Source organism: Sulfurimonas crateris (assembly GCF_005217605.1).
GTDB classification, from domain to species: Bacteria; Campylobacterota; Campylobacteria; order Campylobacterales; family Sulfurimonadaceae; genus Sulfurimonas; species Sulfurimonas crateris.
In genome coordinates, this window is sequence record NZ_SZPX01000005.1 from 1 (window position 1) to 57,671 (window position 57,671).

Sequence of the window (57,671 nt, forward strand, 5' to 3'; positions counted from 1 at the left end):
ATTAATGACCATCTAACTATTTCTAGTTATTAAAGTCTATTTACTTGCTTAGTTTTCAATGATCTCAAACTTAGATTGTTTGTCCTAAACTTTAGGTCTCTTTGTTTGTGGAGGGGAATTATAGAGAAGTTACGCTTATTTATTTCTTAATTTTTAAGAGAGTTTGTAAAGAAATTTTATTTGAGGTAGAATTGTATTTAATTCTCCTCTATCCAGCCTCCGCCGATCAGTTTTTTATCATCATAAAAAACGGCTGCTTGTCCCGTTGCTACTCCAAACACACTCTCCTTTAGAGTAACGTAAGCTTTGTTCTCTTTTACTTTAACATGACAAGGAACAGCTCTGGTTCTATATCTCAATTTTACTGTAGTATCAAACTCTTTTTCATCGGTATAGAGATTTAAATTGTTCAGCACTACGCTACTGCAGGCCAGATCCTCTTTTTTACCGACAACAATCCGGTTTTTTTCAGCATCTATACTCAAAACATAGTGAGGATCATGAGCGCCTCTGACCGTAAACCCTTTTCTCTTTCCGATCGTATAGTGCATATAGCCCTTATGCTCGCCGACCACGTTTCCATCCTTATCAAGGACTTCACCCATTTTATCTACCTCTACATAATCTTTTAACAGATCAGTATATGTAGTATCAACAAAGCATATCTCAGAAGATTCGCCTTGGGATGCGAATGATTCAAGCCCTTCTATCGATGCTGCTAGCTTTTTTATATCACTCTTTTTTCTCTCTCCGAGCGGAAAGAGCAGTCTTGGCAAAATTGTTCTATCTACATAAAACAGAAAATAGCTTTGATCTTTTGTATCATCATCCGCTTCATAGAAATATTTTCCATCCGTTTTTATATAGTGCCCCGTAGCTATATAATCAGCTCCTATCTTGTCCGCAAACTTTACCATCTCGCCAAATTTCAGACTTCTGTTGCATAGTGCGCATGGGTTTGGTGTTTTTCCCTCAGCGTAGGTATCTATAAAAGGTTGAAAAACCTCTCTGTTAAAAGTATCTTGCAGATCTAGAACATGCAGTTTTATACCGACAAAGTCAGCAGCTTTTTGTGCTCTTGCCTGATTGATCTCATGATAACCGGGCTTAGAGTGGAGTTTCATATAAAGCCCCTCGACATCATATCCCTGCTCTTTTAGAAGCAGTGCCGAAACGGTAGAATCAACGCCGCCGCTCATTCCGACAAGAACTTTTTTTACTAAGTTTTCCTTTTTCATACTTTAATATCTCTGTCTGCAGAAAACTCTTTTAACATCTTAGAGTATTGTGTATCTTCAAGCCCTGAATCTCTAAGAAAATTGATCTGCTCGACTATTGAGGCCTGAAGCTCATCAACGACATGCTGCAGATCATCTGTAAGTCTTATCTGCTTAAAATCTTCCTCGCTAATCATTGCGTTTTTTAAAACTTTTTTTTCAATAAAATCAAGCAGCGGTTTATAATACTCAACTCCGATTACAAAAACCTTTACGCCTGTTATCTTTTTGGTCTGGATAAGTGTTAATGCTTCAAACAGCTCATCCAATGTTCCATATCCGCCAGGAAATATCACGTAGCCGATAGAGTATTTAACCAACATCACTTTTCTGGAAAAAAAATAGTCAAAGCTCAGATCAGTAGTAGTGTACTTGTTTGGAACCTGCTCAAAAGGAAGGTCAATGTTAAGACCTATAGACTCAACATCTTTGTGTTGAAATGCCCCCCTGTTAGCAGCTTCCATAACTCCGGGACCGCCGCCCGTCATTATATTGAAGCCTCTTTCTGCCAACATAGAAGATAGCTCCTCGGCTTTTTTATAATACTTGTTTTTGCTATCAACCCTTGAGCCTCCAAACATTGTGACTGTCGGTCCAAGCTCCCCTAGCTCATCAAACCCCTTTACAAAGTCGGCAACGATCTTAAAAACACTCCAGACATCAGCTGATTTAATCTCTTTAATATATTTTTTTGTTAAATCATCTTTTTTTGTACGCATATACACTACTTTCTATTTTTCTACGATTTTAATTGATTTAATCTCTCTCTTTTTGTTCCGATCGTAGTGATCTGAACTCCAAAGTTTCCATCTACTATTACCACTTCACCCTCAGCTATCACATGATCATCTACCAATATTTCCAGTGGATCATTAGCAAGCTGATTAAGTTCTATAACAGATCCAATATCCATATTTAAAACATCTTTTAAGAGCATCTTTTTCTTGCCTATTCTAACTTTGACAGGAAGTTTAACATCCATAATAAGAGATATATTGTTCATCTCTTCACTGTTTAAAGAAACTGAGGGCATTGAATTTTGAGAGCTGTTTGAGTCCGATTTTATTTCGCTGTTTGATGGTTTGCTTGTTTTAAATACCGCACTTTGCAAATTTTCATCCATAATAAACATAAAAAGAGATTTAAGACTCTCTATATTAAAGTGGTATACAAACATCTTGCTGTAGTTCTCTAAAGAGACCTCTTTGTTCTCTCCGATATAGTCGATTTTATCAATACTGAAAGAGAGAGCGGGGAGCTCTTTTTGAGCTGAGAGCGTATTTGATATTGCTCCAAATATATTAGAGACTATCTCTTTTGCCGCATCAAGATCATCTTCGCCTACATCTTCTCGCTCACTTGCCTCTTCGCCCATCATCATATCTGATAACGATGTGACAAGATTTGGTGTAAGCGCAACCATCGCAGATGCATCTACATCTCCGCTGACACTTATGTTTAAAAGCACTATAGGAGGGATGATATTAGATATTATACTTAACTCCTGCTCCTCTTTAAGTTCAAGAGATGGAGCCTGTCCTATCAGTGCCTCTATTGTTGCTACTGTTTCATCTTCAAACAGCTTCATAAAATCACTCATCATCTACTCCTCTTTTGCGTTTTTTATCATACTCATACTCATAATCTTCATCTTCGTTCTCTTCACCGTTAAACATGATCTCTTTAACGCCTGAAATCTTTTCGCGTCTTATAGTTTCAAAGTTCTCCAGAGCACGCTTGACAGCATCTTTTTCTGTATCTATTATCTCTGTGATCTGTATAGACTTTCTAAACCTTCTAAGACCGATTTTACCTTTAAATCTGTCTTTGCCGTCAACGCATATCGTAACTATATCATCGGCAGCATTATTTAACCTTACAATATCTCCGCTCTGCAGGTCCAGAACATCTCTAAGAGAGAGCTCAGCATCGCCCAGCATTGCTTCAATACCGACTTTTGCACCGCCTAGAAGTACATGAAGTTCTGTATTTCTACTCTTTTTTGTACTTGTTTCATTAAGCATTAGATCTCTGCTGGCAAGTTTTGGCAAAACAGGCTCCAGCGCAATAACCGGATAACAGATATTCATCATACCTGAACTCTGTCCTATAATAATCTCCATTACGACCATAACTACTATCTCGTTTTGGGCAACGATCTGCACAACATTAGGGCTAGACTCTTTTGACTCTATATTTGGAAAGATATCCATAACAGGTCCCCAAGCCTCTTTTAGAGTTGCCATCATAACTCTTAAAATAGTCTCAAAAAGGCTTAGTTCTATATCAGAAAACTCTCTGCTTGCATCAAATGGCTCACCTTTTCCGCCCAAAAGACGATCAAGCATAGGAAAAGCTATAGATGGATTTATCTCAATAACCCCGCTGCCCTCTAACGGCTTCATTGAAAAAACGTTAAAGCTGGTAGGGTTAGGCAGTGACATTAAAAATTCGCCATACGTCATCTGGTCAACCGAGTGAAGCTGTATCTCAACAATTGAACGCATAATAGATGATATCTGAGAGGCTAGAGACCTAGCCATCTTGTCATGTATCCCACGAAATGCGCGAAGCTGCTCTTTTGAGACCCTGTTTGGTCTCTTAAAGTCATAAAGGGTTACCTGTCTTTGTGAGACTAAGGTGTCTTCACTTCCATCAAGTACATCATCTCCCTCATCATCTACAACATCGAGTAACGCATCTATCTCTTCTTGTGAAAGTATATCTGCCATCTTAAGCTCCTACACTCTCTTTGATTTTATGTATAACCGACTTATGTATCTGAGAGATTCTAGACTCGGTAATATCCAAAATCTCGCTTATCTCTTTAAGAGTCAGCTCTTCAAAATAGTAAAACTGTATTATCAACTGCTCTCTTTGGCTGTACTGGCTAAGAACAGTTTTAATACTGTTTATAAGCTCCTCTTTTTCTATATTAGCGATAGATGAACCTTCGTCTCCAACTTGCAGTTGATCCTGAAGAGGCATAACCGTGTAGATTGTAGAGGCGATTCTCGCTTCATGTATCTTCTCGACGCTCTCATCTAATATCTCTGCAAGCTCTTCATCTGTAGGCTCTTCATCCTTCTCTACTCTATACTCTTCTATTGCGTAGTCTATCGCTTTTACAAGTTTTCTGCTCGCACGGCTAAGTACGTCAAGACTTCTTAAATAGTCAAGCATAGCGCCATAAACTCTCTTTTTGGCATATCCCCAAAACGAGTCGTTTAAGCTCTCATCATACCTACGTGCCAGTTTGATAAGCTCTTCCGTGCCGATAGCAGAGAGATCCATATAATCAATAGAACTTGGAAGTCTCTCTTTAAGCCTAAATGCCATCGCTTTAACTGCCGGTAGATACTGGATAGCCAGCTCATCTTCTTTATGTTTTAAATCTTGTGTGTATGCCGAAATCATGATCTCTTCTCACTATCTTGGCTGTTTGTGCTGACCGCTATATCAGTTATCTTTATAGCCGAGTCTATGATTTTTTCTCTCTTGTTTATCTCATTGGCAAAGATGTCAAGCCTCTTCTCATGCGACTCTTTTGGAAAGAAGTACAACTTTCCGACTGAAGTTCTGTAATATAGTGAGACTATTATATGTGAAAATAGATAAAAAAATGTAGTTATTAAAAATGTATATACTAAGAGGCCCTCTGCGTCAAATGATTTCAATACACCAAATACTATTCCCATAAAAAAGCCCTGAATAGTAAAAAAGTATATAAAATTCTCACCCAACATATAAAAAAGCCTTGAATTAAATTTAAAAGTGCTTGACTAATCGCTTGAAAAGCCCTGACAGTCCGCTTTCGCTAGGCATAACAAGCACATCGCGTTCCAAATTTTTATTAATCGCATTGGCAATAGATAAGATATCTTTATGCACTATCGAGCCTGGATGCATTACACTAAAAAGAGCTCTCTGCTTCACTGAGGAGGATACCTTGATATCGCTGTTTATTTTACCCAAGAGTTTTATGTTTAGCTTCTCCCCGATATTTGCCAATGCTACTTTTTTTATCTTTTCATAAACGGCTATGGCCTCTTTTTCGCTCTTTACCTGATTCATGATAAGATTTATATCATCTCTGAAAGTTGCTATTGTCTTAATGGTCGCGTATGCATCTGTTATTGCAGCAGGGTCCGGGACTGTAACGACTATAACGTCATCCGCCGCGTCAATGAACATTTTTATATGATCCCCGATCCCTGCACCGGTGTCTATTATCATAACATCAAGCTTGTCGAGAATCTCAGCTTCGCTCATAAACCTCTCAAAAAGAGCCTTGTCGGAATACTTTAGTATCTCATCTCCGCTCTCACCGGGGATCAGTATAAGATTTCTCGTAATAGGGATCAATATGTCAGAGACACTTGCTTCTCCCTTTAAAACATGCAGAATATTTTTCTTGATCTTTACGTTAAACATAACATCAAGATTTGCAAGACCTATATCTGCATCGAAGATACCGACATTAAGACCATTTTGAGAAAGTACATAGGCAAGATTCGAGCTTATCGTACTTTTTCCAACACCGCCTTTACCGCTGGTAACTGCAATAAAGCGCGTTTTTTTAGACTTTTTAGCAGCCGTTGAAGAGACAAGCTCTTCTAGCTTTTGAGCTTGATGTCCAATCATGCTTTGCTCCTGTTAAAGCCGTTTAATAAACACTCAACCAAGAAGTCGCTGCTTGCACAGACCAGATCTTCTGGAACTTCCTGTCCGACTGAGAAGTAGCTGATCGGCTTTTTGGTCTCATACGCTAAAGAGAATATATTTCCAAAACCTCTAGTCTCATCGAGCTTTGTAAACATTAGAGTGTCGATATTGAGGCTAGAGAAATTCTCATATGTAGCTTTTAGATCTTCATATTTTATGGAACTAGGCATTACCAAAACGACATCTATGTTGTACTTTATGTCGTTGCCGTCAAGACACTCATAAATTTTTTCTATTTTTGTTCTGTCATAAGGGCTTGAACCCATAGTATCGATAAGTATATAGTCACAATATCTAAGAGAGTCAAGCGCACTTGCAAAGTCTATCGGATCAACTACAGTCTCAATGCCAAGTTTCATCATTCTGGCATACTGCATCAGCTGCTCAACCGCACCTATGCGGTATGTGTCAAGCACGACCAAGCCTACTTTGTACTTTTTTTGCATCAGGTAGGAGTATCTGGCAGCCAGTTTTGCCACCGATGTAGTCTTGCCCACTCCCGTAGGTCCCACAAGCATAATGACTTTTTTGTTTCCTATGGATGGAGCACTCTCAAGTCTGATAGGCACCATTTTTCTAAGAAGTGTCTGAAAATATCTTTTTATAGTTGCAGAGTTTTCTCTCATTCTAAAAGGCATATGCTCCAGCGTCATTCTCATAATGCCGTCAAGATGCTCTCTGTTCATACCGCTTTGGGAAGCAAGACGATATATCTCAGCAAACTCCGAGGGAATATGACTCTCAAGGTTAGGCGCTTTCTCATCCCAGAACATATTTTGAATCACTTTTACTTTATCGCCGAGCTTTGCGATCTCAGATTTTATCTCTTTTAACTCTTTTGGTTCAAAAAGCATCTGAGATTTACTCTCCTGATGCTCATACATCGGCTCTTTTACATCTGCTATCTTGGATATCTGCTTTGCCGCATAGGAGATGTCGTAGAGGACATCGGCACTTTTTTGGGTAAGAGGTCTCTCATCCTTTGGCGAAGATTTTGTTTTTTGATATGTGTTATGCGACGCAGAATCACCCTCGATCCCCATCACTATCTCATAAATAGGCTCACGTCCGAGTGATTTTTTCTGAATCTCTTTTGTGTCTATGTGAAGCATTTGACTATAGTTGACATCCATCTTAGCTTTTTTAAGTGCCTCCGATGGTGTTCTTCCGGTAAAAGTTAAAATCTTCATCTCTGTATATCCATTAATGGTATCAACACGCTCTCTCTTTCAAACCACTTGACATGCGGAATTTGAAGTTTGTGTGTTTTAACTACTCTATTATCAAAAAAAATTATATCCAAATCTAGAGTCCTTGGAGCATTTGCAAAGCTTCTTTTGCGTGCAAACTTCTTCTCGAGCCTCATCAGATAGTCTAAAAAAAGCTTAGGCTGCATGCTTGTCTTTAAAAGTGCCACGGAGTTAAAAAAATCATCCTGATCAGCAAACCCGAAAGGAGGGTTCTTTAATATCAGCGAAGTTCGCAGAAGAGTGACTCTTTTATCTTTTTTTAAAAAGATATAAAGATGTTCCAGCCTTCTTTTTACATCGCCTATGTTTCCGCCTACACCGACGGTTGCCAGATACCTGTGTGGGGTTTTTTTACTACCTGCATAACAGCGGCGTAAATTTTTGAAGGTCTCTAACTCCTCGTTCAATCTACGCTTTATATACATAAAATCAGTTTTCCTGCGCTGCCTGAGACTGTTGTTTTTGCATCTCTTGAACTGCTTTTATCTCGTTCATTATCTGCACCATGCCGACCATTGCCAGATGGTACCCGAACGGACCGAATCCAACGATCGAAGATGAGCATACTGCTGCTATCATATTCTGCTTTCTAAACTCTTCACGGCGATGAACGTTACTGATGTGAACCTCAATAGTAGGAAGACTTACAGCCGAAATAGCGTCGCGGATAGCTATAGATGTGTGTGTATATGCCGCAGGATTGATAATTATACCGTCTGCATCTCCATAACACTCTTGAATTTTATCAACGATCTCACCCTCTAGATTGCTTTGAAAAAACTCTATATCCAACCCGCTTTGGCTTGCAAAATCTTTCATCTGAGCATGTATCTGCTCTAATTTCATTGACCCGTAAATCTGCTGCTCTCTGACACCGAGCATATTTAAGTTTGGTCCTTGAATAACTACTATCTTCATCTTCTGCCTTTTTATTAATAATTACGATTTTTAAGGAGTTATTCTATCTAAATTAAGCATAATCTATTTTAAATTCAGACAAAAAGACAAAATATGCAGATAATAACTCCCGATTATATATTAACGCCTGATATGCTACTTTGTGGCATGTCAGTGGCATTTGACAAAACTATTAAAAAGATAGCTCCGCTTGAAGAGCTGAAAAAAGAGTTTGGCGGTGCGGACGTAATAGAGCTTAAAAAGAACTCGCTTTTGATGCCCGGACTTATAAATGCGCATGTTCATATAGAGTTTAGCGCGAACAAAACTCAGCTCTCCTACGGTGATTTTATTCCCTGGCTCTACAGCGTTATTGAGAATAGAGATGAGCTTATAAACGGCTGTGATGATACCTGCATGGCAAAAGCCGTCAACTCTATGCTTGAGTCGGGGATCACGACTTTTGGAGCAATTAGCTCGCATGGAATGGATCTGAATGTCTGCGCCAAAGCTCCTCAAAATGTTGTTTTTTTCAATGAACTTATCGGCTCGCAGGCAACAATGGCTGACGCTCTTTTTACAGACTTCTTGGCGCGTCTGGATGCTTCAAAAAGTGTAAAAAGAGATGGTTTTTACCCTGCAATTGCAATCCACTCGCCCTACTCCGTTCACCCTATTTTGATCAAAAAAGCACTCCGTATCGTAAGAGATGAGAAGCTTAAACTCACCGCACACTTTATGGAGAGCAGTGCTGAGAGAGATTGGCTTGACAAGAGCGATGGAGATTTTAAAGATTTTTTTGAAAACCTGCTAAAACAGAGCTCTTCTATCAGTGATCCAAGCGAATTTCTGGAGCATTTTAGCGGATATGAAACGCTTCTAACACATGTCGTAAAAGCAAACGATGATGAGCTTAAAACTCTATCTTCAAACAGACATACCGTTATACACTGCCCTATTTCAAACAGACTTCTGGGCAACGGTGTGCTTGATGTTAAAAGACTCCAAGATCATAATATCAGATGGATATGCGCAACAGACGGACTTAGCTCAAACTATAAACTTGACCTCTTTGAGGAGATGAAGTGCGCTCTGTTCATGCACTCAAATATGCCGCTTTTAGAGCTGGCAAAAAACCTGATAAGAAGTGTGACAAAAGATGCGGCAAATGCCCTTGGAATAAACAGCGGCGAGATAGCAGAGGGTAAAAATGCAGATATGATCGTGCTAGCTCTAGATAATGAGCCTAACGATGAGTTAGCAGTTCATTTAATACTTCATAGATATAATATCTCAAAAGTTTACATTAACGGAAAGCTAGAAAAAGGTATCTGATGCAGTTTATTAAAAAAATATTTTCTCCTATTGTCGCTACAATAAAATTTATCCAAGAGCATTTCAAAGCAATGCTCTTTTTGCTTATACTCTTTTTGATATTCGCACCCCAAAGCAAAGAGAATCTAAAACCGCACAATCTTGAGCAGATATACCTTGTAGGTCCTGTAATGGAGATCTCAGAGGTCGTAGAGCAGATAGATGAAGCGGCTTCGAATGAGTTTGTAAAAGGCATATTGTTCAATGTTGACTCCCCGGGAGGAGCAGTTGCGCCATCTATTGAGGTTGCTTATGCCATAAAAAGAGCAAGAGAGAAGAAACCTGTTATTGTCTATGCCAGCGGAACACTAGCAAGCGGGAGCTACTATGCAAGCATCTGGGCAAACGAGATAATCGCAAATCCGGGCTCAATGGTCGGGAGTATCGGTGTTATTATGCAAGGGGCTGATGTGAGCGAACTTATGGGCAAAATAGGAATCAAATCACAGAGTGTTCAAGCAGGAAAATATAAAAAGGTCGGAGCAAGCGACAGAGAGTGGACGGAGTATGAGATAAATGAGTTGAATAAGGTCATACAGGGAACTTATGACCTTTTTACCACAGATGTTGCAGATGCCAGAGGCTTAGATATTAAAAAGCGAGACACTTTTGCAAATGCGCATATCTTTACTGCAAAACAGGCCAAAGATGTGGGACTGATCGACAGTATAGGTGTTGAGTATGACGCCAAGAAGAGGCTTGCAAGCTTAAGCGGAGTAAGCGAGCCGCTCTGGAATAAAGAGGATAGATTTGATAAATTTATTAAAAAACTCTCGGCACAGACAGCGGCTAGCATCCATACCTACTTTCCTGCACTTGTACTAAAGTAGAGGCGTCTGACTTTTTACTCTTTTTCTAGTGAGAGCAAGAACTCTTTTCTCCACACCCCTCCCGTATATCCGCCTATATTTCCGTTTGAAGATATAACGCGGTGACACGGAATGAGAATAGCTATTGGATTTTTGCCATTAGCATTGGCAACCGCCCTTACGGCTTTTGGATTGCCGAGCATTTGCGCCTCCTTGGCGTATGAGACTGTTTTGCCGTAAGGTATTTTAAGAAGTGTGTTCCAAACGTCCATTTGAAACTCTGTTCCGCTTGGAGAGAGCGGCAGTGTAAATGTTTGTCGTTTTTTGCAGAAGTACTCATTTAACTCGCGTTCTAGTTGAAGCAAGAGAGGATGATCTGAGCACTTATCTTGCGTCTCTTCCTCCACAAAATCAAGATGGATCAGAGCATTTGCATCTGCAACAGCTTTCAGCATACCTATAGGAGTAGAGATAAGACGACTAAAATGCACTACTTCTCTTTTTCCTTCTCTTTTTTTTGTGGTTTTTTTCTGAACATATGATATTTTTCTCTCTCTAAAAGATCCTCTACATATGCAGCTTCCGCTTTTTTTACGCTCTTCCAGATGCCTGATGGAAGCCTTACCTGAAGCTTCTTTTTCTCTTTTAGTTTTATGATCTTTTTAATGGATAGTATCTTGGAAACGGGTGAGAAATCGACATCTGTAAGGTCTATGTCGTTCTTATAAAAAAGCGTCTGTTTGCTAAAATGCCCCCAACCCGGAATTCCATCTTCGGTATAGGGGACTTCATAATCATTTTTAAAGTTTACCATTATCTTATAGTGGCTGTTCTCAAAGATCTGAGACACATTCCCAGGACCGAATACCAAGCCGTAAACGGCGTCTCCGAGCTTAACGTTATCAAAATATGCCATAACTACTCCTAATTTTTAAAAAGTGTACTATAACACGATTACGAAAAAATTACATCCGCTAAATTATAACTTTAACAACGCTTGGCATATTGTCAAAAATTCTTTTTACTCTCTCTTGCCAAAGCTCGCCGAACTCTTTTACCTCTGCAGCATTTGCCATGCCGCCCATCATCTTTTGCATAAGCTGCTGCATTTTCGGACTTCCGCCTACCAGCGACGGATCATAGTAGACATCCACGCTTTTGCCACTGTCCAATCTTGTAAATTTGACCGACGAGCTTATATTTGCATCAAAATGCATCAGAGAGTGGCGTGCAAATTTACCGCCCAAGCCTTTAAAACCGCTCTTATCGGTAGCTCCCGTTATTTGAGAGATCACATTGCTTATAACGCCTGCTACGCCATCTTCAAGCGACTCTTTAAACTCTACTTTTATCTCACCCCTTACGGCAGGCTGGTTTGGATATAGAGCTTTTAACCCCGCATAAGCAGTTATGTATGCACCCGCCACTGTCGGACAGCTATGCCCCGCTGCCTTTACAACCTCTAAATAGTTAAACTCATATATGCCACCCTCAAACGCGCCTAAAACATTCGCTAGAGGATCGACAACCTTAATAGTATCTACCGTATCAAAAAACTCCGGATATTTCATATAAACCCCCACTAATAAATCTCATATAATTTGAACTCATCCAAATTATATTCAGTCACTAAAGCTTTGCCCTAGCGGGCAAGAGGAGTCATTTTGACTCCTGCGTACCTCTTTTTTCAAGCACTTTTGCGCTCACTGCAACCCTGTCACTCATCAGATCAAAAATTTCATCAACCTCTAAAGAGGCAATATCTATCACTTTTGCATCTTTGGATATCTGAACAAAACCTTTTTTGCTTTTTAACTTTGGATCGTTGGATTCTAGCATCTTTTGCAGCGTTGTCACTTGATTTCGGGCAATATTGATTTTGCTCTCTATTACATGTGGAAATCTTATCTTAATAGATTCGATCTCTTTAGAGAAGCTCTGCATTTTAAAAGAGATAGTTTGGTTAAAGGAGCTTTGCAGCTGTTTTACATCCTCGATCTTTTGGCTTATCTTCTTCTCGATCGAGTGCCCTGAGTATAAGTTTACAAGGTGCGTCAGCTCCTGCTTTGAGTTGTAGATCTTTTGCATAACTCTTTGCGTATATTGCGTAGAAATTGAGTCTATATGCTGATACAGCTCATTACTCTCAGGCAGTATCATCTGCATAGCCGCACTTGGAGTCGGTGCTCTTAGATCTGCTACAAAATCGCTTATAACCCAATCTATCTCATGCCCGACGGCAGAGACTATCGGTGTTTTTGCTTTAAAGATCGCATCTGCCACGATCTCTTCGTTAAATGCCCACAAATCCTCTATGCTTCCACCGCCGCGCCCCATAACAATGACATCATACACTTTGGTATCGGCTAGACCAAGAGCCTTTACAATGGCAGGAGCTGCGCTCTCTCCCTGAACCAAAACATCATATATATCTATCTCTACCGCTCTGTATCTGCTGTTTGCAACACGGAGCATATCCTGCAGTGCGGCCCCTGTTGCAGAAGTTATAAGAGCGATCTTTTTTGGAAATTTTACAAGAGGTTTTTTTCTTGCGCTATCAAAGTATCCCTTTGATGAGAGTCTCTCTTTTAGCTGCTCATAAGCAAGCGCCAAAGCTCCGTGACCGGAAGGCTGGATACTAAAGCAGTTTATCTGATACTCGCCGCGCGGTTTGTAAAGCGTTATGGCTCCATCAAGGATAACCTTTAGCCCCTCTTGAAGTTCAAACTTCAACTTTGAGGCATTTCCCTTGAACATAACCGCTTTTATTGATGATGAGGCATCTTTTAGAGTGAAGTAGATGTGTCCGCTGTTATGGCATGTTACGCGCGAGAGTTCGCCCTCTACCAAGACTCTTGTAAAGGTGCTCTCTAAAACTGTTTTGATCTGCTCATTTAAAGAAGAGACACTAAGTGTTTGCAAAACTCTGTTGCCTATTTTTTTCTTGCAATGAGAAGTGTTGAGATATCCATAGAGAAACTTTTTGTATAAACTATCTCAAAGCCTGCTTCAACAAGCTCATTTTGCATATTTTCAACCGTTGAGAAATCACCTATAGAGTTTGGCAGGTACTCATACGCTTCTAGATTGTTAGATATAAAACCGCCCACTTTAGGCAGTATCTTATTCATATAGAAGTCTCTTATTTTACCAAGAAGCGAAGGGTTCTCGTTTTTCATAAACTCTAAAATGACAACAAGACCGCCATCTTTTAAAACTCTGTTGAACTCTCTAAGTGCCGCTTCTCTCTCAACAACATTTCTTATACCGTATGTAATGCTTAAAATATCCGCACTCTTATCATCAAGCGGGATCTCTGTAGCTTTTGCTATGTGGTAGTTGAATTTGGGAAACTTCTCTCTTGCTACGTTTACCATGCCGTTAGATGGATCAACGCCGACTATCTCTCCAAGCGCAATAGCGTTTACTTCAGATCTTTTTTTCCAAAAGTCCATCATATCGCCAGTTCCGCAAGCAACGTCAACAATCTTATCGATAGACTCTTTTGCATAAAATTTGTAAGCCAGATCACAAGCTTTGCGTCTCCAGCTCTTATCGACGCCCATACTCATAACACGGTTTGCCGTATCGTAAGTAGGCGCTATGTTGTCAAACATAGATACGATCTTTTCCTGTTTTTCCATTCTAGTTGTTTCCCTTTTGCTTCATCCACATAATTATATCTTGCTCATCTTTTTGTATATTTAAAATCTCCAACTTCTCATTAATAGTTGTAAAATTACTATCTCCGCCCGTGCTCGGCGACATAAAACAGAGATGATAGTCTGCAAACTGCATTGAGAGTTCAAACATCTTCCCTCCGCCCTCTATTATAATGTTTTTATAATCTTTTAAAAGTGAAAGATCATCGCTTATGATGACTTTTCTTCCCTCAACACTAAAGAGGGGGATAGTTTTGTCAAACTCTTTGGTTCTTGAGTATATCAAGATATCCGGTGCTCTGCCGCCTACTAATCTGGCGTCAAGTGTCGGTCTGTCAACTCTTACGGTATTGCCGCCGATAACGAGCAGATCACAAACATCTCTCATGGCATGAACTAAGGTTCTTGATTTAAGCGAGCTGATAAGACCGCCGTCAATCGTGCCGTTTAATCTCTGAGCCCATTTAAAGAAGACGAACCTCTCTTCTCTCCACAGATCAAAAGGCTTTAAGAGCTCATCACACTCTTTTTGCATTACGGCACTCTCTACTTCTATGCCTGCATTTTTAGCTATCTCTGCTCCGCCGCAAGCTTGGGGATTTGAATCCGTTGAGCCGATAAAGAGCTTTTTTATGCCAAGCTTAGAGATAAGAGATGCGCAAGATGGAGTTTTTCCTATGTGTGAGCATGGTTCAAGTGTTGTATATAGGCTGACGCCATTAAAGCAGTTATTGTGATTTTGCAGAAGGTAGGTGTGAATTTGGGATGATTCATGAAGTTCTAAAATTTTTGAATCATCTGTTAGTCTAAAATATGCCGATTTCAGTGCTTCGACTTCGGCATGCGGAGCGCCTGCATATTTGTGAGCCTCAACGGAGAGTATCTCATTTTGGCTTGATAGAATAGTGCAGCCGACCGCAGGATTTGGATATGTTAGACCCTGATACTTCCAAGCCTCATCCAAGGCCAACTTCATATAAAACTGGGTATCTATTACCATTCAAAGTATGTTTTCGCTTTTGATATCTCGCCAAAATCAACTGAAACTTCTTCACCATCGACATCCAAGAATATCTTAGAACCTTCAACTTTAAGAAGTGTGCCTTTGAGCTTCTCTTTTGATTTTAACGAAATAGCGACTCTCTCGCCTAAACAGAGTTCAAACTGCTTGATAGTAGTGATCTTTCTCTCAATGCCGGGAGTCCCGACCTCAAGTCTATAATCCCCTGAGAGAGGTGGTGTAACATCTAAAAGTGGAGATATTAGATGCGTGAGGTTAACACACTCATCAAGACTCACCCCTTTTCTTTTACCATCTTCTATATCGTTTGAGACAACGCTTACTCTATAGATGGTATCGCTACCGTCATTTACTACTGCGATCTCATAAAGCTCTAAATCTACCGATTTTACAAACGACTCTATATCTTTTTCTAAACTCATAAATCTACCCGCTTAATCTTTGGCTATTTTCTTAAATAGCTCTTCAATATTCTGAACTTTTTTGAGCTGTTCATCAAACTCGAACGTAAGCTTTGGAGAGCGGAACCATCCCTGATCTTTCATACAAAATGTCTCAATAATAGGTCTTGCTTTTTTTAAAAGCTTTAAAAATTCGCTCTTCTTCTGCTCGCTGAAAGATGCAGGATCAATATAGACCTTGGCATCACTTCTTCCGCGTGAACACTTTATATCTATAATATCAAGCTGATGCAGTCTTGCATCGCTTAGAGAGCCTAAAGCTTCGGGAATCAATTCAAGAAGAACCGACTCTGTTCTCTTTAGCTTTATTTCAGCCTCAGTCATAATCTAAACTCCAATCTTAAAAAGCTTGCTTTTATAGTGACACTTTTTGCTCAATTTTTTTGAATGTCTCAATTACGTCGCCGACTATAACATCGTCATAACCCTTGATCATAACACCGCACTCGTAACCGTTACCGATCTCTTCAACGTCATCTTTAAAGCGTTTTAGTGAAGTAAGCTCACCCTCGTGGATTACTACTCCATCACGAATAACACGAACAAGACCGCCGCGTACAAGTTTTCCGTCAACTACGACACATCCTGCAACCATTCCCTTAGGAGATTTAAATGTGTCTCTGACTTCAGCCTGACCAGTATTTTCTTCAGTAAATTTAGGCGACATCATACCCGTTAGCATTCCTGTCATGTCATCTAATAGTTGATAGATGATAGAGTATGTTCTAATGTCAACATTTTTCTGTTTAGCAAGTGCTTTGACGCTGCCTGTAGGGCGAACGTTAAATCCAAGAAGAACACAGTTCTCACTGTTTGCAACAAGCTCAACGTCATTTTCCGTGATTCCGCCAACACCTGATGAGATAATATTTACTTTAACTTCATCATTTCTAAGTTCGCTAAGTGAGCTTCTAATAGCCTCAAGTGAACCGTGAACATCTGTTTTAAGAACAACTTTAAGAGATTTCAGTTTGCCCTCTGCGATCATGCTCGTCATATCTTCAAGAGTTGATTTCGTACTGTGAGAAAGCTCTTTATGTCTATCATACTCATGACGTTTTTGTGCATACTCTCTAGCTTCTTTATCGCTGTTCATAGCCATCATAACTTCACCCGAAGATGGAACTTCATTAAGACCTACTACTACCGCAGTATGACTTGGCTTTATCTCTTTTATCTGTTTTTTATGCTCATCTATAAGAGCTTTTACGCGACCGAAAGAGCTGCCGCACACAACATAATCACCTACTCTAAGCGTTCCGTTTTGAACGATTACAGTAGCAACAGGTCCGCGTCCTTTTTCAAGAGAAGACTCAACAACCGCAGCTTTTGCCATAGCATTTTCGTTTGCTTTTAGCTCTAGAACTTCAGCAGTCAGCAGGATATTTTCAAGAAGATCATCTATCCCCATCCCTGTTTTAGCAGACAATGGAATAAACTCTATATCTCCGCCCCAATCAGCAGGGTTAAGACCGCGTTCAGCCATCTGTCCTTTGACCATATCAGGGTTTGCTGTCTCTTTATCCATCTTGTTTAGAGCTACGATCACAGGAGCACCGGACTCTTTTGCAAGTTTTATAACCTCTTCGGTCTGTGGCTTAACACCGTCATCAGCCGCTACAACTATTACGATAATATCCGTAACATCAGTACCTCTTTGACGCATCTGTGAAAATGCTGCGTGTCCCGGAGTATCTATAAACGTGATCGCTTCTCCGTTTTGCTCGATCGTATATGCACCGATATGCTGCGTGATGCCGCCTGCTTCATCTTCAGTCACTTTTGCTTTTCTTATCGCATCTAGAAGTGAAGTTTTACCGTGGTCAACGTGTCCCATAATAGTAATAACAGGAGCTCTTTTTGTTGCATTTTCATCGATCTCCTCTGCCATATCCTCTTCGTAGTTAAACGCATCTTTTGGATCTACGATAGTTACTTCAACACCGAACTCTTCAGAGAGGATCTCGATCTCGTCACTTCCCAAAAAGTCATTTTTAGTCATCATCAACCCAAGGCTAAAGAGAACTTTTATAACATCGGAGATAGGACGGTTTAACTTTTCTGCGAACTCGTAAACACGAATATCTTCAGGGATCTCAACATGTGTGACTACAAGATCTTCAGGTTTGTCTTTTGTATATTTCTTTCTCTTGTCACGAGCAACTTTTCTGCCTCTTGGAGCAGCTTTTTTATTTGCATTTCTTCCTATAGGCTTTGGAGCTTTTGGCTTTCTTGGCTCCTCAGGAATCATATCGCGTCTCTCTGTAGCGTTTAGATCAAGTAAAACTACCTGATCATCCATATCCATGGAGACTTCAGCCAAAGAGCCGCCGAAAATATCTATCTTTACGCCCTGCTCTTGCTTTTTAGCTCCTGCAGCCTGTTTTATCTTTTTCTTTTTAGCCAGCTCTTCTAAAACATCAGCGCTCATCTTACCGTATGTAGAGACTGTTGACTTTGATTTTGACGGTTGTTCGAAATCCTCTTTATCAAAACTCTCTTGAGGCTGTTTTTTCTTTTTAACGATCTTAAGACCAGACTTTTTGATCTGCATCTTTTTAGGCTCCTCAGTTGCTGTTGAGCTCTCAGCTTCCTCTTGAGTATCGTTGCTCTCTTTTATTTGAGGTTTTTCCTCTTTTAGAGCTGTTTTTGTCTCTACTTTTTTCTCATCACTCTCATCTTTTTCTTTAGCGACCTCTTTTTTTGCGCTATCTTCCTGCTTGGCATCAGGTTTTTTATCGTCAGCTTTTGGAGTTTCTTGTTTAGGAGCTTTCTCTTTTTGAGTATCACTGGTTGTTTTAGCAGTTGTTTCAGTCTCTGTCTTTGGTGCCTCTGCAAGCTCGCCGCTCATAATATAGTTCATTAAACTCTCTGCTTCTTGCATTGTAACTGAGCTGTTTGCCGACTTTACGTCAAGACCCATATCTGAGGCTTTTTTAACAACATCTTTTGAAGTTATCCCTAGCTCTTTTGCAACTTCATGTACTCTAACTTTTTCTGTCATCAGTGATGATCTCCTTTAGTGTTTTGGCAAGTTTGTCTCTCTCACCGCTTTTGCATTGCCGCATCAACGCTTTTAATACTTTTTTCTCATCTGCAAGACAAATTTTGCATATATAAAAACTTCTGCCGCTACCTCTAAAAAGACTAAGCTGTGAATCTATGCACTGAAGTCTTATAAGATTGTTTTGCGCGTCTCTCTGCCTGCAAGAGATACACATCCTAAGAGGCTGGTTTAATTTTTTCGCCATTATATCCAAAACTTCCTTGATTTACTAAGAAGATATCAATTAACCTATTTTTCTACTATAAGTCCGTCGTTATCAAAATCCAGTATCTTTACCACAAATTCCGGAAATTTTTGGCTCAGCTTATTTGCGATTGCTACAGAATCTTCATCATATACCATTGAGAAAAATGTTGAACCGCTCCCCGAGAGAGTGCTCATAAGCGCACCGCTCTCATATGCGGTCTTTTGGACTCCGAATAGTTCAGGCAGTGTTTTCATTCTCGCCTTTTGGTGAAATCTGTCCTGCGAAGCAAGTTTTAAGATCTCCCAATCTTCGTTAAAAAAAGCCGCAACGCTAAGCGCAGTGTGTGAGAGATTGTAAATAGCGTTCTCTTTGGAGTATGATTTTGGCAGAAGCGTTCTTGCTCTTGCGGTGTTCATCTGCTTGTTGGGGATTACCACAACCGCTTTAATATAATCGGGAAGATGTTTTTTTTGCGAAAAAACCTTTCCCTTCTCTACGGTCGCAGCATTAAAACCGCCCATTACAGCAGGAGTTATATTGTCAGGATGGGACTCATAGACCAGAGCGTGGTTTAGTATTCTTCTTTTTGAGACGTTTATACCCGCTGCTTCATGCGCGCTTGCAATTGCACTAACTATTACGGCAGAAGAGCTGCCCAGACCTCTAGACATAGGTATCTGGTTGTAAAACGTAAACTTAAAGTTTTGTCGCTTTTTGGTAAGCCTGTTGTAGTGTTCATTAAAGATGCTGACAAAAAGATTGTTGCCCTTTAGCTTAGGATTGTTCTCCCCCTCGCCCTTTATGCTGACACTGAAAAACTTTGATGGATGAAACTCAACTACATTTCGTAGATCAACTGCTAAACCTAAAGAGTCAAATCCAGGTCCGAGGTTTGCGCTTGTTGCCGGTACACTTACTGTCACTTTTTTCCTATCCAACTGCCCCTATAGCGTAAAGAGGAGATGCAGCTGTACTAAACTCATTATACTCAAGCACATCCGGAAGCAAAAAACTCGCTTCGGGTACCGTTTCTAGTTTTTGGGTTTTTATTTCTGATGAAATTTTAACAAAATATAGCTTTCCAATCGCTTTGATTGGTTGATTTTTATTAAAATAAAACGCATCTGTTGCAAAAAGAGGTATATTTTTTAGAATGCTCATCGATCTTAGAAAAATATATGCGATTTTTATTGCCATAAAACTGCCCGGCCCGTTTGCATAATAGAGTCCTTTAACGGAGTACTCTTTTAACAGCTCATCAAATATCTTCGGCAGAACTTCAGAGCTTTTTTCTTCACTAACTACTCTTCTAATAATCTTCCCATCTTCATATATGCCGATTTGTATCGGCGAAGAGAGAGTTACAAAAACAAGATCGACGCTCTTAGGCATACGCTTTTTCAAGCTCCATAGTTTTTTCGCCTACCAGCTCTACTATCTCATAATTTTGCGCATCTTTTAGAAGTTCAAGGGTCAGTTTATGATTAAGGTCATGACTCCCCGCCATCGCCTCGTAGTTGCCTACAAAGTTCATACCGATCAGAGCCATATCTCCGATCGCATCGAGTATCTTATGTCTTACAAACTCATCGGGAAATCTAAGCCCCTCAGGATTTAGCACCTTTTTCTCATCAAGCACGACCGCATTCTCTAAAGAACCGCCGAGTGCCAGACCTTTTGAGCGCAGATACTGAACCTCATGCAAGAAACCAAAGGTTCTGGCACGTGAGATCTCATCTTTGTAGTTCTGCTTTGTAAAGTTTAAGACATACTCCTGTTTCTGAATAACAGGATGAGGAAATTTGATGGTAAAGCCATACTGAAGATCAGGAGAAGGAGAGAGTTTTACATACTTCTCCCCCTCTTGAACGACTACCTCTTTTTTAATTCTCATCACTTTTTTTGGAACATCTAACTGCGCTATGCCCGCTTCATCCAAAAGCATACAAAAACTTGCACTACTGCCGTCCATTACGGGAATCTCGTCAGCGTCTACTATAATTCTGAGATTATCAATTCCGTAAGCGTAAATAGCAGAGAGCATATGCTCTATAGTGGAGATGACATAGCCGTCTTTTCCGATAACGGTAGCCATTTTTGTATCAACAACATTCTCAGGAATAAGAGGGATCGCCACATCTACGTCACTTCGATAAAATATCAAACCGCTGTTTGACTCTAAAGGCTCCAATCTTAACTTGACTGCAGAGCCTTTGTGAAGACCAATTCCGACAAGCTCAACACTCTTTTTTATAGTTGTTTGATACATCTTTTATCCCTATCTCTTACTTTAAAGCAAATTGTACACTAAATTTACTTTCTATCAATAATGCTCTTTGCGTTATCAATAACGTCGTTTATATTTAATTTTATCCATGTAGTGTCCATCCACTCTGCCGGACGCACCTCAATTCCCTGAATTAAAATCCCGAAATGGAGATGATCTCCCATTGCATAACCGCTTTTTCCGGTGTTAGCTATATGAGCGCCGCCTTTTACTTTGTCATCTATATTGACATTAACACTTGAGCAGTGTCCATAAAGTGTATAAAGCCCCAATCCGTGGGAGATTATAGGCATATTGCCATAAAGTCCGTTAAATCCTGTAAAAACTACTTCTCCACCGTTTTGCGGTTTGATCTCTGCCATTGCGTTGCTGGCCAAATCAAGACCCAGATGGTATGCCTCACTGATTTTTTTATTTTCATAAAAGTAGAATCTATGATCTCCAAAATAGGCGACAACTGCACCGTTTTTCAGAGGATACATCTTAGTGACCTTAAAATCATCTATCATCTCGTCGGATACTTTTGAAGTTATCTCATGGATCAACTCTTCGTTTTTTGCTCTTACGTCTTCGTTTATTATCTTAAACTGCTCTATTGAGTCTGTAACGCCTTGTGTTTCAGCAAACTCTTCGGCAAGCTCTGCGATTTTTCCCTTTAAAAAATTGTCGCTTATCTTTATGTTTGAGACTCTGTAACTCGCATCTTTGAGATAGAGAGGCACATCGGCTCGTGAGATGTTATCAGCCTTGTCCTTTGCCATAATTGTAGCTTTAAAGGTTGACTCAGTCACAGGCCAAGCCAGAAGCGAGATGTAGTACCCATCTTTGTAAAAAGGCTGAACTTTAAACTGCTTGTCAAAGTTTGTCTGAATATAGAGCTCTTTTAGATTTTCATCCTCTGCTTTAAAAACTACAAGTGCCGCACCGCCCTTTTTAATCTTATATGAGTTTGCGATAGTGCCTAAAAGAGGTCTTTTTTTATCTATTTTTAGCTTAAACTCATTTTGGGCAACGTTTCCGTTTAAAAAATTCCACTTGCTTGAATCTTGTGCCTCGACAACTATTTTGATCTCTTTTTCGCTCATAGCATAAGCACTTTTAGGAGGCTCTACACTAATATTTAGAGACTCTTTTGGAGTTAAAAACTGTTCATGATAAAGAAGCGTCTCTTCCGACTTTGTTACCAGTGTTACTTTATACGATTTTAGACCGCTGCTGTCATTAATAGTTAACTCAAGCGGATTTTTCAGGTTCCAGTACCCGTTGTTTTTCATAGAGATCACAGGTGACTCTCTCTCAAACATCGCCGAATTGTAAACGTATAAACCAACACCTATCACTACTGCTGCTATTGTTAGCAGCAGTGCCGAAGATCCTTTTTCTCTTCCTCTTCTCAAACTATAACTCCTTTTTTATCAAATCTAATACTCTGTTTTTTGCTTCATCTAAAGAGAGCTTCTCATAAATCTCAAAGCCGGCTCTGCTAAAATGTCCGCCGCCTCCAAAAAGAGTGGCAATCTTACCTACATCTACGGTAGATGAGGAGCGAAGAGAGCACTTTATTCCTAAATCTCTCTGTTCTCTAAGCAGCACGGCAACCTCAACGTGAGGAAGATACAAAGACTCCTCCAGCGGTGCTTCACAATCCTCTGCAACTGCACCGCTCATCGCCATATCTTCGCGGCTAAGACAAAAAACGGATACTTTTGCACTCTCTTCTAAGAGCATATTTTTATACATAACCGACTTTAATCTAAAAGCCGCAAGTGAGACACTTTTGGCAATTTTTTTATTACATAATTTAAAATCAGCACCATGCTCGATCAACTCCACAACCGTAGCAAATGTCGTGCCATCGACCTCTTGAGACAAAAAAGCACCTGAGTCATCCAGAAGACCTGCATAGATAGCGGTTGCCATTTTTGGGTTTATCTTTACACCATTTTTTTTAAAAAGATCATATAAAAGTTCGGTCGTACTTATAAAGTCAGGTTCTACAAAATTGAGATCGCCGTAGTTTGTGTTAGTAATGTGATGATCTATATTGATCAGATCACACTCGATCTCAACTCCAAGACGCTTCTTGTCGGCACAATCAAACGCAATTGCCAGATCTGCAGATGCGGGAAACCTGCTTTTTATCTTTTCAAACCATGGCAAAAAAGATAATTTTTGATCTATCTCACTACTCTTGCAAAACCATGATACTTTTTTATGCTTTTGAAGCAACATGGTATACATGGCACTCGCACTTCCCAGAGAATCTGCATCAGGGTTGATATGTGAGATAAGAACGATATGCTCGGCCTTTTCAATTTTTGCTAAAATTTTACTCAATTTTTATATCTTTTTGGGAATTGTATACTACTTCTTATTCATTTTGTAAACGTATGCCAACACTTCGGCAACGGCGGCAAATAGTTCACTCGGTATTGGTCTGTCCAGATCCACCTGTGCATAAAGGCTTCTTGCCAAAGGAGGATTTTGAACTATATGGACGTTGTTTTCTCTAGCTATTTTTTTAATCTGCAATGCTATATTGTCCATTCCTTTTGCCACGACTATAGGCGCATGCGACTTCTGCTCATCATACTTTATGGCAACTGCATAGTGTGTCGGATTTGTTATAACAACATCTGCATGTGGAACTTCAGCCATCATCCTCTTTCTTGATGCCTGCATCTGGATCTGACGGATCTTTGCTTTGATGAGTGGATCTCCATCCATGTTTTTCATCTCATCCTTGACCTCTTGCTTGCTCATCTTCAAACCGTCAAAATACTGCTTTCTTACAATAATGACATCGATTATAGCAAATACAAAAATGATAAAAAGCATTACAAGCGCGATTATCAAAGCCTTGTCTTTAAGCCAGATCATCTGATCCCCCAGCCCGAAAAGTGCAACTGTAGGAAGTTCTACTATAAAGAGAAAGAAAAATACAAAACCAACACCCAAAGTAGTAAAAGATTTAAAGGTAATCTTGATGCCTTCAATAATTTTTTTCATAGAAAATAGATTTTTTGTCCCTTTTATAGGATCTATTTTTTTTAGATCAGGCACGATCGCTTTTGTAGTAAAGAGAAAACCAAACTGGGCAATTGCCGCTACAACACCGGTAATAGCGACAGCAATTGTAAGAGGCATCACGATAAGAAGAAACTCTTTTATGGTCACAATAGCAATATCTACCATCATTGCCCTATCAAGCGGCATCCCTAAAAGAGAGAAGTAGTATTTTGAGAGGGCAAGCATATGGTCACTCATATATGGAAAAAGAAGTAAAAAAGCAAGTATTGCAATAAAGAGGGTCATCACCCCCGATGCATCTTGAGACTTTGGAACATTCCCCTCTTTTCGGGCATCCTCTATCTTCTTGGCGGTGGGTTCTTCGGTTTTTTCCTGATCATCAGCCATGAATTAATTTTTTAATCCATTTTCATTGATAGATCGATCCAGTTTGCTTGGTGGATAAGCGAACCGCTGCTGATTGCATCAACGCCTGTTTTGGCGTAAGACTCTATGGTTTGCAGAGATATATTTCCGCTTGCTTCCAGAAGTATATGCGAAAAATTATCATCTCTGTATTTTACGACCTCGCGTATCTGATCAGGGGTCATATTGTCGCACATTACAATATCAGCACCAGCTTCAAAAGCCTCTTTTGCCATCTCAAAACTCTCCGCTTCAACCTCTATCTTTGCAGTAAAAGGGATCTTGTTTCTGGCTTTTTTAATGTAGAGCTTTAGATCTTCGATCGTTTTTAGATGGGTGTCTTTTATCATAAGCGAGTCATCAAGCCCCATTCTGTGGTTTACAGCTCCGCCGCAGCGAGTTGCATACTTCTCAAAAACTCTAAGCAGAGGTCTAGTTTTTCTTGTGTCAAGAAGTTTTACTCCATAAGGTTCGACTATCTGGGCATATTTTTTTGTCAGAGTAGCGATCGAGCTTGCGTGAAGAAGCATATTTAAAAGTGTTCTCTCTATTCTAAGCAGGACATGTGAAGTACCGCTTATGTTTGCAAGAGTGTCGCCTTTTGAGAAACTCTCGCCGTCATGGACATTCCAGTTTATTTCAAAATCTTCAAGTTTAGCCAGAGTATTTATATACTCAACACCGGCTGTCACCCCGTCACTTTTTGCAATGATCCTTGCCGTAGCAGCAACACTAGGTTCAACCAAAGCATAAAGGTCTCCGCGTCCAACATCCTGCTCAAGCGTTGCTTTTACAAACTCTTCCATCATAGTGCCAACATTCTCTCTAGAGCTATCTTTGCCCATTTTTGCGTCTCTTCATCAACATGAATCTCGTTGAGCGGAGCACCTTCATCAATTGATTTTAGTATGTCGTAAAGGTCCTGCAGAGTTGTCTCGTTCATGGTCGGACACTCAGGCTTTGTAGATGAGAGCACATAAGTATTTTTAGGACGAAGGCGGTTAACTAGGTTAAACTCCGTTCCAACCGCTACCTTTTGCTCTTCTGGAAGCTCTTTTATATATTTTATGATCTGTGAAGTCGAGCCAACAAAATCGGCCGCATCACAGATAGCAGGATCACACTCGGGATGAACTACTATCAAAATACCCGGATATTTTTTACGGTAAAAGTTGATGTCATCCACGCTAAAGAGCTGATGCACGGAACAAAAGCCGTTAAAACAGATAATGTCCGATTCAGCAGGGTTACTCCCGTCTCCGATAACGCAGGATTTAAGTCCCATCTGATTTGCAATATTTTGCCCAAGACATCTGTCGGGCACAAAAAGTATCTTTTTACCCTCTTCAAGCGCTTTTGTTATGATTTTTTTAGCATTTGAGCTTGTACAGACCATTCCGCCCATCTGTGCAACTTTTGCCTTTACTTCGGCATTTGAGTTTATATAGGTTATTGGCAGTATGTTTTCGTTTGGTATTCCCGCTTCGTTGAGTGTTTTTACCGAAGCGTCAAACTGCATGCCATCAATCATCGTAGCCATGGCACAACATGCCGCCTTTGGCATAACGACTCTTTTGTTAGGAGATAGTACTTTTACGCTCTGCCCCATAAATCCGACACCGCAAAATACGACATAATCAGACTTATCCTCTTTTGTCTTTATTGCAAGCTCTAGAGAGTCCCCAGTGATATCACCCATCTCAAAAACTTCATCTCTTTGGTAGAAGTGCGCAACAACCGTTACGCTTAGCTTCTTTTTATACTCATTTATCTTCTCTCTTAGCTCTTCATTAGTAAGTTTCAAAAAAAATCCTCATACTTATATAGTTGCGCCATTATAGCAAAAATATTATTTGGCATATTAAATTTATATGCTTGTAATCATAAACAAAGTAAAATGGCATAAATATTCAGGGCACTTCTGAAAATCCTATAAATTAAAGGATTTTTCAGAAGTGCCCACAACAAGGTCTTAAATGGATTTTTTATTTAACACAAACGCTCAGTTTTTTATAGCTGCTTATCTGGTCGGCGGCATACCCTTTGGTCTGCTTTTAGCAAAGAAATTTGCAGGCGTAGATGTAAAAGCAAGCGGTTCGGGCAGTATCGGTGCAACGAATGTTTTAAGGGTCGTTAAAGAGAGAGACCCCTCTTTGGCAAAGAAACTAGGAGCTGCAACACTGGCTCTTGATGCCATCAAAGGCGTTTTGGTTCTTCTTGTTGCCTACTTTGCAGGAGTCAGCGAAGCGACACTCTGGGGCATAGCAGTACTATCAGTTATCGGTCACTGCTTCTCTCCTTATCTTGGTTTTGAGGGTGGAAAAGGCGTGGCAACTGGTATGGGTGTTATGATGTTTATGCTTCCGTACGAGACTATTATCGCTCTTATTGTCTGGGCGCTTGGTGCAAAATTTATACGTATCTCTTCGCTATCTTCGCTCACGGCACTCACAGCACTGATAGTTGCCAGCTTTATTATCCATCCTGAGATGGCGCACGCACCTGTTCTGATAATCGGTTTTATACTTTTTTATAAACATATTCCAAATATTATCCGTCTACTTAAAGGCGAAGAAAAAAGAGTTGTATGACGATTCATATTGAGGATCTAAAATTTCAATCAATAATCGGAATTTTAGATTTTGAGAGAGTTAAACCTCAGGATGTTATAGTAAATGCCGAGATAGAGTATGATGATACTGAGGGCTTTGTAAACTATGCAGATATTGCGAATATTATAAAGAAAACAGTTATAAAAGGTGAATTTCTACTCATTGAAGATGCTTTGAAAGAGATAAATTTAAAGTTAATTAAAGAATACAAAGCGATAAAAAGCATCAATTTAAAGATAACAAAACCATCGATTCTGCCCGACTGCAAGGTGAGTGTAAGCGATTATTTCAAATCCCAATCTTAATTATAAGTTAAAGTTTTATTAAAAAAAAATTAAAAACTCCTTTAAATTAACCTAAAATTATGATATCATTCCGCCAAAATATTCACATATAGGACAAAACTTATGCGCATTCTAATTATAGAAGATGAAGTCACACTGAACAAAATGCTTGCAGAGGGGTTAAAAGAATTTGGTTACCAAAGCGACGTTGTTGAGACTCTTAAAGATGGAGAGTACTATCTAGATATTCGTAATTACGACCTGGTATTGATGGACTGGATGCTTCCTGACGGAAACAGCGTTGACATCATCGGCGATATTAAAACAAAAACTCCAAAGACTGTTGTAGTAGTTTTATCTGCAAGAGATGACAATGAGAGTGAGATAGAAGCTCTAAGAAGCGGTGCTGATGACTATATCAGAAAGCCGTTTGATTTTGACGTTCTGGTCGCTCGTCTTGATGCACGTCTTCGTTTTGGAGGCAGCAATATTATCGAGATTGAAGACCTGATTATCAATCCTGAAGAAGAAAAAATCACGTACAAAGAGATTGATATAGAACTAAAAGGCAAACCTTTTGAAGTTCTTACTCACCTAGCGCGTCACCGTGACCAGATCGTCTCTAAAGAGCAACTGCTTGATGCTATCTGGGAAGAGCCGGAACTCGTTACTCCAAACGTGATCGAGGTTGCTATCAACCAGATCAGACAAAAGATGGACAAACCTTTAAACATAACTACTATTGAAACTGTTCGCCGCCGCGGATATCGTTTCTGCTTTCCAAAAGAGATAAACTAACCTATATATTTTCAAACGTAAAAAGAGGAAACTCTTTTTACAAAATTCTAAAGCTCTAAATCCCTCTTCAAAACTCTGCAAACTTCTCTTTTAAAGCTAAATTGGCTACAATTACAAACTTTTATTTATGGCTGCAGGTAAAGATATGTTCTCAAAAAGAAGTATAAGACAAAGTTTTTTAATTCAACTCATAATCTCTTCAGCTTCTCTCATAATCATTTTCTCATCGATCTTATATTTTTATATTGAGAGCTCAATTCTTGAAGAGAAGTACCAAGAGCTTCTTGTATATGCAAAAAACATCTCAAGCAACCAATCTATATATGGTCCTGAAGTTCCCTCTCCAGAGGCATTTTTAGGTCTTAATATAGAAGTCATATATCTTAAGCAGTCTCTGCTGGATATTGACTTTTTTGAAACTACAAAAGATAACAAATCACTTCTTGTCCTTATGCATCCTTTTGATCTAGATGAACTCAGCTACATAAAGATCACCAAAGATATAACCACGACAAGAGCACTATTGGACAAGATCCTCAACTATCTTTTTATTATTAATATAGCCGGCTTTTTATTAGTCGTTATTTATGCTATCGCTCTTTCTAAAATGCTTGTCACGCCTGTTAAGACACTAAGCAACAAGCTCTCAAATATGAATGAACATCTTATGCGTCCGATCAAAACCGAAGAGCTTCCTGAAGAGTTTGAGCCTCTTGGCGAAACCATAAACCATCTTATCTCTAGAATACAAAACTTTGTAAAGTATCAAAAAGAGCTCTTTATCGGAACTGCCCATGAGTTAAAAACCCCTCTTGCGGTAATCAAACTAAAAAATCAGGTCACTCTGATAAAAAAACGCTCTATAGAAGAGTATATAGACGCCATTAAAGTAACAAATAAAACTGTTGATGAGATGAACATCATAGTCTCAAACATACTAAATATAGGTAGGCAGGAGGGGGCTCAGCTTGAAAAACCTCAAGAGGTTAACGTGATACAGATACTTAAACAAAAAGCTGACGACTTTGAACTTCTTGCAGCGAATGAGGGCAAAACACTCCATATGCACTTTGAACCTAACGGTTTTTCGGCAATTCTTCAAGTAGGACTTCTTAACCAGATAGTGCAGAACTTTCTTCAAAATGCTCTGAAATTCACTCCAAAAGATAAGAACGTAACCCTGAGAAGCTCTCTTAACAGCTACGGCCTGCTAATTGAGGTCATAGATGAAGGATGCGGGATAGACGAGAGTTCAGACCTCTTCGCACCGTTTAAAAGAGAAGGCAACAAATCAGGCGTAGGTCTGGGGCTATTTTTGGCAAAGAGCGCTGCAGATGCGCTTGGTGCGAAGATCAGCATAAAAAACAGAACCGATGGCGTAAGCGGAACGGTAGCCTCCCTAAACCTTAGCTCAAAGCTCTCCTGTATTCTTCCAGTTTAAATAATAAATCCATTTAAAAAAATTTAAAGCTTTATTCTGCTATAAATCGGGCACATGAAAATATATTATTTTAAATATATTTCAATTTGGATTACAACTATAAGGTATTTTAATGGCTTTAATAATAAATGATGAGTGTATTGCGTGTGATGCGTGTCGTGAAGAGTGTCCTACCGTAGCTATTGAAGAGGGAGATCCGATATACTTCATCGATCCTGATCGTTGTACCGAGTGTGTAGGCGTATATGATGAGCCTGCATGTATATCTGTATGTCCTGTTGACTGTATTATTCCTGATAAAGACAACGTAGAGTCCATTGCAGAACTTCAGTTTAAATATAAAAATATTTTAGCAGAAGAGTAGAGGTTTGGCAAAACGCGTAGCAGTCATAGATATAGGTTCTAACTCTGTTAGAATGGTTATCTATGAAAAAACTTCTCGTTTTGCGTTTCACATACTCCATGAGGCAAAAAGTAGGGTAAGAATATCCGAAAACGCCTATCAAAATGGCGGGAATCTACAAGAGATTCCCATGCAAAGAGCCTTTGATGCTCTTAGCGACTTTCTATCTATCGTCTCCTCATTCAAAGCAAGAAAAACACTCTGTATTGCAACCTCTGCACTTAGAGATGCTCCAAATAAAAAAGATTTTATTAACAGAATCAGAAACTCCCTTGGTCTAAATATAAAGGTCATTGACGGAGAGAAAGAAGCATATCTTGGAGCTGTTGCATGTATAAACCTTCTGCCGCAGCAAAAAGATGCACTAAGCATCGACATAGGCGGCGGCTCTACTGAGTTCTCACTTATAGACGGGCAGAAAATGAGCTCGAATATCTCGGTTAATCTTGGAACCGTAAGACTTAAAGAGCTCTTTTTTGACAAAGGCGACATAGACGGTGCTAAAAAATATATAGATTCTCAACTGCAACAGCTTGATGGGACAAATATATCTACCGTGATCGGCATCGGCGGAACATTTAGAGCAATATCAAATGGCATATTGAGCAAAAGCGGCTACCCGATAGACAAACTTCATGCTTATGAACCAAACTATGAAGAGTTTGAAAAAGTACTTGAAAAAATTGTCAAATCAGATGAAGATGAGCTCAAAGATCTTGGGATTAAAAGCAGTAGATTCGATGTCATAAAACCGGGTGCGCTTATTCTTTTGAGGGTATTTAAAAAGTTTAATATCCAAAAGCTTGTAACAAGCGGTGCAGGAGTGAGAGAGGGTCTCTTTTTGACAGATCTGCTTAGAAACTCAAACGATAGATTTCCTGCAAACTACAACACTTCCGTAAGATATATTCTAGATGCTCATATTGACAACCATGAATATGCAAATCAGCTCAGCAAAGTCTCTAAAATGCTCTTTGACCTGACACATAAAGAGCTTGGCATAGAAGAGAGATACCGTTATGAACTCTCAGTTGCCGCAAAGCTCTGCATGAGCGGAAACAATATCCACTACTATTCGCACAATAAGAACAGCTACAACCTTATAAAAGATGCTCTGGAGTTTGGATTTACCCATAAGCAGATAATCTTGATAGCAACACTAACAAGATATGCGAAAAGAAAACTCCCTTCACAATCTCATATACAGAAGTTTAAAGAGCTTCTGCCGGACTCTGAGCAGTTGGAGGCTCTAAGCTTTCTTCTCTCTTTGGCTGTGGCACTTTTAGGCCACTACCCTCGAAATATAGATTTCACACTCAGCTTTGAAGACTCAGAACTTAAAATTCACTCCAAGAACAGTCTCTATCTTGCAAAAGAGAGCATCAAAAAACTAGATATGATGCCAAAGAATAGCATTAATATCTCGTTTTATTAACCTTAAAATCTCTGTCCCATAGTAAACTCAAATACGGCAGTCTTGTCACCCTCTTCTTCTCCTAGAGGCTTTGAGAACATCAACTGGATAGGTCCAACAGGTGAGAACCACTCAAGCCCTGCACCAAAACCGCCGCGTGAGATATTGTTTGAGAGATAATCAGAACTGCCTGCATCACTCACAAGCGCACTTCCTGAAGCACCTATATAACCCCAGTCAAGATATGTCACTAAACGCATCTTAGCCTTTGGTACAAGAGGAAAACTAAGCTCAAAACTGTTAGATGCAGTGTATTCGCCTCCGACTCTTCTATCGTCTGTTTCGTTTGGATCCGTATTTACGATCGTTGGTGAAAGTGAGTATGACTCATATCCTCTAACACTACCTATACCACCCATGTAGAATCTCTCGGCAATCGGTAAAAAGCCAATCTCTTTTACATAATAAAATCTTGCCTTATATCTTGCTACTACATCAAATCCAAACCAATCTTCAAGTCCTTTATATGCGCTGAAGTTCGTTCTGCTTTTGAAAAAATCCGCATCTGCTCCCAGACCTGCATACTCTACACTTTGAGAGAACATAAAACCGTTTCTTGGAAGATAGAAGTCATCAGTATTATCAAACTTCGCACTGAGTGTGACCGAACTTTTTGAGTAATCTTCAAAATAGAAGGTATCAAGAGTAGTATTTGTATCATCAAACTCATAACTGTTTGCCGAATAGCCATACCCTACGTGTCCGCTGATATATCTTGTAAATCTATGTCCGACTCCTGCCGTAAATCCGTCAGACATAACGGTATAGTCGTTATACTCGTAGTCAGAGGTATACAAAGAGAAGTTACCGCTGAAATCGCTGTCATTTAATCTAGGGTTAGACATACTAAAAGAGTAGTTTGATGTCAAAGATGAGCGCTCTGCTTTAACACCTACGTTTATGCCTGAGCCCCAGACATTTCTGTCATCTACCGCTACGCTCACAAGAAGACCGCCATAACTTCCGTACCCGCCTCCGAGCTGGATATTACCTGTTGGAGCCTCTTTTACTTTAACTACCAGATCCATCGTATGATTGTCTACTCTTTTCTCTTCTATGGTATTTCCGTCAAAAAAACCAAGACGACCGAGTGCGTTTCTAGAGTCGGAGAGATCTGTGAGCGAGTACATATCTCCAGGTCCCAGATAGAGCTCTCTTCTTATGATCCTGTCAAGCGTTCTGCTGTTTCCTGAGATTATGACGTTTCTTATTTTGACTTTCTCTCCCGGCATGATCTTAAAGACAACCTCAACTTCTCTCTTCTCTTTATCTTTTTTAAGATCGGGAACTATCTGAACAAAAGCGTAGCTCTGGTCTGCGATAAGGGTCTTTATTCTTTGAGAGTCGTTACGGAAGGTCTCAACGTTAAAAGGCTCGCCGATCTCAAGCTTTATAAGTTCTCTTATCTTCTCCTCTTCTATTACGTGTTTTTGCTGATCTATCGTGATCGCGCTAATGTTATATACCTCACCCTCGCTTACCTGATAGCTTATCTCCGCCGTATAGTTGTCAAAATTTACTTTTGCAAACGGCTCTTTTACATCAATATCCAAGTAACCGTGCTGCATATATAGGTCGCGGATTCTAAGAGGATCGTAAGCCAGATCGTTAACGCGCATCTTGCCGTCATTTCTTCCCCAGAACCAACCCATAAACTCTCTCTCTTTATTAGCGATCATATCGTCAAAATCATCGCTCTCAAGTCCAGATACTCCGCTGTAGAGAAGCTCTTCGATAACTATCTCTTCGCCTTCGTTGACCAAGAACGTGATCTTATAACTTCCATTTTCCAGAAGCTCTTTTTGAATCTCCACGACACTGTCGATCTTGCCGTCTTGATTTATCATATCTATGATTCTTTTTTTTGCCGCTTCGAGCTTTTTCTCATCATAAAGCGAGCCGACCTTTATCTGAATAACGCTCTCTTTTATCTCGCTGTCATTCTCTTTCCAGCCCTTCAGCTCTATGTTCGATATAAGAGGTTTCTCTTTAAAGTGAAATGTTAAAACGCCCTCTTCATCTACCGTGGTCCAGATATCTTCAAAGTACCCCTGCTTGTAGTATGCCTTGATAGATTCGTCAAGCATCTTCTCATCGACGCTCTCACCTACCTCAAACTTTAGCATTCTAAGTGCTACGGACTCTGACATGTTGACCATGCCATCATATTTAATTGATTTTATCGTGTAAGCAAAGGAGTTTACCGCCAGCAAGATGACAAAGAGTGCTAAAATTTTTCTCATTAAGTTTCCATCAGTTGTAAAATAAGAGGAGATTTTACCTTTTATGAGGTTAATATTAAGTAAACTTTGTATAATTTGAGAAATTTAAAATAAAGAATAGATATGAAAGTTGCAATTGTAGGACTTGGACTCATGGGCGGCTCTTTAGCTTTGAGTCTTAAAAAACTGGATTTTATTGAGAGTATCGTGGGGAGCGATCACAATAAAATCCACCAGCAAGAGGCTATTATGCTTGGTCTTGTTGATGAAATAGTAGAATTTGAAGACGTAAAAAATTATGATGTTATTTTTCTGGCAATTCCGGTAGATGGCATCATAAGAGCACTAGAGAGCCTTACAGATATAAAGAAGAGCACGACGGTTATTGACCTTGGAAGTACCAAAACAAAGATCATCGCCTCTATTCCACCGAGTATTAGAGAAAATTTTGTAGCCGCTCACCCGATGACGGGAACGGAGAACTTCGGTCCGAGTGCCGCGATTGAGAACCTATACAAAGATAAAGCCGTAGTACTGTGTGATATAGAGCGCAGCGGAGAACTTCAAGCCGACATTGCCAAAAAGATATTTAGCTCACTTGAGATGAAAAAGTACTTTATGTCGGCAAAGAGCCATGACCGTCATGCCGCATTTATCTCTCATATGCCTCATGCCATCTCATACTCACTGGCTAACACGGTTATGAACCAAGAGAACAAGCACAACATCCTTGCACTTGCTGCTGGTGGTTTTCGTTCAATGAGCCGTTTGGCAAAGAGTTCTGCAAATATGTGGGAAGATATTTTCAGACAAAACAGAGAAAACCTGCTCGAAGCGATAGAGCTTTTTGAAAACGAGCTAACCATCTTAAAGGGGCATATACAAAACGAAGAGTGGGAAGAGGTTCATAAAAATATAGAAGCCGGAAACAGGCTTCACGATATTTTAGATTAGTTAACCCCATACCTCTTTAAGAGCTCTTTTAGGGCTTTTTTATCTATTTCTGTCTTCTCGTTTAAGTAGATATTCTTCTCCAATATCTCTACCATCTTGGCAACCTCTTTGTCATCTTTAAAAGGCAGAAGTTTTGTCAGAAGGATCTTTGGATCTTTTATAGAGCCCTCTTTTGCTCTTTTTTCAAAACTGAAATTCGGTCTATAAAGCATAATAGCAATGCCAGCCGCCACTCCGCCTATAAAGATAATTATAAGGGTAAGCATGTCGTACTCTTTACTTACAGATGCTCCCTGAGTCTGCCCAACAGAAGCTCTCTCCTCTTTTTTGATGACAAGCTCCTCTCTTGAGAGCTCATTTGTGACATCTATCTTTATCTCTTTTGTAGAGAGCTCTTTTACCTCTTTTGTCTCAGGATCAAAATAGCGCAGCGAAAAAGAGGGAATGGTAAAATCCCTATCTGAGACAAAAGCTATCTTTTGGGTAAGCTTATTGCCCTCTACAGAGATCTTCTCATCAAATACTGCCACATCATCCATAGCAGGCTTAAAGCTTTTGATGTCCTCAAAGTTGCCATCCCCGCTGAGAGTTATAGTTATGTTTACCGCTTCGTTCGCTTTGATCTCTCTCTTGTCTGCAACCGCCTCTATGGCAAAATCTCCAACCAAGGTAACTCCAGATGGAAGCGGTTTTACATCAAAGCTAAGCTCGTTTGAAAAGTATGTTTTCCACTTTATTGTAGGTATCCAATCTCCCCAGTTGCTCGCTCTTGAACCTCTTGAGGCTATTCTCATCTGCGCCTGCGGGATTTTCAGCTCCCCTGCTCTTTGAGGAGCCAGAGAGTAGACTATCTCGGTAATTGTATATTTTGAATCCTGATACCTCTTTGGCTCAGACTCGCTTTTTATCCAAAAACCCTTTAGCTCAGGCGGAGTAAATTCACTGTCAACCGCCTCTGCATCGCTTCTTTGCTTAAATGTGAGCGTCAAGTCAAACGCCTCTCCCACAAAAAGCTCTTTTTTGCTGCTCTCTAGCTTTAAAACAAAGTCCAGATCCTTTGCGCCGCTTACAGGAATTACCTTTACTTCGACGCTGTTACTGGACTCGGTTTTACCGTCAACTTCAACCTCTGTAGGGTCTATCACACAGCTTTTTTGAGGCACGAACCTGTAACTTAGCGTGTAGTTTTTGTTGATCGACCCGTTGGTTATCTGCATACTTGTCTGAGAGCTTGTAGAGATAACGTCACTATCGCACAATCTGCGTATATTTGGTCTTGTTATATCCTCTCCAGAGATACTAAGCGAGTATGTCACCATCTCGCCTAGTTCAACCTCTTTTGGGCTCACTTTTGCGACAACTTGTGCGTATGCACTGCTTAAAGATAGGAGTAGTAAAAATAGTAATTTAGTTATTGTTCTCATAATCTGCCTTTGTTCTCTACCATGGTTTCTCATCTGAATTTTTTTGGGTCTCATCTTCATCGTTTAGTCTATAAAGAAATGTAGCATTGCCGGAGTTAAGCTGCTTTATCCACTTCTGCTCCTCTTCATCGCTCATTGTCTCATTTTGCATCTCCGCCGAGCCGTGCGAGCCGTTCTCATCGTTTTTTTCGTCCTCTTTCATATCTTTTTCTTTACTCTTTTGCTCTGTTTTACTCTCTTCGCTCTCTTTTGTTTCAGACTCTTCCTCTTCAGACTTTTCATCTTTTGACTCTTGCTCTTTATCACCCTTCTCATCTTTTTTGGAGCTATCTTTATCGCCGCTCTCATCAGATTTTGAGTCCTGATTCTTATCGCTTTGCTCCTGTTTCTCTTCTTTGTCTTGCTTCTCTTGCTTATCATCCCCATCTTTTGAGTCGCTCTTTTGCTCCTCTAAAAGCTTGTTGACCTCTTGCAAGTTCTCTCTTGTCTCTTGGTCATCTATTATCTCCAAAGAGCTCTCATACGACTCAATAGCCTTTTGCAGATCGCCCGACTTCGCATAGGCGTTTCCGAGGTTAGAGAGACTCTTCGCTTTTAGCTCATCTTCCTCAAAAGCCGCTTTTTTATACGACTCTATCGCCTCTTTATACTTTTCATCTTTATAGTAGGCATTTGCCGCATTGTAGTAGCTTTGCGGGTTTTGAGAGTTTTGTGCGTGCTCATTGTAGAGGTTTGCCGCCTCAGAGTAACTGCCGCTCTCATAAGCCTCTTTTGCCTTTTTTAGATCCATAAAGTCCAAGACTCCGGCTTCTGCTGAGGGAGTAGTAAAAAAAGCAAAAGAGAGAACAAACAGAGATGCTGCATTTTTAACCCTGCCAAGTGAGCTTGTAGCAATAAGGAGGATAAGGAGCGCAATTGCCAAAGGATAGTAAAAAAGAGGTGTGTGCTTCTGTATCTCTTCGCTTTTTAGCTCCTTCTCCTCGCTTATCTGGGTTATCTCCTTAAACATCCTCTTTATATCATCTGAAGATGTCGTGCTCTGTATATATACACCCCCTGTCTTTGTCGCCAACTCTGCAATATTCTCATTTAGCTTTGAGATGATTATCTCGCCTTTGTGTTTTACAAGAGTTCCGTCAGCTAGCTTTATAGGCGAGCCTTTTTGTGTGGCGATACCCAGTACAAAAACAGTGATATTGTTCTTTTTAGCTCTTTTGATCTCCTGCGAAAAATCATCTTTGTCTCCGCCGTCACTTAGTATGAGAAGATACTTTTTATCCTTATCTTTCTCAGCTTTGCTAACGACATCCAAGACGGAGAGGAAATCTGTTCCCTTCTCTGTTATAGATGACGTATCAAGCTTGCGAAGCAGAAATGCTACGGCGGCGGTGTCAAAACTAAGCGGCGAGACGAGATAGGAGTTTTTTGCAAAAGCCACTATTCCTATGCGCTCATTTGGAGCTTCATCCAAAAGCGTAAGCACTTTTGATTTTGCAGCTTCAAGTCTGTTAGGATAGATGTCGGGTGCGAGCATAGAATCTGATATATCTATGGCTATCATAATGTCTGCGCTCTTTGCTTTTACTTCAATTGTACCCTCTTTTATAGCGGGCTGGGCAAGTGCGACTATCATAAAAAATCCCACGAGAAAAAAGAGCGCATTTCTTGCTTTTAGAGTCAAAGAGTTTGTCTCTGCTCGAAGCCTCTCGATCACATCCGGAGCAAAAAAGGTTGCAAACTGCTCCTTTTGGGTAAGCAGCAATCCAAAGAGAATAAAGAGCGGAGGCAGCATATAGTAGAGAAACTCAGGGTGCAAAAATATCATGCGTAACCCCTTTTGTTTCTAAGATATACATAGAGCATCAGCGAGAGCAGAGAGATAAAAAGAGGGAACTGATAGTAATAGTTTACATTTGTAAAACTCTCTCCCCTTATCTCTGACTTCTCAAGCTTGTCTATCGTTTTGTAGACCTCTTTTAGCTCATTCGCATTCGAAGCTCCAAACGCCACTCCGCCGCTCTCGTTGGCAATGCGCAGCAGTACGTCCTGATTATACTCATGCGGCATTCCTATGCCTATCGGGTAGACCTTGACGCCCTCTTTCTTTGCCATATCTATTGCCACGTCAAGCGGTATCTTGTCGATCTGAGGAGTGGAGTAGCCATCCGTTAGCAATATCGCTATTTTTGTCTTGGAGTCACCCATCTTTAAGAGGTTTACACCCTGCGCCAAAGAAGTATTAAGTGCCGTATATTTTCCAGCCATTCCGATAGAGAGCTGCGAGAGTATCTTGTTCAATATATCCGCATCATACGTAGGAGGCGAGGCAATAAAAGAGAACGCGCCAAATACAACCAGACCTATGTTATCGTTTTGCCTCTCTTTGACAAACTCGCCTACGATCTCTTTGACTACGTCAAACCTTGTCAAGTAGTGGTTTTGGGCATCAAACCCCTCCGCCTGCATGGACTCTGAAGCATCCAGAATAAGAGCTATTTCATACCCCTCTTTTGGCTCGAGTTCATAAGGCTCATCTTTTACGGGCGACATTAGTGCGAGTATCATTCCTGCAATTCCTAGCCACTTTAAAAAGAGAAGTGTTTTTGATGCCGATACGCTACGCTTTAAAAACTCTGCCGTATGTGGAAAGTAGATTGATGGAAGCTTCATCTTGCAAAGAAAAGAGCAGAGAAGAAAAAGAAAAATAAGAGATGCAATTTGTGGAAACTCAAAGTAGATCCCATCAAACATCGATCATCTCCTTGTAAAGCTCTATATAGCCCAAAGTCTCTTGGCTAAACTCCTGCACCTCTTTTTTGTACTTGTACTCCTCAAGGCGGTTTGTGAGGTTTTCATACATCTCTTTGTGTCTTGGACTGTCATCTTTGAACGTAGCTCCCAGTGAGGTAATGAGATATGCGCTCTCTTTTGTATTTTTGAGATCAAGCGAGCTTAGAAGCCTGAAGTTCTCTTTTCGCAGATTAAAGGCATTGCGTTTTTTAAAGTACTTATAGATGAGATAACCGAGTGCCACAACCAAAAGAAGCGCAATAGAGACAATGCCTAAAAAGTAGTAGAGCGAATACTCCTGCACCTCTACAATAGGCTTTATATCATGAAGCGGGATATCATAACTCTGCTCTTGTGCCATTATCTGCCCTCAAAAAGTCTACGAAGCTTTACGCCTGCGATGCTGTCGGTATACACTTTTGTAAATCTGATGCCGTCACGTCTTAGTCTCTCGAAGAGTCTGTGGTCATGTGCCGCTACTTTTTGGCTGTATGTTCTAACACTTGAAGCGTTAAAATCGCCCTCTAAGACCGCGCCGCTCTGGGGGTCGATAAGCGATGCAAATCCCATCTCTGGCGGATTCTCTTCAAGATGGTCTCTCACTATGACAGAGAGCACCTCATGTTTTCTTGCCAGAAGCCTGAAGTCGGGTATTTCAAAGTAGTCGCCGATAATCAAGATAAGCGATTTTCTCTTAAGCCTTTTAAAGAGCGTGTCTGCGATAAACTTGAAATCTACTTTTTTATTGATGGCGTCAAAAGAGAGTATCTCCTCTACGCTTTTTTGCACGGAAGAGAGTTTTTTGCTCGGTTTTGCGTGCGAGACCATCTCATCTGTAAAGATGTAAGAGCTTAGAAGATCACCGTTTTTAAGCGTTGAAAAACCCAAAAGTGCGGCAACTTCGGCGATGGCTTCTTGTTTAAATCTCTTTGAGCCAAAATGCACGCTTCCGTTTAAGACAGAGACCACTACAACGCTGAGCTCTCTCTCTTCGCGAAATATCTTAATAAATGGTTTTTGCATCTTGGCGGTGATATTCCAATCAATATGGCGGATGTCATCACCGGGCATATATTCACGAAGCTCGATAAAGTCATACCCCTCACCCTGAAAGATGGATGGGTTGTTTCCGACCATTTCACTAAAGACCTGACGTCTTGCGCGAACCAATATCTTTTGCAGTTTGCTCATAGTTTATGCCACATCTACGGTATTGCAACTCTTTGAAGAACTTTTTCTATGATCTCATCGGTTGTAACTCCCTCAGCCTCTGCCTCGTATGTTAAAACTATACGGTGGCGCATAAGCTCTTTTGCGATGTAAGCAACATCAACAGGTGTTACGAAATCTTTTCCTCTCATAAATGCCATCGCTTTTACGGCTTTGAACATATCGATGCTTACACGCGGAGACGCACCGAACTGGATAAAATCTTTTATATCGTCAAGTCCGTACTCGTGAGGGTTTCTTGTGGCATTTACAAGCTCGATCATATACTCTTCGACCTGCTCATCCACATGCACGTTTTTTACAGCCGCTTTTAGCGCATCGAGATCTTCATGCGTTATAACGCTCTCTATCGCCTCAAACTTGCCGCTGGAGATTCGTCTTGCGATCTCTAGCTCCTCCTCTTTTGTGTTGTAATCTACAATAAGTTTTAGCATAAATCTGTCTAATTGTGCTTCTGGAAGCTGATAGACACCCTCCTGCTCTACGGGGTTTTGAGTAGCCATAACAAAAAACGGAGGTTCTAGCTTGAATGTAGTATCTCCAAGCGTTACCTGCTTCTCCTGCATAACTTCAAGCAGAGCAGACTGAACTTTTGCAGGAGCACGGTTGATCTCATCCGCCAAAAGCAAGTTTGTAAATATTGGACCTTTTTTTATCTTAAAGCTGTTGTTTTGCGGGTCATATATCTCTGCACCGAGTATATCCGATGGAAGAAGGTCGGGAGTGAACTGTGCACGTTTAAAATCAAGCCCAAGACTTTTTGCAAGCGCATTTACAGTTGTCGTCTTTGCAAGTCCGGGAACACCCTCGATAAGAATATGTCCTTCACACAAAAGAGCAATAAGAAGAGCATCTATCATCTTCTCCTGCCCGACAACCACCTTAGAAACCTCTTTTTTAATCAACTCTATCTTAGAAATCATTTAATTATAAACCTTGTTTTAAAAATTACTCTTTTATTGGCTCAAAGCATAGCAAAACGGCGTTAACTCACGGTAAAAAAAACTAAATTACCATGAAACAGCTTTATTACTTCCTCTCTTTGCGACAATGCGCTCATCTTCCCAATATGCAAGACCCGTTTTTATTTCAGTCAGAGACATCTGAAAATAGTACTCGACTCTTTGTGTCTTAGAGTCAACTTTGATATTTCTTTGAAGTATCTTGCCCGATAAACTAAGATCGGGCGCTATCATGCTCCCTTTGCCAGCAACGCTCTTTTGGTCAAACTCAGCGTTTCCTCTTAGAGTCTCTCTTGCGTGCATCGACATCTCATCTTCTGCACCCTCTAATCCTACTGCGGTAGTGACGACCACTTTGCCGCTTTGAAGCAGACCTACACGGATCTTTTTTATAAGCTGATCGGTATCTATATGCTGCATAGTGTCATTTACAATTCTTGAAACTACAAGAACATAACGATCTCCACTCTTTTTATCCACCGCGCCAGAAGCGAGCAGTGACTCTATCATATCCTGTGCCGCACCTTGAAAATCTCTGTAGTCAAGACCCATTACAGCCTCGCCCTTGTCATTGTCTATATCTATGTTCGTTGTTTTTGTCTCACATCCGCTAAACATGACTCCAAGAGCCGCTAAAATTATTGTCCATCGTATTGTTCTTCGCATATTACTTCCTTTTGTGATTTTATATATAAGCGAAATGTAGTCGCTTTCGTATTTGGCGATGTTGCATTTATCTGAAACGGTTGGTTCGCGTAAGAAGGAACCGTCTGCCATTTTGAGAGTATGCTCTCTATCTTGAAGCCCTCTTTATCAAACCAGATGACCTGATACTCAAGAAGCTGATAGCTATCAGACCTGTTCTCTCCGATAACCTGCGCCTGCATAAAACCGTCAGACTTTTTTCGCCCTTTTATGTCGCTGACTACAATGTCGCTGTTGCCGCAGTTGCTGATGACTTTGACTATTGAGTCGTTCATCTTAGGCTCTTTGGCGCAACCGCCAAAAATTAAAACCAAAAAAGCGATATATCCTATAAATCTCATTAAAACTCCTTAAAACTCAATAACCGTAACACTCGGTCTTGAAGTAGCTGCAGCTATTTTAACATAAACAATAGCGTGTTTTGCACTCTTTGGGATCTCTACATTTATATTGTGAACTCCTGATTTTAGCAAGAGTTTATTACTAGATGGTATTTTAACTCTTGTAACCTGAAAATCTTTTGGCAAAGTATTCCAGCTTCTGGTGTCGGCATGTGTTGTTAAGAGTTGAAACGCCGCCGCAGCAAGTCCCAGATAGGGATTATCTCTCTTTGCTTCATACTGTGCGTAGGTTTTAATTGCCGCAGAGAGAAGTGCGCGGGTCAAAATATCGTTATATGTGTAGTTAAACTCAGTGAGTATCACACTCTCCATATCGCCTACTACCGAGGTCTTTGAGAGGCTCTTGCCGTCTGAGAGAACGTTTATGGCCTCGCTTGCGCTTGACCCCCTGCTCATCTGAGGGAGCGCTATGCCCGTGTAGATGACCTTGTTTGATGCCAGATAGATAGGGACGTTTATCTTAAACTCCTTCTTTGAGGCTACCAAACCGTTTTCATATATAACCCAGACATATCTCTCTTTTATAGCTCTGCCTGATAGCGCATACTCAACCATCTCAAAGTCGGACTCTACGGTTTTGTTGTTCGGCACCATTCCGTAGACCTCTTTAAGCAGCGACGATGATTTTGAGTAATCGCCCTCTATGGCAAAATAGAGACCTGCCAGATAGAGCGTAAATGGATTGACAAACTCCGGATATACGGCATACTGCCCAAGAGATGAGTAGTTTTTTGCAATGATGCTCTTCACCTGTTGATTGTTAAGCGTATTCTCAATCGCTTTTGAGCCCTGCTCTCTCTTCTTTTGCTCTATCGCCTCTCTCTGTTTTGCAATAAGCTGGGCATAGGTCTCTTTTGCACGGCGCACTCTGTCTACAGCGCGGTTGAGCTCGACACGCACCTTTTGGGGCTCTTTAAGCGCCATATAATCAAGGGCTTTATATGTATTTACCATAATTGCTTCCGATATGGAGGCTTGGTAATCTCTTGCCGCATCGTTTAACATCACTCCTGTTAAATAGTCACTAGCACTGAGAGTTACAGTCTTTTGATGATGAGACTTTATAATAGCCTCCGCCTCATCTAAAAGCTCTATGCTGCTCTTATACTCCTTGGCAAAAAGGTAGCTGTTCGCGGCTTGCAGAGTTGGAAGAAGATTTGCATCATCGATCTCTGCCGTTTTGCTCTTCTCTTTTATCGATATTTGAGCCGATGCCATATAGTCACCCGCTACAAACTTTTCGTAACTCTGCTTGGAGCTGCCTATATCTACACCTACAGAGTTTGCCAGATTAGCCATACATCCGCCAAAGAACAGAGGCATAGAGAAAAGGAGTGCAGTGAGGAGGAGTTTTATCATGCTGTTTTTATACCTCATCACTCTCAACTATCCAGAGATAAAGCTCACAGCTCTGCGGGTCAAGCCAGATATCTCTGATTTCTGCAGCAAAAGAGCTCTCTGCGCTTCTAATAACGGCGGAGGAGTCAAATATCTCCCCATTTATATCGTCACTTACTATTTTTAAGAGCTCATGTCTGGACTTTATCTGCATCTTTTTATCTCTGATAAGAGTCGATTTTGCAAGGGAGAGTGCAACTCTTTTCTGCTCAGCCAGACTCCTTCCTTCCTCTTTTTCGGCAATTCCCACAGAGCCTAAAACTCCGCCCTGATTTGGTCTAAAAAACCAGACGGGCTTATTCTGAAAAAGTTCGCTCTTTGTATTAATGCTCTCTAAAAGCTCTCTTTGGTAGCATCTGCTCTCTATCAGCTCCTCCTTATCAAAAGGGCGTGTTGTCAAAGCAGGCAGCGGAGTTCTATTTTTTTGGGCACCCAAGCCCACTACTCTCTCAATACTCTCTTGCGGGCTCTCCACCAAGATGTAGAGCTTTCTATTTGAATCAAAAAATGCATCGACCTGATGAGCGTCGCTTAAAAAGAGCTCTGAGAGTGCAACTATTTTATCTTTGTATCTGTTTGATATCTTGTTATTGCCTACACTTGATTGGCTCTGCAGAGATGATGTTATGTATGAGCGTATATTATGCGCCAAAGAGCTCTTTGCCTCGTTTAGGGCAGCCGCTCTTTGTGTATAGACCCCTTGAAAATTGACCTCGCTTGAACCTACCGCCTGAGTCAAAGAGTGCTCATTTACCCATAGCGGCAGCTGCTCTTTTGGCTTTGGCGAAAAAGCACATCCGCTTAGCAAAAAGAGTAATAAGGGCAGAAATATTTTATACAGAAGGCTTCTCATCTACTCATCTCTATAGAGCGTACCTTTGGCGACCTCTCTATCATCTTCATCTAGCAGCATAAAGAGCGACTGGGTATCGCTTACCTTTTTAAGTTCGACAATAAGCAGGTCCGTGCATCTCTCATCCCCGTAACTCAGCTTCTGTTTGAACCTTACTTTAGTTGGCTCTTTTTTTTGGATGATAAGCTCACCGCCGCAGTTTGAAGCGATATAGTTTATGGTGGCTTCTCCAGAAGAGGTTATCTTTATGAGCACATCGCTGCTGCTTCCCTCACTTCTCATGATAAACCCGCTCCAGATACCGTAAAAACCGCGTCTGATCTGAGATATCTTCTCATCTGAAGCATCTATATCAAACTCTTTGACAGGAGAATATTTGGCTCTGTTTTTGAGATCTTCATCCGTTGCGTATGCCTCGATGCTTACTACGATGTCTCCAAAGTTCTCGCCGTTTCTAAACTTTGGCTCTCCCTTTATGCGCACCAGACCGCCTGATCGTTCGCGAACCACATCATCCATGACCTTACCGCCTACCATCACCGTCTCAGATATAAGAACTTCTCCGTATATCTCTTTTGCCGCCGCCTTTTTTGCCTCATCAAGAGCTATCTCTTTTACCTCTAAAAAGCTCTTGTCGGGATATAGCATCTGATTTATCGTAACACTCTTTACAACGCTTTTGTCCGCAAAAGCCAAAGATAGAAAAAACGCAGCTATTATTAAAAAGTATCTCACTTCTCTTCCCTTTTTTTTAAAATTTTAAATCATTCTAGTTAAAAAAGATTTAACTCCATATTAACTTCTTTGCACTTTTAAGCGAAGTTACTTTTTTTGTCTCAATCTCGGATATGACCTTCTCATACCTCTTTGCATCTTTTAAGACCAGCATTATCATAAGCTCATCGACTGTTTTTGCATCTTCTACTTTTTGTCTGAACTCTTCATCACTATTTAGTTTTCTAGCTCCTTTTTTAAACTCTATCTTTGCGACTAAAAATCCCGCCGCAAATGCCAGCAAATAGTAGATGTAGCTAATATCAAACTCAAAGCTCTCTTTTGGCTCCTCATCCAGAAGCTCCTCTTTGCTAAATCCAGCCTCAACGCTGACATCTGTTGTATCAATAGAGAGACTCCTCACTCTCTGCTCTTGCAGGTCAAAGTATGGTATCTCTATCTTTGGGATAGTAAACTCTCTCTCTGATACAAAAGCGAACTTCTGGCTCCACTCTCCGTGCAAACCATCCTCTTTAAGGACATAATCTTTAACGACCTCACCCGCAAACACTTTTACGCCCTCTATATTGAACTCTATGGGCTTTATAGCGTCGAAATTTCCGACTCCCTTGATAAACACCTCAATATGATAAGGCTCGTAAGCTTTTACTTTAGGCTCTCGCTTCTTCTCTTGGATGCTAAAATTTCCGACAAGAGAAGTGTTTGTCTCTTTAACGGTTACTTTTAAGACCTTTTGCGCAAAGGACTCTTTTGTAAAGTCCTCTTTTTGTACGTTGTCTCTGCCCAAAACGGTGTTTTCGATCGACTCTTTTGTGGTCTTTTTCATAACGGCTTCAAATGCGAACTCTATCTCGAGCGCCTCTTTTGCAAATGCAACGAACTCGTAGCTGTTTACCCTTTTGCCATCTACTATATGCTCGCTCTGGCTTAGGTTTTGAAGAGTGAACTTCTCATACTCGCCCGATGGATTAAACTCAATGGTGTAGAGCTCAGAAGCGTCGCTGAAACTGCAAACATACTTTAGATGGATCGCTTCGTGCAGATATGCGCTCGTTTTGTTAGCACTAGCACTCCATGTATATGTAGAAGCAGCAAGAGAGAGGTTTAAAAAAATAAAAACTATTAAAAAAATTCTACCAAGGCTTTTTCTCATCTACACTCCTCTTGTTTATAAGTTCATACTGTTTTGAGCTGAGCTTTGCTTTGCCGCCGTTTAGGTTCACTTGGTTTTGTGACTCTGTCTTTTTGCCTTTGTCATCACTCCCGCTGCCCGCTTGTGCGCTTACTTTCATATTTGAGCCACCGCCCTCTTTGGGCTTCTTGGTCTGCTCTTTTTTAGCTAACGCTGATCTATCCTTGCTCTGCTGCTGCCCCGTGTTCATCTCTTTCTTCTCGCCCGCATCACGGATATACTCAAGATTTTCATCCGCCTCTTTTGAGTAGCTAAGCGTTAAGGACTTTATGTAAGCTTCTCTCGCCTTTTCAAACTGCTGAAGTCTGACAAAAGTGTTTGCAATATTGTAGTAGATTATTGATTTTATCTCACTGTCGGCGGACTTTACCATCTCAAAGTTCTGCAGCGCCTTTTCATACTCGCCGCTTCTGTAAAGCTCTGTAGCTTTGTTGAAAAACTCCATATTCTGGCTTGCGCTCAGATGCACGCCAAAGAGAAGCATAAATGCGACTACGTATCTCTTTAGAGTGGTAACGCTTACTAAAAAAGTGATGATGGCAAGAGCTATAAAGTAGTAGAAAAGTTCCAAATTTCTCATAATGGTCGTCTTGGACTCTTTATCCTCTTCTCTCTGCTCTTCAAGCGCATCAAGAAGTTCGTCAAGATCTTTTGTATAGACTCCACCGCTGACATCGCATATCTCTTTGGATGCGCTGTTCTCGCGGCTTACCACAATATCGCCAAGTTCATCTTTTAAAAGTTCGCCACTCTTCTCTCTTATTGTAGAACCGGTTGCAGATGCCGTCATAAAGATATTTACAACTAAAGAGTTCTCCTTTGCAAATGCCGCTTCCGCCTCGTAATCAAGCTCATCACCGCCGTCGGTAAAGAGAACGACCGTAGCCTTTTTTGAGGCGGACATCTTTCTTGCTAATTTAAGTGCCGACATAATGGAGCTGCCCTGTGTGATAATAAACTTCTCATCAAGCGAGCCAAAAAGGTGAAGCAGAAGCTCTCTATCCTCGGTCAGAGGGGAGAGGATAACCGCGTTTGTAGTAAATCCAAGAACTCCGAATCTGCTCTTTTGCCTTGATTCGACCAGCTTTTTAAGCATCTCTTTTGCATAATCAAGTCTTGTCGGCTCCAAGTCGCTTCCCTGCATGGAGAATGAGAGATCTACCCCGATGATTACGTCGCTTAACATCTGTTTTGACTCAATGGGCTCTTGCTCTATAACCGGTCTTGCAAGAGCCGTAACAATAAATATAAACGTCAAAATATAGCCATACATGCCAACTCTGAACTCTCTTATATCTCTCTTTATAAAAAGAGGTACTATCAGGAGCAGAAGCCAGAGATACTCTGGATAGAGCAGAGTCATCTTCTCGCCTCCCTGTAGAGTAAAAAGAGCAAAATTGAAGATGCTAAAAGTAGAGCCGCCCAGTAGTAGTAATCTTTGAGGAGATACTCTCTGCTCTTTATCTTTGAAGATTCAAGCTCATCTATCTTCTCATAGATCTCTTTGAGTTTTTTTGCTGACTCCGCATAAAAAAAGTCGCCGCCGCTCTCGCTCGCTATCTTTTGCAAAAGCGCCTCATCAGCTTCGCCTCTGTTTCCCATGCCTATGGTGTATATCTTTATATCCTGCTCTTTTGCAAGATCTATCGCATCTTTTGGGGAGATCTCTCCGCTGTTGTGCTCGCCGTCTGTTAGCAGTATGATGATCTTGCTTTTTGCCTTTGAGTGTTTAAATGCCCTCACTCCATAGGCTATACCCTCGCCTATCGCGGTATTTTGACCTGCCATGCCGTGCGAGAGGTAACTTAGCATATCTACTACGATCTCTTTTTCATAAGTTATGGGAGAGGCGATAAAAGCAAAATCTCCAAAAAGCACTACGCCGACATTGTCGCTCTCTCTCTTTTGTATAAAATCAGAGGCGATAACCTTTGCGATCTCAAAGCGGGATAGTCTCTCGCCTTGGCTCACCTCATCCTCCATATCAAAACCAGAAGCGTTCATAGAGCCGCTGCCGTCAATTGAGAGAACAATATCTTTTCCGTGTCTGTTTTGCGGGTTAAATTTATCGACGACTATCGGCGAAGAGAGTGCAATGCAGAGCAGAACAAAGATAAGAACTTTTAAAATGCGCTCAAGTTTTATGAAACTCTTCTTTGAATACAAGAGGTGCAGATGAGGAAAATATCTGGACTTCATAATCTCCCTGCACTTATACATACAGTATAAAATGGGAATTAAAAGCAGAATAAAATATGCATATTCAAAGCTAAAATAATTCATTGAGTGTATTTTAACTAAAAATTTTCAAATTTCAACTCTTTTTTCTTGACAACTGATTTTGATTTGTCTATAATTCGCGTCCACAAACAATAGGTTTGAGGCACAAACAAGTCTTGTTAGCTCAGCTGGTAGAGCACGTCACTTTTAATGATGTGGCCGATGGTTCGAATCCATCACAGGACACCATTTCTAAAGATATTTAGTGGCCCCGTCGTCTAGCGGTCAGGATCCATGGTTTTCATCCATGTTACAGGAGTTCGATTCTCCTCGGGGTCACCACTTTATCAACTACTCTTAATCAACTCAACTCTTTATTTAACTTTTTATTTCTATAGTAATATAACACTTTTATATCCAACTAATAAATTGTCTTTATAATGTCTTTAAGAATTAACGCTATAATTACATAACAAAAATTACCAATAACAGAATAGGCTTTTATGAATAAAGAAATTATAAAATATCTGCTTCTTTTTATCTCTCTTAGCACAGTGGCTCTTCTAATCTCCTACTATCAGATAAAAAACCACGAACAAGAGGTTTTAAAACAAGAAAAAGAGATGCTCTCTATAACCTACAACACAATTACGAAAGCCTACAAAACCCACTCTGAGATAATATTTGACACAAAAATAAATGTGCCGGAAGTCCACGCTTTAATGAAAAAAGCAAACAGCACGGATATAGGAGAGAAAAACAGCGCACGCGGAGAGCTCTACTCGCTTCTAATTGATAGCTACAACTCTATGAAGATATTTAAGATAAAACAGCTCCACTTCCATCTGCCAAATAACGAGAGTTTTCTAAGATTTCACAGAGTGGAGAAGTTTGGAGACTCTTTAGAGGGCATAAGAGATACGGTCGCTTATGTAAACAGATACAAGGAGCCTGTATCTGGTTTTGAAGAGGGGAGGATATATAACGGATATAGATATATCTACCCGATAGTCGACAGAGAACAGCACTACGGAAGCGTGGAGATCTCGGTCTCTATGCATGAGATAGTAAAGCATTTGAAAGATGAGGCTATTGCAGATGTCGAGTTTATAATCAGAAAAGACATAGTTGAAAAAAAGGTCTTTGAGAATGAAAAAAGTAACTACGTACAAAGCAAAATAAACAACAACTATCTTTACGAGAGAGTTATCTCAAAAGATGGGAACAAACTTATAGAAAAAGTTGCTGCAAAACATTCAGATTTGGATGAGAAGATATTAAGCGGCAAAGGTTTTAACTTTTTTACATGCTTGGATAACAGGTTTTATATAACCACTTTTATACCCGTCTTTAACAAATACTCAAATCAACAGGTCGCTTACATAGTCGTAAACCGCTCAAACCCATCTATTGAGTATATGTTTAAAAAAGACAGGGTTATAAACGCTGTTATTATTATTCTCCTTGCCCTGCTTACATACTTTTACTACAAAATGAGAAAAAAGCATGAAGTATTTGAAAAAAACAACAAGACATTAAACGAGATACAGCACATAGCAAAGCTCGGTTCATGGGAACTTGACGCAAAAACAAACAAGCTTGAGTGGAGTGATGAAGTATATAATATATTTAATCTCAAGCCTCAATCATTTGAACCTACATATAAAGCTTTTTTTGACTATGTTCATCCTGATGATAAAGAGAAACTAGAAGATGAATTCAAAAAATCTATAGAGACAAAAAGCGTATATCAAGTTCAACACAGAATAATAAAAGCTGATGGCTCCATAGCGTACCTAAACGAATCCGCCTACCACACATATAATGAAAAAGGCAAGCATATCTACTCGATCGGAACCGTTCATGACGTCACGCATATTATCGCTTACGAAGAGAAAATCTTACATATACAAAATGAGCTCCAATCAATCGTAGATCATATTCCAGATGTCATATTCAGGTCTAAAACGGACAAAGAGATGACCATGCTCTTTATAAACAGCGCCATTGATAAGATCGCGGGGTATAAAGCCCAAGGTTTTATCTTGAACAGAGTAAGAAACTATAGAGACCTGATCCATCCGGATGATAGAGAAGTGGTTGAGTCAAATATCCAAGAGGCGATCAATAATAAGAGTGAATACTCCATAGAGTACAGAATTATAAACTCGCTAAGAGATGTGGTTTGGGTCAAAGAGAGTGCCGAAATAAGCATTGGTGAAGATGGGGCATATAACCTTGAGGGCATTATAACCGACATCACCCATCAAAAAGACACTATGGATAAGCTTCGCAAATTTATAGATATTCAAGACAACATAGTTATTTTGACAGACTCTAAAAAAATACTCTTTGCCAATCAGAAATTTTTCGATTTCTTCGGTTACAAAGATCTAGATGAGTTTTCAAAAGAACACCACTGCATATGTGAACTCTTTGTAGAGGATGAGACATTCTTTCACATAGGTAAAATGCTTCCAAAAGAGGAGCACTGGATAAGAAGTCTGCTAAATCTCTCAGGCAGAGAGAGAATAGTATCGATGATAAACAGAGATAAGAACTCTCATGCCTTTTCGGTCTCCATCAACAACTATGACCCGCAGACATACGTAGTAAACTTCAGCGATATAAGCGATACTATGTTTGAAAAGCTCCAACTTAAACAAAAGGCTATAAGAGATCAGCTCACAGGTGCCTACAACAGAACATTCTTTGACTCGTCAGTGCAGAGCATAATCAATAATAATGAGAAGCAAAACGGCAAGACAGGGATCATACTATTTGATATTGACCACTTTAAAGATGTAAACGACAACTACGGCCATGCTGCAGGCGATGAAGTCTTAAAAGCGCTTGTAGAGCTCGTAGAACGTTTTACAAGAAAAGAGGACAAGCTTATCAGATGGGGCGGTGAGGAGTTTATAGTAATTATGTATGCCAAAACCATAGGGGATATTGCAAGACAGGCGGAGCACTTAAGATTTGTCATACAAAACCACAAGTTTGACCATCTGCCTACCATCACCTGCAGTTTTGGAGTCGCACTTCATGAACATGACGATAAGATCGAAGAGAGCATAAAGAGAGCAGACGAGAAGCTATATGAAGCAAAAAGAGGCGGCAGAAACCAAGTAAGGTCTTAGCCTCTTCTTTTTTTTTAGTTCACGCACTCTATCTGTATGGTCGTATGCGCTATGGTAAACTCATCTTCTAAAAATCCACTCACATCATTAATGGTCTTGCTGTAGAGCTCTTCATCTTTTTTATCTAGGATAATGTGACACGTAAAGTAGTAGTAGTTATGCGAGATCTCCCAGCAGTGGATATCGTGAACATCTACAATATAATCAAACTCCTTTAAAATCGCACTTTTGATAGTTTGGGTATTGTGCGGCGAGCCCTCCAAAAGAACATGCACAGAGTCTTTTAAGAGGCTTTTTGCCCACTTAGCAATCACAAGAGCTACGACTAGAGCCAAAATGGTATCGAGTAGATAAAAGTTAGTGTAGTAGATAATTACTGCTCCCACAATAATTGCCGCCGAAGAGAGGGTGTCTGCCAACATATGAAAAAATGCAGCTCTAATGTTTATATTGTCATGATTTGCTCTAAGTAGAATAAGCCCCGTAATGATATTTACCGCCAAACCCAAAGCAGCTATCATAATGGTAGCAGATGCAAGTATCTCCTCTGGATGCAGAAGTCTTAAAACAGCCTCATAGAGTATCCACAATACGGAGAGGGCTATCGTCAAACCGTTTATAAAAGCTGCTAATACTTCAGCTCTAAAGTATCCAAACGACTTCTCGTCATCGATCTCTTTGGTAGCGATAAGAATCGCAAACAGCGATAACCCAAGTGCGAATGCGTGAGTGAACATATGTATGGCATCACTTATAAGAGCAAGCGAATTGACATAGATACCGCCTACTATCTCAACTATCATAACAACGAAAGTTATGGCAAAAGAGATTGTTAAAAGCTTTTTATCTTTTGTGGTGCTATGATCGTGCGTATGTCCGTGTTCAGACTCTTTTTTCTTCCGTGAAATTGGGTGATGATGGTGATTGTCGTTATATTTGCATACCACTGTATTTGTTTCCTGTTTTTAAAGTATATCGTCAATTCAAGCTATATTCTATCGGTATTGTAAGAGTTATATTGCTCCCGGGTTTTGGAAATTTCCCCGAGAGCTCCTCTATGGTTTTTAGTGCCGCACGGCTTAAAATATCACTACTTGAGTCTATGGCCTCAAGGTTACTCACTTTTCCATCTGAGCATAAAGTAAACTTCACACTCACTCTGCCCGTAATATTTCTCTTTCTTGCCGCCATAGGGTAGTAGAGATTCTCTCTTATAAGTTGGCTTATCATTTGCGTGTTAATTTTGAGATACTCATCTGTTGCGTCTACCTCTCTGCTCTGCTCACTCTTTGGCTCTATTGCCTCTTTTTTTGGTTCTATATCTACTTTTTTGGGCGTACTTATAGCAACCTCTTGAACCTTTTCTTGCTCCACCTCAACAACCTTTTCTTCTTCTTTTGGCTCTTCAAGAACTTCGCTCTTTTGTATCTCCTGTGCTTTAGGCAGAGCTTTTTCTATGGCTATCTCTTTTTTAGGGGGTTTTGGTTTTGGTTCAGGCTTTGGTTTTGGAGCTTCTACTATCTTCTTTTGCACTTTTGGCTCAATTGGCTTTTTTTCGCTTACTGCTTCTTGTTCGTAATTTACATTACAGAGTTTAATGCATAGAGACTCCTCTGTATACTCATCTTTGGTCTCTGAGTAGCTGCTCCATGCAAAAAATGCACTAAAGAGCAGAATCAGATGAATGACAATAGAGATAAAAAAGGAGCTGGAGTGTCTAATCATAAAAGAGATAGTAACAAAAAGATTGTTACTACTTTGTTAAATATGTATTATATCGCACTTTTAAATTCCGGATATGACTCGACCCCGCACTCGTTAATATCCATACCGACAAGCTGCGCCTCATCACTCGCTCTGAATTTTGAGAATTTATTGATGAGAAATAAAACAGTATAGGAGACACTAAAAGCAAAAACTCCTATGACAACGACCCCTTTTAGCTGCGATACAAAAGAGACGTCCTTGACAAAAATTCCTACCGCCAAAGTTCCCCATATACCGTTTACCAAATGCACAGAGAGCGCTCCAACGGGGTCATCAAGACGAAGTTTATCAAAAATAGGAACTGCAAAAACAACCAAAGCTCCACCAATCGCTCCTACTATAATAGGTGTGTACATATTGTAGAGATCGGGTGCAGCCGTCACTGCAACAAGACCGCCAAGAGCACCGTTTAGTATCATCGTAATATCAAGAAGTTTATATCTGATATGCATCAGTATCCCTGCTATGATAGCACCGCTAAGTCCTGCACTGTTTGTATTCATAATAGTCTTTGCCACAAGATTTGCACTCTCAACGCTAGATATTGAACCGACACTCCCGCCGTTAAACCCAAACCACCCTATCCAAAGAAGAAGCGCACCTAACACAACAAGCGGGATGTTTGATGCCGGGATAACTCTGATCCTGCCATCGACATAACGCCCACGTCTCGCACCAATAACAAGAATAGCAGCCAAAAGAGCCCATCCACCCGTAGAGTGTATAACGGTTGAGCCTGCAAGGTCATACATATCAATATCCAGCATAGTTCCAGCGAGTATATCCGCACCCCAGCTTAAATTTACTGCCAGAGGGTATATGACGGCTCCCATAATAACGGTAAAAATTGCCAAAGGGATTATACGTACACGCTCGCTCACACCGCCGCTCATAATGTTCACGGTTTTACCGACAAACGCCATCTGGAACATAAAAACAGCCCAAATACTGCTGTTTAAGCTATCCCAGCTTCCAAACGCAATCTTATACCCGACAAGCAAAAATGCCAAAGATGCGACCGCATATATCATTACGTTTATAGTAAGAACTGCCGAGACGTTTTTGGTACGAACCAAGCCCGCTTCAAGCATTGCAAAACCGGGAACCATAAAGATGATAAGTGTCATTGTAAAGAGTGTAAAGAAGGTATCGAGGATATATTTAAGATCTGTCTCTAACATATAAAATCCTTTAAAAAATTAAAAGAAATTATATCTTAGAAACTTTGCATATTTTTATTTAACTGATTAATTTTTAATCAATTAACAAATAGAAAAGGAACGGGCTCCTCTTCTGTAGTTTAATAAAATTAATTATATCTGCCGCTCTATGCGGCTAGCTTTTCTAAAGAAACTTCGTTTTGTGCCACAACGACACTTCTAATTCTCGAAAAACTTGTTTTTCGTAGCTTTAGGGGGTTGGAAGGGACTTTAGTCCCTCCCGCTAAAACGGACTTGTTCGTTTTAGCGTGTAACGTTAGTTTATATAGCTTCGCTATCAGACTCTCCAGTACGAATACGGATAATTTTTTCAACATCGGTAACAAATATCTTACCGTCTCCGATCTTTCCTGTTCTAGCAGCTTCAACGATCGTGTTGGTTACCTGCTCTACGCTGTCGTCATCAACAACCATCTCCATCTTTATCTTTGGAAGAAAATCTACTACATACTCCGCACCGCGATAAAGTTCGCTATGCCCTTTTTGGCGTCCGTAACCTTTTACTTCGCTTACCGTCATACCGGTAATACCTATCTCGGCCAATGCATCTTTTACATCTTCTAGCTTAAAAGGCTTTATAACAGCTTCTACTTTTTTCATAATGTATCTCCAAATTAAGTTTAAAATTGTAACCATTTTTATGGTTTTAAGCAACTGCTATTTAAACATAGCGTTGCAATTATAGATTTAGTGCTTTTTCTCCGTGAACAGTCTCATCAAGTCCTCTGTTCTCACTATCATAATCGACTCTTCCGCCGCCTGTAAGCATCGAAGCTAAAAAGTAAACAGCCGCAGTTGCTATAGCACTGTAGACGATAGTCAAACCGATCGCTTGAAATTGACTTACCAGCTGAGAAGCCATATCGTAAGCCTCAGGCATCGCATAAGGAGCAATAAAGATTGCCGTAGCGATCGATCCCCAGATACCTACTAAACCGTGAATCCAAAAAGCATCCAACGAGTCATCCACTTTAAACATATTTTTTAGTTTTGCAACAGCAAAAAATCCTAATATACCACCGACCAAACCGATGATTATAGCACCCTCAACTCCCGCACTTCCTGAAGCAGGAGTAATTGCAACAAGACCTGCAACCGCACCTGAAGCCCCACCTACGATCGTAGCCTTTTTATAAACGAACCACTCAGCAATTATCCATCCTATAACACCCAGTGCAGCAGCAACGTTTGTTACCAAGAATGCAGATGCCGCAACACCGTCAGCAGCTAACTCTGAGCCAGCGTTAAAACCGAACCATCCGAACCATAGGAGTGCTGCACCAAGTGCCACTAATACAGGAGAGAAAGGTTTGATCGCAACTTTGCCGTAATCTCTTCTTCTACCAAGTATCAGAGCTACGACCAGACCTGCAACACCTGCATTTAAGTGAACAACAGTTCCTCCTGCAAAGTCCATCTCTCCAAAGTTTAGAGTCTCTCCACCGCCCCATGCCCAGTGTGTGATAGGTGCATAGACAACTATGATCCAAAGTGCTGCAAATAGTATATATGTAGAGAACTTTACACGCTCTATCATAGATCCGCTGGCAATCGCAACCGCAATAGCCGCGAATGTTCCCTGAAATGCGACAAAAAGAAGTTCAGGAATAGTTCCGCTTAGAGTCTCGGATGTAATTCCCGATAAAAGCAGCTTACCGCTTCCTATAATATCTCCCTCGCCAAAAGCAATAGAGTAACCGACTAAAACCCATACCAATGTACCGATCGCATAAGCTCCCAAGCTCATACCTATAGTGTTTAACACATTCTTAGAACGAGTTAAACCACCGTAGAAGAGTGCCAATCCTGCAGGAGTCATAAGCATAACAAATGCAGTAGCAACCAACATCCATGCCGTATCACCGCTGCTTAACGCATCTTCCGCAAACACAAAAGACGGTATAGCCAACATACTAAACAAAAACCTCTTCATTTTTCAATCCTTTTTTTTAATCTGCCAAATTATATACCATCCAAAATCACAATATGACAAAAAACTGCTTATTTTTTAATCACTTGACACTTTTTTGACAAATTTCCCAAAAAACACAGATTTAAGTTAGCTTTAAATTTTATAGTTATATAGTTTTAACTTATGCATAAATTAGATTTATTCATAATATTTCTTTATAATTAAGGGGTTTTCATGATGAAAGCTAGAATTACGGCAAAGAGAATCATCTCGATGGTTGGTTTATCACTAATGTGTGCTACGGCAGCGGAGGCAACACCTGCGTTTGCTAGACAAATGGATGCAGATTGTATGTCTTGTCACTTTCAAAACATGCCAAAGCTGAATGCTTTCGGTAGAGATTTTAAGATGTCGGGCTTTACGATGACAAGCGGTAAAGAGATGAAGAGTGAGCCAAACGGCGGTTTAGGTCTGCCAGAGACTCTAAACATGGCTTTTGTTATAAAAGCTCGTGTTCTTGACAGTGAAAACAAGTACGCTAAAACAGAGATTTTTGATGAATCTGCTTTCATCTTCGGCGGTAAAATAGCTGACAATGTAGGTACATCTATGGAGTTCGCTGAGGGCTTAATTGGGGGCAAGGTAACATTTGCTACTGAAGCTCTTGGTGGAAGAGTAGGTGCAACTTACCACATGACTGATGCGCTTGGTGCATTTGCGGGAACGGAGATATATACTACGGGTCTATACAGACCGGTTCGCCAGTTTGAGAATCGTAAAAAAACAAACATCTTCCAAAACCTAGGTATCGGAGATGGTGAAGCTACCGGTGCTCAGGTTTACTATAGAGCAAATGGCTTCTATGCAACAGTAGGTGGGTATGTTCCTATGTTTGCAGCAAGTGCTGAGACTGGAACAGACTCTTTTAAAGCTTTGGCAAGAGCTGCATATGAGTTTAATATAGGTAGTTCAACAATCGCTCTAGGCGGATACTATATTGGCGGAAATTCTGGGCAAGAACTTACTGACAGACTGCTAGATGGTACTGGCGAGCCTCTAAGTGATCTTGTTCACGGTCT

The 57,671-nt window shown here is 40.4% G+C and carries 59 protein-coding genes and 2 tRNA genes (1 of these 61 running past the window's edge); 13 read left to right on the forward strand and 48 right to left on the reverse strand.

The features are described from left to right. Nucleotides 1-197: 197 nt before the first annotated feature. The 10 genes from mnmA to aroQ all read right to left on the reverse strand — a co-directional run bounded on the left by mnmA (nt 198) and on the right by aroQ (nt 8,170). Nucleotides 198-1,238: a tRNA 2-thiouridine(34) synthase MnmA gene (gene mnmA / locus FCU45_RS06685; RefSeq protein WP_137013595.1), complete on the reverse strand. Its 1,041-nt coding sequence runs from the start codon at nt 1,236-1,238 to the stop codon at nt 198-200. Then, nucleotides 1,235-1,996 carry an LOG family protein gene (locus tag FCU45_RS06690; RefSeq protein ID WP_137013597.1) on the reverse strand — a complete coding sequence of 254 codons (762 nt, stop codon included), beginning with the start codon at nt 1,994-1,996 and terminating at the stop codon, nt 1,235-1,237. Before FCU45_RS06690 ends, mnmA begins: the two co-directional genes overlap by 4 nt. Nucleotides 1,997-2,016: 20 nt before the next feature. Further along, nucleotides 2,017-2,877, reverse strand: coding sequence for a flagellar motor switch protein FliY (gene fliY / locus FCU45_RS06695; protein ID WP_137013599.1), 861 nt, complete (start codon nt 2,875-2,877; stop codon nt 2,017-2,019). Continuing rightward, complete coding sequence (gene fliM / locus FCU45_RS06700) at nt 2,870-4,009, reverse strand: flagellar motor switch protein FliM (protein WP_137013601.1); 1,140 nt, start codon at nt 4,007-4,009, stop codon at nt 2,870-2,872. The genes fliY and fliM overlap by 8 nt, the downstream gene beginning before the upstream one ends. Before the next feature lies 1 nt (nt 4,010). Then, nucleotides 4,011-4,694, reverse strand: a complete 684-nt coding sequence (locus tag FCU45_RS06705; protein WP_137013603.1) for an RNA polymerase sigma factor FliA — start codon at nt 4,692-4,694, stop codon at nt 4,011-4,013. Continuing rightward, nucleotides 4,691-4,975, reverse strand: a complete 285-nt coding sequence (locus FCU45_RS06710; RefSeq protein WP_246032263.1) for a hypothetical protein — start codon at nt 4,973-4,975, stop codon at nt 4,691-4,693. Before FCU45_RS06710 ends, FCU45_RS06705 begins: the two co-directional genes overlap by 4 nt. A gap of 70 nt (nt 4,976-5,045) precedes the next feature. Further along, entirely contained in the window at nt 5,046-5,921 is an 876-nt protein-coding gene (locus FCU45_RS06715) for a P-loop NTPase (protein WP_137013607.1), read from the reverse strand. Further along, nucleotides 5,918-7,192 carry a flagellar biosynthesis GTPase FlhF gene (gene flhF, locus FCU45_RS06720; protein WP_137013609.1) on the reverse strand — a complete coding sequence of 425 codons (1,275 nt, stop codon included), beginning with the start codon at nt 7,190-7,192 and terminating at the stop codon, nt 5,918-5,920. Before flhF ends, FCU45_RS06715 begins: the two co-directional genes overlap by 4 nt. After that, nucleotides 7,189-7,677 (reverse strand): 2-amino-4-hydroxy-6-hydroxymethyldihydropteridine diphosphokinase, encoded by a 489-nt coding sequence (gene folK / locus FCU45_RS06725; RefSeq protein WP_137013611.1) that lies wholly within the window; start codon nt 7,675-7,677, stop codon nt 7,189-7,191. The genes flhF and folK overlap by 4 nt, the downstream gene beginning before the upstream one ends. Nucleotides 7,678-7,681: 4 nt before the next feature. Continuing rightward, nucleotides 7,682-8,170, reverse strand: a complete 489-nt coding sequence (gene aroQ, locus FCU45_RS06730; RefSeq protein WP_137013613.1) for a type II 3-dehydroquinate dehydratase — start codon at nt 8,168-8,170, stop codon at nt 7,682-7,684. Nucleotides 8,171-8,263: 93 nt separating this feature from the next. On the opposite strand from aroQ, the gene mqnF reads away from it, so the two are divergent. Next, nucleotides 8,264-9,484 carry an aminofutalosine deaminase family hydrolase gene (mqnF, locus tag FCU45_RS06735; protein ID WP_137013615.1) on the forward strand — a complete coding sequence of 407 codons (1,221 nt, stop codon included), beginning with the start codon at nt 8,264-8,266 and terminating at the stop codon, nt 9,482-9,484. Continuing rightward, a complete protein-coding gene (gene sppA / locus FCU45_RS06740) occupies nt 9,484-10,353 on the forward strand; it encodes a signal peptide peptidase SppA (protein WP_137013617.1) in 870 nt (289 codons plus the stop codon). The genes mqnF and sppA overlap by 1 nt, the downstream gene beginning before the upstream one ends. Before the next feature lie 14 nt (nt 10,354-10,367). On the opposite strand, the gene FCU45_RS06745 is transcribed toward sppA, so the two are convergent. The 18 genes from FCU45_RS06745 to nadA form a co-directional block, all read right to left on the reverse strand. Beyond that, complete coding sequence (locus FCU45_RS06745; RefSeq protein ID WP_246032264.1) at nt 10,368-10,823, reverse strand: methylated-DNA--[protein]-cysteine S-methyltransferase; 456 nt, start codon at nt 10,821-10,823, stop codon at nt 10,368-10,370. After that, complete coding sequence (locus tag FCU45_RS06750; RefSeq protein WP_137013619.1) at nt 10,823-11,248, reverse strand: hypothetical protein; 426 nt, start codon at nt 11,246-11,248, stop codon at nt 10,823-10,825. Before FCU45_RS06750 ends, FCU45_RS06745 begins: the two co-directional genes overlap by 1 nt. Nucleotides 11,249-11,306: 58 nt before the next feature. Further along, nucleotides 11,307-11,903 carry an FmdE family protein gene (locus FCU45_RS06755; RefSeq protein WP_137013621.1) on the reverse strand — a complete coding sequence of 199 codons (597 nt, stop codon included), beginning with the start codon at nt 11,901-11,903 and terminating at the stop codon, nt 11,307-11,309. 88 nt (nt 11,904-11,991) lie between these two features. Next, on the reverse strand, nt 11,992-13,254 hold the full coding sequence (gene xseA, locus FCU45_RS06760; RefSeq protein ID WP_137013623.1) for an exodeoxyribonuclease VII large subunit: 1,263 nt from the start codon (nt 13,252-13,254) through the stop codon (nt 11,992-11,994). An 11-nt stretch (nt 13,255-13,265) separates the two neighbouring features. Then, on the reverse strand, nt 13,266-13,976 hold the full coding sequence (gene ubiE / locus FCU45_RS06765) for a bifunctional demethylmenaquinone methyltransferase/2-methoxy-6-polyprenyl-1,4-benzoquinol methylase UbiE (RefSeq protein ID WP_137013625.1): 711 nt from the start codon (nt 13,974-13,976) through the stop codon (nt 13,266-13,268). A gap of 1 nt (nt 13,977) precedes the next feature. Then, entirely contained in the window at nt 13,978-14,994 is a 1,017-nt protein-coding gene (gene ribD, locus FCU45_RS06770) for a bifunctional diaminohydroxyphosphoribosylaminopyrimidine deaminase/5-amino-6-(5-phosphoribosylamino)uracil reductase RibD (protein WP_137013627.1), read from the reverse strand. Beyond that, nucleotides 14,988-15,437 (reverse strand): LSm family protein, encoded by a 450-nt coding sequence (locus FCU45_RS06775; RefSeq protein WP_137013629.1) that lies wholly within the window; start codon nt 15,435-15,437, stop codon nt 14,988-14,990. Before FCU45_RS06775 ends, ribD begins: the two co-directional genes overlap by 7 nt. A gap of 12 nt (nt 15,438-15,449) precedes the next feature. Continuing rightward, a complete protein-coding gene (gene rbfA, locus FCU45_RS06780; RefSeq protein WP_137013631.1) occupies nt 15,450-15,800 on the reverse strand; it encodes a 30S ribosome-binding factor RbfA in 351 nt (116 codons plus the stop codon). Between the two features lie 31 nt (nt 15,801-15,831). After that, nucleotides 15,832-18,480, reverse strand: a complete 2,649-nt coding sequence (infB, locus tag FCU45_RS06785) for a translation initiation factor IF-2 (protein ID WP_137013633.1) — start codon at nt 18,478-18,480, stop codon at nt 15,832-15,834. Then, nucleotides 18,464-18,727, reverse strand: coding sequence for a DUF448 domain-containing protein (locus tag FCU45_RS06790; protein ID WP_137013635.1), 264 nt, complete (start codon nt 18,725-18,727; stop codon nt 18,464-18,466). Before FCU45_RS06790 ends, infB begins: the two co-directional genes overlap by 17 nt. Before the next feature lie 44 nt (nt 18,728-18,771). Continuing rightward, nucleotides 18,772-19,653 (reverse strand): homoserine kinase, encoded by an 882-nt coding sequence (thrB, locus tag FCU45_RS06795; protein ID WP_137013637.1) that lies wholly within the window; start codon nt 19,651-19,653, stop codon nt 18,772-18,774. A 7-nt stretch (nt 19,654-19,660) separates the two neighbouring features. Next, the gene (locus FCU45_RS06800; RefSeq protein WP_137013639.1) at nt 19,661-20,122 is read right to left on the reverse strand and encodes a hypothetical protein; all 462 of its coding nucleotides are present in this window, start codon (nt 20,120-20,122) and stop codon (nt 19,661-19,663) included. Beyond that, nucleotides 20,115-20,999 carry a UDP-3-O-acyl-N-acetylglucosamine deacetylase gene (lpxC, locus tag FCU45_RS06805; RefSeq protein ID WP_137013641.1) on the reverse strand — a complete coding sequence of 295 codons (885 nt, stop codon included), beginning with the start codon at nt 20,997-20,999 and terminating at the stop codon, nt 20,115-20,117. Before lpxC ends, FCU45_RS06800 begins: the two co-directional genes overlap by 8 nt. Nucleotides 21,000-21,043: 44 nt before the next feature. Next, nucleotides 21,044-22,414 carry a peptidoglycan metallopeptidase Pgp6 gene (gene pgp6 / locus FCU45_RS06810; RefSeq protein WP_246032265.1) on the reverse strand — a complete coding sequence of 457 codons (1,371 nt, stop codon included), beginning with the start codon at nt 22,412-22,414 and terminating at the stop codon, nt 21,044-21,046. A gap of 1 nt (nt 22,415) precedes the next feature. After that, nucleotides 22,416-23,354 (reverse strand): DHH family phosphoesterase, encoded by a 939-nt coding sequence (locus FCU45_RS06815; RefSeq protein ID WP_137013643.1) that lies wholly within the window; start codon nt 23,352-23,354, stop codon nt 22,416-22,418. Between the two features lie 27 nt (nt 23,355-23,381). After that, nucleotides 23,382-24,434, reverse strand: coding sequence for a flagellar biosynthesis protein FlhB (flhB, locus tag FCU45_RS06820; RefSeq protein ID WP_137013645.1), 1,053 nt, complete (start codon nt 24,432-24,434; stop codon nt 23,382-23,384). A gap of 11 nt (nt 24,435-24,445) precedes the next feature. Then, nucleotides 24,446-25,261 (reverse strand): carboxylating nicotinate-nucleotide diphosphorylase, encoded by an 816-nt coding sequence (nadC, locus tag FCU45_RS06825; RefSeq protein WP_137014037.1) that lies wholly within the window; start codon nt 25,259-25,261, stop codon nt 24,446-24,448. Next, complete coding sequence (nadA, locus tag FCU45_RS06830) at nt 25,258-26,256, reverse strand: quinolinate synthase NadA (protein WP_137013647.1); 999 nt, start codon at nt 26,254-26,256, stop codon at nt 25,258-25,260. The genes nadC and nadA overlap by 4 nt, the downstream gene beginning before the upstream one ends. Nucleotides 26,257-26,428: 172 nt before the next feature. On the opposite strand from nadA, the gene plsY reads away from it, so the two are divergent. From plsY to FCU45_RS06860, 6 genes are all read left to right on the forward strand, one after another. Beyond that, nucleotides 26,429-27,043 (forward strand): glycerol-3-phosphate 1-O-acyltransferase PlsY, encoded by a 615-nt coding sequence (gene plsY / locus FCU45_RS06835; protein ID WP_137013649.1) that lies wholly within the window; start codon nt 26,429-26,431, stop codon nt 27,041-27,043. Further along, entirely contained in the window at nt 27,040-27,369 is a 330-nt protein-coding gene (locus FCU45_RS06840; protein ID WP_137013651.1) for a dihydroneopterin aldolase, read from the forward strand. Before plsY ends, FCU45_RS06840 begins: the two co-directional genes overlap by 4 nt. 102 nt (nt 27,370-27,471) lie before the next feature. Next, nucleotides 27,472-28,146 carry a homeostatic response regulator transcription factor HsrA gene (gene hsrA / locus FCU45_RS06845; protein ID WP_137013653.1) on the forward strand — a complete coding sequence of 225 codons (675 nt, stop codon included), beginning with the start codon at nt 27,472-27,474 and terminating at the stop codon, nt 28,144-28,146. Nucleotides 28,147-28,291: 145 nt separating this feature from the next. After that, nucleotides 28,292-29,587, forward strand: coding sequence for a sensor histidine kinase (locus tag FCU45_RS06850; protein WP_137013655.1), 1,296 nt, complete (start codon nt 28,292-28,294; stop codon nt 29,585-29,587). 112 nt (nt 29,588-29,699) lie between these two features. Beyond that, nucleotides 29,700-29,951, forward strand: coding sequence for a YfhL family 4Fe-4S dicluster ferredoxin (locus FCU45_RS06855; RefSeq protein ID WP_137013657.1), 252 nt, complete (start codon nt 29,700-29,702; stop codon nt 29,949-29,951). A 4-nt stretch (nt 29,952-29,955) separates the two neighbouring features. Further along, nucleotides 29,956-31,425 carry a Ppx/GppA phosphatase family protein gene (locus FCU45_RS06860; RefSeq protein WP_137013659.1) on the forward strand — a complete coding sequence of 490 codons (1,470 nt, stop codon included), beginning with the start codon at nt 29,956-29,958 and terminating at the stop codon, nt 31,423-31,425. Nucleotides 31,426-31,427: 2 nt separating this feature from the next. On the opposite strand, the gene bamA is transcribed toward FCU45_RS06860, so the two are convergent. Next, nucleotides 31,428-33,707: an outer membrane protein assembly factor BamA gene (gene bamA, locus FCU45_RS06865; protein ID WP_137013661.1), complete on the reverse strand. Its 2,280-nt coding sequence runs from the start codon at nt 33,705-33,707 to the stop codon at nt 31,428-31,430. 102 nt (nt 33,708-33,809) lie between these two features. Here bamA and FCU45_RS06870 point away from each other — a divergent pair, with 102 nt between their 5' ends. Further along, nucleotides 33,810-34,640, forward strand: coding sequence for a prephenate dehydrogenase (locus FCU45_RS06870; protein ID WP_137013663.1), 831 nt, complete (start codon nt 33,810-33,812; stop codon nt 34,638-34,640). Here FCU45_RS06870 and FCU45_RS06875 read toward each other — a convergent pair. The 14 genes from FCU45_RS06875 to FCU45_RS06940 all read right to left on the reverse strand — a co-directional run bounded on the left by FCU45_RS06875 (nt 34,637) and on the right by FCU45_RS06940 (nt 48,529). Beyond that, entirely contained in the window at nt 34,637-36,064 is a 1,428-nt protein-coding gene (locus FCU45_RS06875; protein WP_137013665.1) for a BatD family protein, read from the reverse strand. The genes FCU45_RS06870 and FCU45_RS06875 overlap by 4 nt on opposite strands. 16 nt (nt 36,065-36,080) lie before the next feature. Further along, nucleotides 36,081-37,889 carry a vWA domain-containing protein gene (locus FCU45_RS06880; RefSeq protein WP_137013667.1) on the reverse strand — a complete coding sequence of 603 codons (1,809 nt, stop codon included), beginning with the start codon at nt 37,887-37,889 and terminating at the stop codon, nt 36,081-36,083. Next, nucleotides 37,886-38,815: a vWA domain-containing protein gene (locus FCU45_RS06885; protein WP_137013669.1), complete on the reverse strand. Its 930-nt coding sequence runs from the start codon at nt 38,813-38,815 to the stop codon at nt 37,886-37,888. The genes FCU45_RS06880 and FCU45_RS06885 overlap by 4 nt, the downstream gene beginning before the upstream one ends. After that, complete coding sequence (locus tag FCU45_RS06890; protein WP_137013671.1) at nt 38,808-39,215, reverse strand: DUF4381 domain-containing protein; 408 nt, start codon at nt 39,213-39,215, stop codon at nt 38,808-38,810. The genes FCU45_RS06885 and FCU45_RS06890 overlap by 8 nt, the downstream gene beginning before the upstream one ends. Beyond that, nucleotides 39,215-40,045, reverse strand: a complete 831-nt coding sequence (locus tag FCU45_RS06895) for a DUF58 domain-containing protein (RefSeq protein WP_188109211.1) — start codon at nt 40,043-40,045, stop codon at nt 39,215-39,217. Before FCU45_RS06895 ends, FCU45_RS06890 begins: the two co-directional genes overlap by 1 nt. A gap of 14 nt (nt 40,046-40,059) precedes the next feature. Beyond that, a complete protein-coding gene (locus tag FCU45_RS06900; protein ID WP_137013673.1) occupies nt 40,060-41,007 on the reverse strand; it encodes an AAA family ATPase in 948 nt (315 codons plus the stop codon). A gap of 87 nt (nt 41,008-41,094) precedes the next feature. After that, entirely contained in the window at nt 41,095-41,712 is a 618-nt protein-coding gene (gene lpoB, locus FCU45_RS06905; RefSeq protein ID WP_137013675.1) for a penicillin-binding protein activator LpoB, read from the reverse strand. Continuing rightward, on the reverse strand, nt 41,685-42,092 hold the full coding sequence (locus FCU45_RS06910) for a YcfL family putative periplasmic lipoprotein (protein ID WP_137013677.1): 408 nt from the start codon (nt 42,090-42,092) through the stop codon (nt 41,685-41,687). Before FCU45_RS06910 ends, lpoB begins: the two co-directional genes overlap by 28 nt. Nucleotides 42,093-42,101: 9 nt before the next feature. Further along, the gene (locus tag FCU45_RS06915; protein ID WP_137013679.1) at nt 42,102-43,511 is read right to left on the reverse strand and encodes a COG3014 family protein; all 1,410 of its coding nucleotides are present in this window, start codon (nt 43,509-43,511) and stop codon (nt 42,102-42,104) included. Between the two features lie 7 nt (nt 43,512-43,518). Beyond that, complete coding sequence (locus FCU45_RS06920) at nt 43,519-44,403, reverse strand: hypothetical protein (protein ID WP_137013681.1); 885 nt, start codon at nt 44,401-44,403, stop codon at nt 43,519-43,521. Beyond that, the gene (locus tag FCU45_RS06925; protein ID WP_137013683.1) at nt 44,404-45,138 is read right to left on the reverse strand and encodes a hypothetical protein; all 735 of its coding nucleotides are present in this window, start codon (nt 45,136-45,138) and stop codon (nt 44,404-44,406) included. 49 nt (nt 45,139-45,187) lie between these two features. Further along, on the reverse strand, nt 45,188-46,291 hold the full coding sequence (locus FCU45_RS06930; protein WP_137013685.1) for a BatD family protein: 1,104 nt from the start codon (nt 46,289-46,291) through the stop codon (nt 45,188-45,190). Next, nucleotides 46,272-47,693, reverse strand: coding sequence for a VWA domain-containing protein (locus FCU45_RS06935; RefSeq protein ID WP_137013687.1), 1,422 nt, complete (start codon nt 47,691-47,693; stop codon nt 46,272-46,274). The genes FCU45_RS06930 and FCU45_RS06935 overlap by 20 nt, the downstream gene beginning before the upstream one ends. Then, complete coding sequence (locus tag FCU45_RS06940) at nt 47,690-48,529, reverse strand: VWA domain-containing protein (RefSeq protein ID WP_137013688.1); 840 nt, start codon at nt 48,527-48,529, stop codon at nt 47,690-47,692. Before FCU45_RS06940 ends, FCU45_RS06935 begins: the two co-directional genes overlap by 4 nt. A gap of 194 nt (nt 48,530-48,723) precedes the next feature. Between FCU45_RS06940 and FCU45_RS06945 the strand changes: the two genes are divergently transcribed. The 3 genes from FCU45_RS06945 (at nt 48,724) to FCU45_RS06955 (ending at nt 51,693) form a co-directional block, all read left to right on the forward strand. Beyond that, nucleotides 48,724-48,799, forward strand: a tRNA-Lys gene (locus FCU45_RS06945). Between the two features lie 18 nt (nt 48,800-48,817). After that, nucleotides 48,818-48,892: transfer RNA gene (locus FCU45_RS06950), tRNA-Glu, on the forward strand. A 161-nt stretch (nt 48,893-49,053) separates the two neighbouring features. Then, entirely contained in the window at nt 49,054-51,693 is a 2,640-nt protein-coding gene (locus FCU45_RS06955) for a diguanylate cyclase (protein ID WP_137013690.1), read from the forward strand. Nucleotides 51,694-51,707: 14 nt separating this feature from the next. Here FCU45_RS06955 and FCU45_RS06960 read toward each other — a convergent pair whose 3' ends face one another. The 5 genes from FCU45_RS06960 to FCU45_RS06980 all read right to left on the reverse strand — a co-directional run bounded on the left by FCU45_RS06960 (nt 51,708) and on the right by FCU45_RS06980 (nt 56,613). After that, nucleotides 51,708-52,640: a cation diffusion facilitator family transporter gene (locus FCU45_RS06960; protein WP_137013692.1), complete on the reverse strand. Its 933-nt coding sequence runs from the start codon at nt 52,638-52,640 to the stop codon at nt 51,708-51,710. Between the two features lie 31 nt (nt 52,641-52,671). Continuing rightward, entirely contained in the window at nt 52,672-53,418 is a 747-nt protein-coding gene (locus tag FCU45_RS06965; RefSeq protein ID WP_137013694.1) for an energy transducer TonB, read from the reverse strand. Nucleotides 53,419-53,465: 47 nt separating this feature from the next. Further along, complete coding sequence (locus tag FCU45_RS06970; protein WP_137013696.1) at nt 53,466-54,641, reverse strand: ammonium transporter; 1,176 nt, start codon at nt 54,639-54,641, stop codon at nt 53,466-53,468. Nucleotides 54,642-54,941: 300 nt separating this feature from the next. Further along, entirely contained in the window at nt 54,942-55,280 is a 339-nt protein-coding gene (locus FCU45_RS06975; RefSeq protein WP_137013698.1) for a P-II family nitrogen regulator, read from the reverse strand. Between the two features lie 79 nt (nt 55,281-55,359). After that, nucleotides 55,360-56,613 (reverse strand): ammonium transporter, encoded by a 1,254-nt coding sequence (locus FCU45_RS06980; protein WP_137013700.1) that lies wholly within the window; start codon nt 56,611-56,613, stop codon nt 55,360-55,362. 213 nt (nt 56,614-56,826) lie between these two features. Between FCU45_RS06980 and FCU45_RS06985 the strand changes: the two genes are divergently transcribed. After that, nucleotides 56,827-57,671: the 5' portion of a hypothetical protein gene (locus tag FCU45_RS06985; protein ID WP_137013702.1), read on the forward strand. It continues 418 nt past the right edge of the window; only the first 845 of its 1,263 coding nucleotides appear in the window; the start codon lies at nt 56,827-56,829; the stop codon falls past the right edge of the window.

Excerpts from the sequence above, each read along its gene's own strand:
- FCU45_RS06800 (WP_137013639.1), bottom strand. The coding sequence starts at position 20,122 with ATGCCTAAGAGCGTCGATCTTGTTTTTGTAACTCTCTCTTCGCCGATA.
- FCU45_RS06980 (WP_137013700.1), bottom strand. The coding sequence starts at position 56,613 with ATGAAGAGGTTTTTGTTTAGTATGTTGGCTATACCGTCTTTTGTGTTT.
- flhF (WP_137013609.1), bottom strand. The coding sequence starts at position 7,192 with ATGAAGATTTTAACTTTTACCGGAAGAACACCATCGGAGGCACTTAAA.
- FCU45_RS06715 (WP_137013607.1), bottom strand. The coding sequence starts at position 5,921 with ATGATTGGACATCAAGCTCAAAAGCTAGAAGAGCTTGTCTCTTCAACG.
- lpoB (WP_137013675.1), bottom strand. The coding sequence starts at position 41,712 with ATGCGAAGAACAATACGATGGACAATAATTTTAGCGGCTCTTGGAGTC.
- FCU45_RS06875 (WP_137013665.1), bottom strand. The coding sequence starts at position 36,064 with ATGAGAACAATAACTAAATTACTATTTTTACTACTCCTATCTTTAAGC.
- FCU45_RS06755 (WP_137013621.1), bottom strand. The coding sequence starts at position 11,903 with ATGAAATATCCGGAGTTTTTTGATACGGTAGATACTATTAAGGTTGTC.
- ubiE (WP_137013625.1), bottom strand. The coding sequence starts at position 13,976 with ATGGAAAAACAGGAAAAGATCGTATCTATGTTTGACAACATAGCGCCT.
- FCU45_RS06970 (WP_137013696.1), bottom strand. The coding sequence starts at position 54,641 with ATGTTAGAGACAGATCTTAAATATATCCTCGATACCTTCTTTACACTC.
- FCU45_RS06705 (WP_137013603.1), bottom strand. The coding sequence starts at position 4,694 with ATGATTTCGGCATACACACAAGATTTAAAACATAAAGAAGATGAGCTG.
- FCU45_RS06750 (WP_137013619.1), bottom strand. The coding sequence starts at position 11,248 with ATGGCATATTTTGATAACGTTAAGCTCGGAGACGCCGTTTACGGCTTG.
- ribD (WP_137013627.1), bottom strand. The coding sequence starts at position 14,994 with ATGGTAATAGATACCCAGTTTTATATGAAGTTGGCCTTGGATGAGGCT.
- FCU45_RS06885 (WP_137013669.1), bottom strand. The coding sequence starts at position 38,815 with ATGTTTGATGGGATCTACTTTGAGTTTCCACAAATTGCATCTCTTATT.
- flhB (WP_137013645.1), bottom strand. The coding sequence starts at position 24,434 with ATGGCTGATGATCAGGAAAAAACCGAAGAACCCACCGCCAAGAAGATA.
- FCU45_RS06900 (WP_137013673.1), bottom strand. The coding sequence starts at position 41,007 with ATGATTTCTAAGATAGAGTTGATTAAAAAAGAGGTTTCTAAGGTGGTT.
- FCU45_RS06840 (WP_137013651.1), top strand. The coding sequence starts at position 27,040 with ATGACGATTCATATTGAGGATCTAAAATTTCAATCAATAATCGGAATT.
- FCU45_RS06790 (WP_137013635.1), bottom strand. The coding sequence starts at position 18,727 with ATGGCGAAAAAATTAAACCAGCCTCTTAGGATGTGTATCTCTTGCAGG.
- FCU45_RS06850 (WP_137013655.1), top strand. The coding sequence starts at position 28,292 with ATGTTCTCAAAAAGAAGTATAAGACAAAGTTTTTTAATTCAACTCATA.
- FCU45_RS06710 (WP_246032263.1), bottom strand. The coding sequence starts at position 4,975 with ATGGGAATAGTATTTGGTGTATTGAAATCATTTGACGCAGAGGGCCTC.
- folK (WP_137013611.1), bottom strand. The coding sequence starts at position 7,677 with ATGTATATAAAGCGTAGATTGAACGAGGAGTTAGAGACCTTCAAAAAT.
- plsY (WP_137013649.1), top strand. The coding sequence starts at position 26,429 with ATGGATTTTTTATTTAACACAAACGCTCAGTTTTTTATAGCTGCTTAT.
- sppA (WP_137013617.1), top strand. The coding sequence starts at position 9,484 with ATGCAGTTTATTAAAAAAATATTTTCTCCTATTGTCGCTACAATAAAA.
- FCU45_RS06895 (WP_188109211.1), bottom strand. The coding sequence starts at position 40,045 with ATGAGCAAACTGCAAAAGATATTGGTTCGCGCAAGACGTCAGGTCTTT.
- FCU45_RS06855 (WP_137013657.1), top strand. The coding sequence starts at position 29,700 with ATGGCTTTAATAATAAATGATGAGTGTATTGCGTGTGATGCGTGTCGT.
- FCU45_RS06880 (WP_137013667.1), bottom strand. The coding sequence starts at position 37,889 with ATGATATTTTTGCACCCTGAGTTTCTCTACTATATGCTGCCTCCGCTC.
- FCU45_RS06915 (WP_137013679.1), bottom strand. The coding sequence starts at position 43,511 with ATGATAAAACTCCTCCTCACTGCACTCCTTTTCTCTATGCCTCTGTTC.
- FCU45_RS06935 (WP_137013687.1), bottom strand. The coding sequence starts at position 47,693 with ATGACTCTGCTCTATCCAGAGTATCTCTGGCTTCTGCTCCTGATAGTA.
- FCU45_RS06870 (WP_137013663.1), top strand. The coding sequence starts at position 33,810 with ATGAAAGTTGCAATTGTAGGACTTGGACTCATGGGCGGCTCTTTAGCT.
- FCU45_RS06890 (WP_137013671.1), bottom strand. The coding sequence starts at position 39,215 with ATGGCACAAGAGCAGAGTTATGATATCCCGCTTCATGATATAAAGCCT.
- rbfA (WP_137013631.1), bottom strand. The coding sequence starts at position 15,800 with ATGACTGAGGCTGAAATAAAGCTAAAGAGAACAGAGTCGGTTCTTCTT.
- aroQ (WP_137013613.1), bottom strand. The coding sequence starts at position 8,170 with ATGAAGATAGTAGTTATTCAAGGACCAAACTTAAATATGCTCGGTGTC.
- mnmA (WP_137013595.1), bottom strand. The coding sequence starts at position 1,238 with ATGAAAAAGGAAAACTTAGTAAAAAAAGTTCTTGTCGGAATGAGCGGC.
- FCU45_RS06955 (WP_137013690.1), top strand. The coding sequence starts at position 49,054 with ATGAATAAAGAAATTATAAAATATCTGCTTCTTTTTATCTCTCTTAGC.
- FCU45_RS06965 (WP_137013694.1), bottom strand. The coding sequence starts at position 53,418 with ATGATTAGACACTCCAGCTCCTTTTTTATCTCTATTGTCATTCATCTG.
- FCU45_RS06975 (WP_137013698.1), bottom strand. The coding sequence starts at position 55,280 with ATGAAAAAAGTAGAAGCTGTTATAAAGCCTTTTAAGCTAGAAGATGTA.
- infB (WP_137013633.1), bottom strand. The coding sequence starts at position 18,480 with ATGACAGAAAAAGTTAGAGTACATGAAGTTGCAAAAGAGCTAGGGATA.
- FCU45_RS06940 (WP_137013688.1), bottom strand. The coding sequence starts at position 48,529 with ATGAAGTCCAGATATTTTCCTCATCTGCACCTCTTGTATTCAAAGAAG.
- FCU45_RS06910 (WP_137013677.1), bottom strand. The coding sequence starts at position 42,092 with ATGAGATTTATAGGATATATCGCTTTTTTGGTTTTAATTTTTGGCGGT.
- fliY (WP_137013599.1), bottom strand. The coding sequence starts at position 2,877 with ATGAGTGATTTTATGAAGCTGTTTGAAGATGAAACAGTAGCAACAATA.
- FCU45_RS06920 (WP_137013681.1), bottom strand. The coding sequence starts at position 44,403 with ATGAGAAGCCTTCTGTATAAAATATTTCTGCCCTTATTACTCTTTTTG.
- hsrA (WP_137013653.1), top strand. The coding sequence starts at position 27,472 with ATGCGCATTCTAATTATAGAAGATGAAGTCACACTGAACAAAATGCTT.
- fliM (WP_137013601.1), bottom strand. The coding sequence starts at position 4,009 with ATGGCAGATATACTTTCACAAGAAGAGATAGATGCGTTACTCGATGTT.
- lpxC (WP_137013641.1), bottom strand. The coding sequence starts at position 20,999 with ATGTATCAAACAACTATAAAAAAGAGTGTTGAGCTTGTCGGAATTGGT.
- FCU45_RS06930 (WP_137013685.1), bottom strand. The coding sequence starts at position 46,291 with ATGAGAAAAAGCCTTGGTAGAATTTTTTTAATAGTTTTTATTTTTTTA.
- nadC (WP_137014037.1), bottom strand. The coding sequence starts at position 25,261 with ATGATGGAAGAGTTTGTAAAAGCAACGCTTGAGCAGGATGTTGGACGC.
- bamA (WP_137013661.1), bottom strand. The coding sequence starts at position 33,707 with ATGAGAAAAATTTTAGCACTCTTTGTCATCTTGCTGGCGGTAAACTCC.
- FCU45_RS06690 (WP_137013597.1), bottom strand. The coding sequence starts at position 1,996 with ATGCGTACAAAAAAAGATGATTTAACAAAAAAATATATTAAAGAGATT.
- FCU45_RS06775 (WP_137013629.1), bottom strand. The coding sequence starts at position 15,437 with ATGAGTTTAGAAAAAGATATAGAGTCGTTTGTAAAATCGGTAGATTTA.
- mqnF (WP_137013615.1), top strand. The coding sequence starts at position 8,264 with ATGCAGATAATAACTCCCGATTATATATTAACGCCTGATATGCTACTT.